Consider the following 55,373-nt stretch of genomic DNA (forward strand, 5'->3'; position numbering starts at 1 on the left):
AGCTCGGCCACGGCGAGGTCGGCCGGCAGCGCGACGTCGAGCCGGCAGGCCGGGGCCAGCACCGTCACCCGGCGGTAGGCGTCCACACGCGACCTCCCAGTACTCACGACTTCGGCGAAACCGCCCCGCGAGAGCGCCTCGCGTTGCGATCATCGGGCCGCAGTATCGGCCGAACGGGGGTCCGCCCGCGGCCGTTCGGCGAAAGTGGGGCACGAGTTGGGGACGGTCGAGGTGGCACGGCACCGCCGGCGCACGCCGCCGCTGCCCACCGGCGAGATCCGGGTGGAGCCGCCGCCGGAGCCGGAGCGCGCGGTCCCGCCCGGGCTGCTCGCCCGGGTCCTGCCGGTCGCGATGCTGCTCGGCTCGCTCGGCGTGGTCGCCGTGGGGTCGAGCGAGCCGTCGGCGTGGGTGTTCGGCGGGATGTTCGCCTTGTCGTCGGTCGGCATGCTGCTCACGGGCGGTACCGCCCGCGGCTCCGAGCGCACCGCGACCGTCGACGAGGACCGCCGCGACTACCTGCGCTATCTCGCCCAGCTGCGCGCACGCGCGGACCGTGCGGCCGCGGCACAGCGGGCGGCGCTGGAGGAGCTGTACCCGCATCCCGCCGCCTGGCCCGAGATGCTCGCGGCCGGCCGGCTGTGGGAACACGACCCCGGCGACGCGGACTTCGCCCGCGTCCGGGTCGGCCTCGGACCGCAGCGGCTCGCCACCCCGCTCGTTCCGCCCCGCACCGGGCCCGTCGACGGCGTCGAGCCGGTGAGCGCCCGCGCCCTCCGCCGCCTGCTGGCCCGGCGCTCGGTCGTGCCGGACCTTCCCGTCGCGGTCGACCTGCGGGCGGCGTCGGCGGTGTGGCTCGACGGCGGTCCGGAGCGGGCACGGGCGGTCGCGCGGGCCGTCGTCGCCGGGTTCGTGCTCGGGCACGGCCCGTCCGACGTCCACGTCGCGGCACTCACCGGCGACCAGGCCTGGGACTGGCTGAAGTGGTTGCCGCACAACGCCCATGCCGTCGAGCGGGACGCCCTCGGCCCGGTCCGCATGATCACCTCCGATCCGGACGAGCTGCGCCGCTGGTGGGCCGCGGACCCCGGGCCACGGCATCTGCTCGTCGTCGTCGACGGCCCGGTCGACGGGCCCGGTGCGTGGGCGGCGGCGGAGGGTGTGACGGTGCTGCGGGTCGGGGTGCCCGCGGCCCGGCGGGAGTCCGCGTCGGTCGTGCGGTTGCGGCTCGACGAGCCCGGCGCCGTCGCGCGCCCGGACGAGCTCGACGCCGCCGACGCGCTCGCCCTCGCCCGCCGCCTCGCCCGGTACCGGCCCGCGGGCACCGAGCGGACCCGGCCGGCGGCGGAGGGCCTGCCGGACCTGCTGGGACTCGGCGGGATCGGCCCCGCGGACGTCGCGACGCTGCGCCGGTCGCGCTCGACGGCCGACCGGATGCGGGTCCCGCTCGGGCTCGACGACGCCGGCCGCCCGCTCCTGCTCGACCTCAAGGAGTCCGCGCGGGGCGGCAGCGGTCCGCACGGGCTGTGCGTCGGCGCGACGGGGTCGGGCAACGCCTAGCGGGACTATGACACACTACGGCTCGTGCAGGCAACAGGACCCCGGCGATGCGCCATCTACGCGAGGATCAGTCGCGACAAGACCGGGGCCGGCCTCGGCGTCGAGCGGCAGGTCAGCGATTGTCGACAACTCGCCGCAGACCTCGGCTGGGAGGTCGTCTTACCGCCGTTCGAGGACAACGACATGTCCGCGTACTCGGGCAAGCCACGTCCGGCATACCGCGCGCTGCTCGACGCGATCAGGGCCGGGAAGGTCGACGCGGTCCTGACGTGGCACAGCGACCGGCTTCACCGCTCACCGACGGAGCTCGAGGAGTGGATCGAGGTCTGTGACCCGCGCGGCGTCGGCGTTCACACGGTGAAGGCCGGACCGCTCGATCTGGCGACTCCGGCGGGCCGGATGGTTGCGCGGCAGCTTGGCGCTGTGGCCCGCTACGAGTCGGAGCACCGGTCGGAGCGTGTCGCGGCGAAGATGCTGCAGATCGCGCAGGACGGCGGGTTCCTTGGCGGCGTCCGTCCGTTCGGGTACAAGAGCGGCGGCATGGAGTTGGAGTCGGCCGAGGCGCGTGCAATCGCAGAGGCGACGCGGTCGATGCTGCAGGGCGGTTCACTTCGGATGATCGTGCGGTCGTGGAACGAGGCCGGATTCACGACTACGAAGGCCGAGCGCGCGTGGACTCCGGACGCCGTGCGGGACGTGTTGAAGCGGGCCCGGAACGCCGGTCTGCTCGAGCACCGCGGCCGCGTCGTCGGTGTAGCCAAGTGGCCAGCGATCGTCAGCGAGGAGGAGTGGCAAGGTGTCGTGACCGTGCTCGGTGACAAGTCGCGCCGGACCAGCCGGGGCAACACGCCGCGGTGGCTGCTGAGCGGCATCGCTCGTTGCTCGACGTGCGGCGAGGGGATGGTGGTCGGCACGTCTGGGACGCACCGTCACCCGTCGTACCGGTGCCGGTCGAACGAGCGCGGCGGCCCGCGGCATGTGACCCGCGCGGCGCACAGCCTGGACGAGTTCGTGTCGCAGCTGACAGTGGCGCGCCTGTCAATGGACGACGCTCGCGACCTGTTCGCGCCGGCGGCTCCCGAGGTGGACATCGCGCAGGTCCGTGGGGACCTGGCTGGAATCGACGAGCAGCGCACGGAACTCGCAGCACGGTTGGGCCGTGGAGAGATCAGTTTGGCGATGATGGACGCGGCGAACCGGCCCCTGTTGGAGCGGCAGCTGCAGCTGGAGGCGACGCTCGCGCAGGCGACAATCCATTCGCCTCTGGTGGACGTCGTGACTGCCGACGACGTGGCCGGCGCGTGGGCAAAGCTGGATCTGCAGCGTCGTCGCGGGATCGTCGACGCGCTGATGTCCATCACGGTGCTGCCAGCTCCGCGGGGCCGCCGGCCGGGGGGCGCTTGGTTCGATCCGGACTCCGTGCAGATCGAGTGGCGGCCACCGTCGTGAGCTCGGCCAGCGGGGAGGACTACTACGGCGGGGAGTACCTGCAGGACATGGCCGAACAGCGGCTAATCGAGTTCGGAGGCGAGCGGCTCAGACTTGCGGCGCACGACCTCGCCGGCCGGTACGTCGACGAGCGCTATCCCTGGGACGGCCGCGGCGACGAACCGGCCGATCGGCTGTCGGCGTACATCGCGATGCTGTGGCAAGTAGGGGATGCGTACGAACCCGGAGGAGAAGGAACCTGATGTCGTTGCACGTGCTGTACGTCGACCCGGCGTCGGAGGCTGCCCGCTGGATGGACATCCCGGGCGCGGACCACGAGAACCCGCCGGTGTCGCTGGAGTACCTGTCGACGGAGTCGCCGGACCCGTTGCGGGCGGGAACCTACCGGCGCACCGGTGAGCAGCGTGACGGCCGCTGGGTGTACCGGCGCGTGGCCGAGTGACGCGGCAGCCGTTCAGCTGGGAGGTCGTCCCGAGATCAGGCGAGGGGCCGTCGTTTTTCGGGGCCACGCTGCGGTACACACAGGGGAACGACGCGGCGGCAAAGATGGACGAGGTGGCCGAACGGATCTCGGCGCGCATCGCTGCCCACCAGTGGGACTACGTCCGCTTCCCGCGGGACAATCCCCAGGCTGGCCCGCTCGACGCGGAGAACCTCTACGGGTTCATCCAGCCTGAGGACAAGCGCAGCGTGAGCCTGTGGGCCAGCGAAACCCTGCACTGCCTGCGCAGCTCCCTCGACCACGCCGTCTACACGGCGTCTTGGCTGGCACGAGGGAAACCGGCCGACGGCACTCAGTTCCCGGTGTGCTTCACGCCGGACGAATGGGCATCGGACAGGACGGCGAGGCAGCTGGGCCAGATGCGGGCCGAGCACGCCGCCTGGATCGAGGCTGTGCAGCCCTGCCGGGGGGTCGCGTGGACGAAGGAGCTGCACAGCCTCCACAACATGGACAAGCACCGGAAGCCGATCGAGGCGACACCGACGGTGCAGTTCGACGTGGACCTGTCGAGGACCTACAGGGACCCGCGGGACTCCTCCGTGCTGCTGGTGCCTGTCGAGCACGTCGGGATCCGGGTCCGGCTCGTCGGAATCAAGCGCAAGAAGCGTGAGCAGAAGCGGCGCGACATCGCCGAGGTCTTCAACCCGATCTTCCGAGGCGCAGGAGAGCTGCTGAACAGGTTCCTCGCGGAGGAGGGGCTCCCGCTGCTCCGTATCCCGGAGACAGATCCGCCGCGCGGGGGCCTGATCCCACGCCGTCTGTGCGACGGCATCTCATCTCCTCCGGCGGCACGCCTGGTGCCGCGGTCCGCTCCTCCGGCCGGGGCCAGCCCGCCCCGGAGGGGAAATCTGGACGCCACGACCCCAAACCTGTACAAAGCGTGGGACGGCACGGCGGCCCGGGAATCGAGAGGCTGCGGGTCTTCAGCCGAGCAGGACCCGCGATAGCGCGGCCGTCCTCAGGGGTCCGCACCGTCGGGCTCATCCCGCAGGGGCCGGGACGGCCGTGCTGTCGGATCCCGCTGAGCGAAGAAGCACATCACCGTCGTCGCACAACAGGGCCTTGACGTGACAGCTATTCCCGGAAGTCGGCTCGGGCACATCCACGCGCTCCGTGTCCGGGAACGCGTCGATAAGGCGCGCTTCATAGATGCAACGCTGGACGTGAAGCTTGCTGGTGATCGCTGGGAAGCGAATCCGTCCGAGGAGCAACGAGTTGAGTTCAAGGCCGCTCTGGAGCGGCATCTCTTCGACGGTCGCCGTTACGTGGCGGCCGTGAAAGACCTTCTCGGTGAACTCGGGGGCGCGGCGCCAGAGGTGGTTGCGGCGATCCGCTCGGATGTGTGCGAGATCGAGAGACAGCTGTTGGCCACCGTTCTGCTGCTTCGGCACGTTCGTTGATGTCACCACCCCGCGTCTCTGATGCGCGACGTCTCGGCGTAAGAGCCAGCTGCCGCCACTCGACCGGACTCGCGAGACACGTTGAGCAGCCGCGGGCGCTGTGCCCAGCTACCCGCGCACCCGGCGCGGCCGTCCTCGTCGAGTCCCCTCCCCTCGAGGGCGGTCGCGCTGGCGCTACGGTCGGCTCCCCCGGCCAGCACTGCCGGGAGGTAACTCCAACGGGCGGTAAAGCGAACATGCAGTCGGTCACCGCGTGAACGGCAGCAAGATCGGGCACACCCAGACCGTGGATCCCAGGCCCCTCCGGGATCCGCTGAGCGGCGCGGCCGTCCCCGCCCAGACCCCCGCGGCGGATGGCCGCGCCGTGCTACGTCCGGAGCACGACGTCCCGTTCACCACGAGCTATCCGGTTCCGGGCCCTTGGCCACACGACTGACCGACCTCCGCCCGGTATTTCCCAAGCTGGTATCGGGGTCCTATCTGTACGGGGGGTCGCAGGAGGCGGTCGGCTCGTCGGAGGGAACACCGGCGGGCCGGCCGTCCCACGTCGGCCGAAGCGTAGAGACCAAAGTCCGCAGAGCCACACGGGCGAAGACTCACGCCCGGGGAGGGGGTCCCCCCCACCCCCGCAGCGCGGGCCGCGGCCGGGCGTCTGTGGGGTGCGCGTGGCATGGGTCGTTCTCCCCGGGGTAGTGGACCAGCTATGTCGGTTCCAGCGAGGCAGCCGGCCGAGGTCGATGCCGATGACATAACCGAGACCATGCGCAGTGCGCTCGAAGCGAAGGTGCATGCCGCGGAGGCGCAGACTCGGGCGATAGCCGTGATTGAGCAGGCGCAAGCGGTACGAAGGGCGGCTCAGTCGTTGCGGGCGGACATCAGGGCGGCTCATTCGCGGGGTGCAGCGTTGGATGGTGCGAGGTGCCCTGGCCGGCGGTCTGGAACCAGGGACCAGCCGGTGGCCAGGGCACCTCGCGGGGCGCTGGGCTCGTCTATGCGTGGGAAGTTCGGCGATTCCACGCTCGGAGGCCCATGGCTCCCGTCCTCCGCCCGACCCGGTCGGAGGAGTTGGGTGACGTTGACGCCCCAGCTCGGTTAGACCGGGTCGGTCTTGGTGGTGGGCTGGTAGTTCGGGGTCCGCCCAGTGACGGGGCCTTGGCCGCGGCGTGCGACCCGTTCGCGGCGCATCTGCCGGCCACGCTGAACGCCGGTGAGCTTGCCGCTCTCGCCTGGCTCGGCGTCAGGTTGGCGCGGAGATGGTTCCTTCTGCTGCTCGGCAGGTTGGCCGTGGCGGGTGCGCTTGCGGCGCAGACGGCGGCCGTCCTCGATGCCGCTCACCACTCGGTCCCGGTGCGGCGGCGCAGGCCCTTGCTGTTCCGGTCGGCATTGACGATCGCGGCGACTCGGGCAGGGGTGGCCTTGCTGCGCCCCTGGCCGGGGTGGAGCTCGTCGGGCGCGATCTGAGGCTTGTACGGGTCCTGGTGCGGCCGCACGGTGATGACCTGGTTGGGCCGGACCGGGGCGGGCTTACTGGCGTCATGGTCGGTCTGTGCCCGGGTCTCGACGGTGACCGGGTCGGCGATGTCCACGCCGTCGAGCTGGAGCACTCGGAACATGAGCGCGGTGTCGTCGTCGGGCAGGTCCACGGGCGGGCCGGCGACGGGGAACGCGGCGGCGGCTTCCTTGGGCCACCATCCGAGGTCGCTGCCGGGCTTACGGCCCCACCGGGGCACCGGCCGGCCACCTTCACGTTCGGGGACGCTGCCGACCACGGCGAGGTGGATCAGGTCGGCGTGGGCCTTGCGCAGGGTGCGGTAGCGGGCCGCGGACTCGCGGATGGCGCGCAGCGCGGCTGCGGCATCGGGGCCGGCGTCGACGGCCTGCTCGGCGGTGCGGGCATCGCCGAGGTTGGCGGCGGCGGCGCGAGCCGCGGTCAGGAGCTCGTCGAGCTCGGCGCGGAGGACGTCGAGCGCGAAGTCGACGTGTTCCTCGATCAGCTCGTCGGCGCGGTGATTGACCTCGGCGGCGGCCAGGCGCAGAGCGGTGGCGCCGGCCTTGAGGCGCTCGCCGGCCTGGGCGGCGTCGAAGGCTTGGACGTGGAGGTCGTCGGGGAGCTTCTTCCCGTCGGTCGCGGTGGTCGCGAGGTCGTTGGCCAGGGCGCGGGTGGCGCCGGCGCCTTCGGGTCCGCGGGCGCGGCGGGCGAGGTCCTCGGCGTGCTCGAGGAGCCGTTGACGGGCGGTGGTGGCGTCGCGGTAGCCGGGGATGGCGTCGAGGGCGCGGTCAAGGAGCTGGTTGGTCGGCACGGGTTTCCTCCTGGTTGCGTGTGTCGTGGCTGGTGGTCATGCGGCGCCGCGGCGGACGTGTGGCAGGCCGTGAGCGCGGCCGGCCCAGATGCCGACGCGGAATCGCTCGGGCAGTTCGGCGGCGATCTGGGCGCACGTTGTCGAGGCGGGGCAGTCGGCGCAGCGGGCGGCGGCGCGGGTGAGGCGTGCGGCGTGCTGGTCGTGGGTTTCGCCGGGGAGCGGGTCGACGTCGTGTTCGGGGGCGAGGCCGGCGCAGCGGGCGCCCGGCAGTGCTGGGCCGGCGAGCAGGTCCGCGAGTAGGTCGGGGACGGCGCGGCGGGTGCGGACCTCGGTGCGGTTGAGCGACGGGGTCATGTCGGGCTCCTCGTGTCGTCGGGCCATCGGTGCGGAAGCACTGGTCGGCGGTACAGGGGGTGGCCGCGCTGGCGGCGCAGGAGCGCGGCCCAGGCGAGCGGTCCGACGGTGTCGGGGTGCACGGCCAGGGCGAGGAGGTCGGCGCGGAAGTCGGCGACGGTGCCGATGCCGGCGAGCTGACCGCGGCGGTAGAGCGGGCCGATGAGGATGTCGTCGTCGAGCTGGGCGAGCAGCTGCAGCGTGCGGCGGATCGCCGGCCAGTCCGTGCGGCGGGTCATCGACATCTCGGCGGGACGAGGGTCGAGGAGTGCACGGGGCGGCCGGTCTGGTCGAGGTCAACGTAGAACGGCGGGTACGTGTGGCGGTCGTGGCCGAGGAACTCGCGGTCACCCGCGGCGGTAGCGACGGGGGTGCCGTCCTCGTGGCGCCAAATGGGCCAGCGGCCGCGGTGCGGTCGGGCGGGCTGGCCGTCGAGCGGGCCACCGATGTAGACCTCTTCCGTCCGGGACGGGGTCAGCTCTGAGGTGGTCCTCCAGTCAGTGACCCCGTCCCCATAGGGGGGGACGGGGGACGGGGTCACGCTGACCCCGTCCGGGACGGGGTGGGACGGGGTGGGACGGGGTCGGTCGGTGGTCATGCTGCGGACTCCTCGAAGGGCTTCACGAGGCGGTGGTTCTTGGCTCCGCGCGGCCCGTCCTCTTCGACGACGAAGCCCTCGTCGACGAGGGCGGCGAGGGCGGCGCGGGTATCGGCGGCGCGCCGGCCGCGGACCCGGTCGGTGATCTCTGTCTTGGACAGCGGGCGTGGCGCGCCGGCGAGCGCAGCGGCGACCTTGGCCATCAGGGCGGTTGGGCGGAAGGTCGACAGCTCCTCGCCGCGGTGGTGGGGAGACACGAGGCTGGCGTCGAGGACGGGCCGGCCGTCGACGACGACGCTCTCCAGGGTCAGGTCGGCGAACCAGTGCAGGCCGTCGCGTGCGGGGAGCGCGTGCTGGCGAAGCTGTGCGGGTCGGTCCTTGGCGACGTAGACGGTTGATCGGCCGGTGACACCGATCCCGAACGGGGTGCGGTTCTCCAGGACGTAGGCCGCGCCGTTGAGGCCGGCGAGCTTGTGCTGACCGCCGATCGAGTAGCGGCCGCGGCCCTCGCGGTCCTTGGTGACGTGGTCGAGGTCGACGACGGCCGGTCCGCGGTCGGCGATCCAGCGGGGCAGCATCGCCCCGAACCTGGCGATGTCGCCGTTGTCGATGAGCTCCATGCCGTGGAGGGTCATCGCCTCGGTGACGCCGTCGAGGACCACGAGGGTCGGATCGAAGTGCTCGAGCAGGTCGGCGAGGATCGCGCGGTTGCGTCCGACGTTGATTGCCTCCATCGGGCGGACGTAGGCGAACCCGTGGCGGATGGCGTCGGGGTCGGCGCCCAGGGCGAGCAGGCGGCCGACGACGCCACCCTCGTCGTCCTCGAAGTCGAGGTAGACCACCGAGTGCCCACGATCGAGTTCGATCCGTGCGGCGAGCAGCGCGAACCAGCTCTTGCCGGCCTCTGACTCGGCCGAGACGCTGTGAACGCGGCCGGGGTAGAACAGGCCGACGCCGTCCGCGCGCCGGCTGACCGTCGGCTGAGCCGGCCGGTACGTGCCATCGAGGACGGCGGTGAGGTCGACGGCTGCCCAGGAGGTCGCCGGCCGGTCCCGGAGGGTGCTGCCGGCGGCGAGCTTCGCGGCGGCGTCGGCGACCAGGTCGTCGACGTCATCGAACCCGGTGCCGGCTTGCCGGACGCGTTGCAGCGCCAGGGTGAGTTCTTCGATCGCGCGCCGTTTCCTGGCCTGTGCGGCAACGATCTCGGCGTGGAACGCCGCGCTGGCCGGCGTTGAGACCGAAGCGATGAGCGTGTGCAGGTAGGGAAGGCCACCGACACGCGCGAGCTGGCCCCGGCTGTCCAGCTCGTGGCCGACAGTGACCGCATCGGCGGGGTCGCCGCGGTGGTGGAGGTCGACGATCGCGGCGAAGACGTCGGCATGCGCGGGCCGGTAGAAGTCGCGTGGTTCGAGCTGCTGCAGCACGTCGTCGATCGCAGCGCGGCTGAGCAGCATTGATCCGAGGACGCTCTGTTCGGCCGGGACGTCGGCCGGCGGGAGCTGCTCGACCGGAGCTGCTCTATCTGCAGCTGCGGTCATGCCTGTCGCCTCCGGCGGCAACGGCGTGGCCAGATCCAGCAGGCGCACGCGTCATGTGCATCGAGGTGGTCGAGGGCCTTCCACAGCGCCAGGGCGGCGACGTCGTCGATTCGGTTACGCTGGCCCTGCCCACCGCCTGGGTTGCTAGTGCTGAGCGCCGGCCGCATGTCCCGCGGCCGGCGTTCCTGCGTTCTCATGGCGTGCTCGCCTCCGTCTGGCGAGCGGGTGCGAGGAGCGAAGCGATTCGAGATCGCTGCTCGTTGGTGAGCGGCGGAGCGGTGGCGAGGACGTTGGCAACGTGCTGCTCGAGGCGCAGCGCGGCCAGCTCGGCGCGGTCGGCGCTCAGGCGCGGATCGTTGGGGTTCTGCTTGGCGCGACCCGCGATGCGGGCGCGGACGTGGTGGACGTCCTTGGCGAGGGGCGATTCGGTCGTCACGGGGCTGTCCCTTGTGGGTCAGCGCCTGCGTCCAGCGTCCACGGGTGGGAGACGGGATCGCAGGCGCGTATGGCCTGGTGATCTCGCTCGACCTGTCGGAGACGCCTGGTCCGTGACGGAAGCTGGCGTCGCCTGGACGCCGCTGCACTTCACTAGATCGTTCGGTTCGGGGGTCGCGATTGCGCGATCGCGCGGCGCCTGGCCGTGTGGCGATCGGGACGGTTGACGATCCCGTTCCCTAGCGGGGTATTCGGTTGTGCCGGTGGACGTTAGCACTCGGTCTGCGATCACGACAAAGGTCCGCGGCGAGGTCCGAGAAGCGAGCCCAGGTGTGCAACTACAGCTGCGGCGTGGTCCTGGCTGAACTGCGTATAGATCTGCGTGGTGGCCGGCGAGGAGTGCCCGAGCAGCTCTTGGGTGAGCCGAAGGTCTCGCGACAGCTGGTAGATCCGGGTCCCGTAGCGGTGCCGCAGCGAATGGCAGGTGTGCGGGATGCCGAGCTGCCGCAGGTGCGCGTTGACCAGGATCGACACGTGATAGCCGGGACGGTCCGGCTGCTGGTCTAGTGCCCAGAGCCGGCCGCGGCGGCCGGTCATGTGCGGTGCCAGCTCGGCGAGCACCTCGGCCGGGAGCGGCACCTTGCGAGGCCGGCCGCCCTTGCCCTCCGGGATGTCGAGGATCGGCGGGTCGAGGTGGTCAAGGATGTCCTCGCGGCGCACCTGGTGGATTTCCATCGCGCGGAGCCCGCAGTAGGAACCGAGGACCAGCCAGGCGCGCATCCGCTGGTCGGCAGTGGTTAGGGCGAGTTCGAGATCGGCCTCGGGGATCGGTCGTGGGCGGGCATGGGGTCGGCGCGGAAGCGGGATCTCGCGGGTCGGGTCCTCGGTGAGGTAGCCGCGGCGGGCGAGCCAGCCGTAGAAGCTGCGGATGTTCGCGGTGTAGGACACGCGGGTGGCCTGGGAGAGGCCGCGGTTGACCTGCGCGTCGAGCCACTGCTCGATGTCGGCGGTGGTGGCCTGCAGCAGAGTCCGTGGCGCGAGGTGGGTGGCAAGGTCGAGCACCCGCATTTCCCGGTTCCTCAAGGTGGGCGGCCTCAGACCGCGGCGTTTCATGTCGCGGATGTGCTCGGCGAGGGCGTCGCGGTCGGCGGCGTCGAGGATCGAGCGGTCGAAGCGTGGTCTCATCGCCCGGCCGCCCGGAACGTCACTGAGTCGTGCGCTGCGTTGGGGCAGCACGAGGTGGAACCATCGTTCATGGGTCAGCTCCCTTGTAGCTGATCAAGGTCCGGGTAGCCGGCGTTGCAGCGCCGGTCCGGGCCGTCCAATCGGGGGCGGGACGGGTTTCTCAGACGGGTCTTGCTGTCACTGGTCGTCGGGGCGCGGGTAGGAACCAGTCCAGACACCGGGCAGTGAGCCAGGCCTTCACGGCGTCGACGCCCTGGGTTTCGGCGAGGTCGAGCAGCTCGGCCACGTGCAGGCGCACGGCGGGCCATGCCTCGGGGGTGACACCGATGGTGTCCTCGCCGCCCAGGTCCTCGGCGACGATGTCGTCGTCGGTGCGTTCGGTGCGCAGGCCCGCCCAGGCGCGGAGGTCCCGCGACCAGGACACCTGTCGGCGGTTGAAGCTGGCCTGTTCCCACTCCCACCACAGTTCGCAGTCGTCGGCGAGCCCGGTGGCCAGGGCGTCGCGGAGGATCGCGAACGGGGAGCGGTTGCCGTCGCGGCCCTCCTTCGCAGAGGAGGCGACGACCTCGGCGGTGATCTTCGCGAGGTAGTCGGAGACCTGCTCCAGCGACGCGGCGGTCATCTGCACGGCGCGGACGTCGAGGCCTCCGCGGTCTTCGACGGCGTCCATGCCGCGGCGAGCCAGGGCGCGCTGCCAGCGGGCGAACCAGCGGCCGCCGAGTTCTTCGGCCATCAGATCTGAGATCGGGCCGTCGAAGACCGCGAGGGCGTGGACGTGGAGGTGCCAACCGTGCTCGCCGTGGGTGGCTTCGACGACCCGGACCCATCCGAGTAGGCCCCAGGTGTCGCGTTCGCGTTCGCACTGCCGCCCGGACACGACCGCACCCCAGGCCGCGGACAGCGCGGTCCACAGGTCGGCGAGGCGCTGACCGCGACGGTGCCGCATGGTGAGGGTGATCAGGTGCGCCGACCCGCGCGCGGCGGCGACCGTGGACAGCACGTCGAGCAGCTCGGCAGAGCGTTCCCCGGCGATCCGGCGGGCGCACACCGGGCACGCCCACGGCGACCCGCAAGACTGCAGGCCGGCCAGACCCGCTCGACGACCCTCCGGCGTCTCGGACACCCGCAGCACCGGGCCACCCGCCGCGGTGTGCGTCACCCGGCCGCAGTGCCGCAGCCGCTTGAGGGACGTCCAGGACCACAACCGTGAGCGCCAGGCGATCGCCTCCGCGCGCCGGTGCCGACGGCGCCTCTCCCGGTCAGCCACGACGGGCGGCTGACCAGCGGCGGAAGGGGCGTCCGCAGGAGTACCAAGGGTCGCGGCCTTCGGCCGCTCCCGGCCGCCCGCTCCCGCCTCCGGCGTCGCGGCGGCCGGACGGCCAGGCCTCACCGTGGAGCTCATCGGACACGCTCCCCGCGGGATGCCTCCGGCGGCCCTGCCGGGGGCACCTCGGCTCCGGGCAGGGGGAGCCGCTCCCTGCCCATCACGTCGGCCCCGGAGGGCAGCACGGCCGGCGCACGACCCGCGAGCACGCGCAGGCGGGTGGCGGTGGCGTGGGCGGGTCGCGGGCCGCACACCGGCCGTGCCGGAGCAGGCTCGCCGACGTGACGGGCAGGGAGCTTGAGCAGGACCACCGCGAGGATCAGCAGGGGGATCACGGGGCGACCGCCCGGGCGTACTCGGCGTAGGACAGGTACGGAGCCCGTAGGCGGCCCACGGGCAGGCCAGGCCACGTGTAGAGGGCGATGCCCGGGTCGGCGCCGGCGTGATCGGGGGCGAGGTCTTCGGCGCCGGCGTGGAGCAGCTTGACGGCCTCGGGGGAGTCGACGCGGAACGAGAGCCGACCCGCGCACTGGGCCCGCTCGGCAGCGCCGACGATGGTGGCCTCGGCGCGCTGGGCGAGCAGCAGGACCCGCATTCCGACCTTGTGTGACTCGGCGAGCAGCCGCGCGACCAGCGCGCGGACGCGCTTGCCCTGCCTGGTGTCGGCGGTGTCGAGGGCGCGCAGGATCCCGGGCCACTCCTCGAGGACGACCAGGATCAGCGGGTGGTGGTCGTCGACGGGCAGGACGTCGCGGTCGACGGGCATCGCGGTGAGGCGGGTATCCATGTCGTCGACCAGGGCGGCGAGAACATGCTCGACGCGGTCGAGGTCGGCCAGCCCGGACACCACCCGGTCGGCAACGGCGAAGGGGCGCAGGGTGAGCCCAGAGGCGTCGACACCGGCGATCCGCACCGTCCGGCGGTGGGCGAGCTGCGCGAGCAGCCCGTAGGTCCAGGTGGACTTCCCGGACCGGGTCTGCCCTTGGCAGATCATGTGCGGCAGGTCGGGCGGGTCGACCCACAGCGGACCGGACTCGGTGAGGCCGAGGAGGACGGGGCCGGCGTGGTGGTGGCGGATCCGGTAGGGGTCGGCGAGCGGGTCGCGGTCGAGGAGCTCCACGCGGGCCCACCCGAGGCCGCGCGGTTCAACGCGCAGTGCGACGGCCCCGAGGTGCGGGGCGAGGCGGGGCGCGGCCTTGCGCAGGTCCTCGGGGAGCTGGCCGGGCAGCAGGCGCACGATCAGCACGGTGGGCGGGCCGAGGGTGACCGAGGCGACGGCGGGGGTGGAGACGGTGGGCCCGGACGGGGTGTCGACGGTGCGGGACGCGCCGGCGCCTTCGCAGGCCTGCCGCCATGCCCAGATCAGCCGCTCGGCGGTGAGGGCGGCGGCGTGCTGGTCGGCGCGGTGCTCGGCGTGGTGTCGGCGGCGGGTGCGCCACCCCGGACGGGCCGGAGCCCCTACCCCAGGGAAGCGGGCAGGGGCTCCGGAGTTGGTGGCGGTCATGCTGCGTGCCGCCGCGGTCGGATCGGGATGATCTCGGCGAGCGGTTCGGCCGCGGGACGTGGTGGCGCGGCGGACACGTCGGCGCTGATGTCGTCGGGCACCTCGACGGCCTGTACGGCGTCGTCCGGGTCGTGTCCGACGGCCCACGGAGCTGGCCTGCGGACGCGGAGGGTGGGCCGCATCCACGGGCGGTCTCGGGGGACGAGTAGGACGGCGAGGTAGCCGAAGAACATCCCGGCGAGGACGAGGGAGATCGGCAGCGGGGCGAGCCACCAGATGGCGGCGGCGACCCGGCCGAGGAAGGCGAGGACGTCCCACATCACGCGGCCGCCGGCTTCTGCTGGCCCTGTCCGTCGATGCCGTCGGCGCGCATCGAGAGGGCGACGCGGCCGGTGGAGCGGTCGGCGTAGGGGACGGCGACGAGGTTGATGAACCGGACCGGCTTCCACTTGTCGACCTTCGGCTCGTCCCAGGAGGCGACGCGGACGCCGATGACCTCGGCGCGGTCGGCGTCGTCGTCGTCGACCAGGACGTCGATGACCCACAGCGGGACGCCGTGTTCGTCCTTGTCCTGCTCGCCGGTGCGGCGCCGGGAGCCGTCGGAGAGTTCGGCGTACTGGGCGCGGGCGGCGGCCTTGCCGGTGCCGATGAACTGGGCGCGGGTGGAGTCGACAGGGATGGTGCGCATGGGTGTCTCCTGGTGTGAGTGCAGGGGTGAGGCCCGCCGGGTGTCGGCGGACAGGTGTGGGCGCCCGTGGGCGCGCAGGGGTGAGCCCCGGCCGGCGTCAGCTGGTCGGGGCGGTGAGGGTGTCGGCGGCGCGGCGCAGGGCGGGGCCGTCGAGGTGCGCGAGGGTGGTGCGGTAGTCGTCGAGGACGCCCGCGAGGAGTCCACGGCGCTGTATGTCTGCCCATTCCGCGGGTGGCACCGTCGTCGGTCCCCAGACCTCGGGGTCGGGTCCGCGCTCGATGAGACGGTCGGCGACCGCAAGGGAACGCAGGATGTCGCCGACGGGGATCGCGAACGCGGCGGGCAGCGTGTTCACGGCCGCATACAGGGCGCGATTGGCCTCGGTCTGGTCGCCGCGGACGGCAGGGGGCATGATGCCCATGGGCGGAGCTCCTACTCCGTCAAGGCCTCGGATCACGGTGTTGGCGCACCGCCCGGGGCCGTCTGCATTTATGGGTGCGGCAGTTCCGGGTTAGGGAAGAGCGAGCTGCTGCGGACGCTCGTCGTCGGCCTGGTGCTCGCGCACGGTCCCGACGAGCTGAACCTCGTGCTCGTCGACTTCAAGGGCGGCGCGACCTTCCTCGGCCTCGGCGGGCTGCCGCACGTCTCCGCCGTGATCACGAACCTGGTCGACGAGCTGGCCCTGGTCGACCGGATGGCCGACGCGCTCGAGGGCGAGATCACCCGGCGGCAGGAGCTGCTGCGGGCGGCCGGGAACCTCGCCGGGATCGCCGAGTACGAGCGGGAACGCGCCGCGGGCCGGGCCTTGCCGCCGCTGCCCGTCCTGCTGGTCGTGGTCGACGAGTTCTCCGAGCTCCTGGCCCGCAGACCGGAGCTGGTGGAGCTGTTCGTGACGGTCGGCCGGCTGGGCCGCTCGCTCGGGCTGCACCTGCTGCTCGCCTCGCAGCGGCTCGACGAGGGGCGGCTGCGCGGGCTCGAGTCGCACCTGTCCTACCGCATCGCGCTGCGCACCTTCTCGGCCTCCGAGTCGCGGGCGGTGCTCGGCGTGCCCGACGCGCACACCCTCCCGCCGATGCCCGGCGCGGCGATCCTCTCCGCGGGCACCGACCAGCTCGTCCGGTTCCGGGGCGCCTACGTCTCCGGGGCCGCGCCCGTCGGTCGCGTGGCCGTCGCACGCCGCGCGCACCGGTTCACCGCGGCTCCGGTCACCGCGCCGGAACCGCGCCCCGAACCGGCGGGGGAGTCCGTGCTGGCGGCCGCGGTCGACGCCGTCGTCGCCCTCGGAGGCCCTGCGGCACATCGGGTCTGGCTGCCGCCGCTCGACGAGCCACCCCCGCTCGACGCGCTCGACGCCGGGTCCGCGCTGCGGGTGCCGGTCGGCCTCGTCGACCGGCCCGCGCGGCAACGGCGGGACCCGCTCGTCGTCGACCTGGCGGGCGCGGCGGGGCACGTCGCGGTGGCAGGCGGGCCGCGGTCGGGCAAGTCGACGGCGCTGCGCACCCTCGTCGCCGCGCTCGCCCGCGCCCACAGCCCGACGGAGCTCGGTGTGCACGTGCTCGACCTCGGCGGCGGCGCCCTCGGCGCGCTCGCGGAGCTGCCGCACGTCGGCACCGTCGCGGCCGACCCCGACCTCGTGCCGCGCACGCTCGCCGAGGTGGGCGGGCTGCTCGCGCGGCGGGAGGAGCGGTTCCGTGCGGAGGGCATCGGCTCGGTCGAGGAGTTTCGGGCGCGACGCGCGGCCGGCGAGCTGGCGGACGAGCCGGCGACGGACGTCCTGCTCGTCGTCGACGGGTACGCCGCCCTGACGGCCGGCCCGGCCGACGACCCCGCCGCCCGGCTCGCCGCGCTCGCCGCGCGCGGGCTGGCGTACGGGATCCACCTCGCGGTCTCGGTCGGACGCTGGGGCGAGCTGCGGCCGGCGCTGAAGGACAAGCTCGGGACCCGGCTGGAGCTGCGGCTCGGCGAGCCGGGGGACTCGGAGGTGGACCGTCGCCGGGCCGCCGGTGTCCCGGCCAGGCCCGGCCACGGACTCGCTCCCGACGGCGACGCGATGGTCCTCGCCGCGCCCGGCCCGCTGGTCCACCGGCCCGGGCCCGCCTTCCCGCCGGTCCGCGTGCTGCCCGCGCTCGTGGCCGCGGAACCACTGCTGGACTCCGTCGACGGCGTCCTGCTCGGCCTCGACGAGGAGCGGCTCGAACCGGTCCTGCTCGACCCCGCCGAGCCGCACCTGCTCTGCTTCGCCGACGTCCGCAGCGGCAAGACCGGACTGTTGCGGCTCCTGGCCCGCGGCATCGCGGCCCGTCACACACCGGAGCAGGCGCGGATCGTGGTGATCGATCCGCGCCGGTCGCTGCTCGGCGCGCTGCCGACGAGCCACGTGGTCGAGCACGCGGGCACCGCGACCGCGATCGCCGACGCGGGCCGGGAGCTCGCGGGGACGTTGCGTCGCCGACTGCCGGGCCCGGAGGTCACGCCGGAGCAACTGGCGGCGCGGGACTGGTGGTCGGGCCCGGAGGTCTGGGTGCTCGTCGACGACTACGACCTCGTCGCCCCGGCCGGCTCCACCGCGCCGCACCCGCTGGCGCCGCTCGCGGAGTTCCTGCCGCAGGCGGCCGACGTCGGGTTGCACCTCGTGGTCGCGCGGCGGACCGGCGGCGCGTCACGGGCGCTGTTCGACCCCGTCGTCGGGCGGCTGCGGGAGCTCGGCGGGCCGGCGCTGGTGATGCACGGCAGCCCGGACGAGGGGCCGCTGGTCGGCGCGGTCCGGGCCGGACCCCGGCCGCCGGGCCGCGGTCTGCTGGTCGACCGGCGCGGAGCCCCGCGGTCGGTGCAGGTGGCGTGGGCGGAGCCGTGACCTGCCCTGTCGACGCCGGGCGGGACGGCACCCGGGTCGCCGGTCGGGAGGACGGGCGGGCGGTGCTGCACGGTGTGCTCCCGGCCGGCGTCCCACCCGGCGCGGCCGCCGCGGCATTCCGCCCCGGCGCGCGGCCCGTCCGCCCGGCGCCGATCCCCGGCCTCGTCGTCGACGCCGGGGCGTCGGGCACCCGGGTACTGCGCGACGGCCGGCTCGTCCGGCAGCTCCCGGTCGGCGGCGTGCACCTCGACGCGGCCGTGCGCGCCCTGCTGCCCGCGGCCCCGCGCCGGGAGGCCGACGTCACGGTGCTGCGCGAGACGCTCTCGCTGCTGCCCGGCGCGACGATCGGCACCGAGGCCGGGCGGGTCCGGGTCACCGCCGACCAGGTCCGCGAGGCGCTGGCCCCGCTCCTCGCCGAGGTCGTCGCGGCCGTGCCGCCCGGGCCGGTCCTGCTGGTCGGCGGCGTGGCCCGGACGCCGTTGCTGGCCGCGCTGCTCGACGAGGCGGGACGCGGGCCGGCCACCGTCGCCCCGCGGCCGGAGGCGGCGGCCGTGCTCGCGCGGCACGAGCCGGCACCCGACCACGACCCGGAGCGGCGACCCGCGCTCCTCCCGCCGCCACCCCCGCCCCGCCGCCGGCGCCTGCTCACGGCCACCCTCGCGGTCGTCGCGGCAACGGGCCTGCTCGGTCTCGGCCTCCTCCTGCCCGATCCGCTGCCCGCGGACCGCCTGGTCCAGTACGGGTACGAGGTCGCCGTGCCGGACGGGTGGGCGCACGTCGGCGGCGCGCCCGAGCACCGCCGCACCCTGCTCGCCCCGGCCGCCGAGCCGGACGGCACCGGGCTCGTCGCCGTCGAGCGCACCCCGCTCGGCTACGACGCCGGCACCGAGGGCGCCCGGGCCCGGGCCGAGCTGCGCGACCGGTACGACCGCGCCGTCGCGGCGGGCACGCGCCTGGAGGGCCTCCGCGAGGAGGACGGCGGGCTGCGCTACCGCGAGCTCGCCGGCCCGGCGACGGTCGAGTGGCACGTCCGGCTGCAGCGCACCGACCAGCTCAGCGTCGGCTGCCGGTACCCGCCCGGCGGGTCGGCGGCGGTCGAGCGGGCGTGCGCGGTCGTCGTCGCCTCGCTGCGGGTCCGGGAGTGACCGCTTCACCATCGCGAACGGTTCGCCCGAAGCGCCCCGGGACCGGGCGCGCCGCTGCCAGGCTCGCCGCACCGAGTCAGGGGAGGACGTCATGACGAGCGGGACCACCGGGGCCGGCGGGTTCGGCACCACACCGGAGGAGATGGCCAGGGCGGGCGCCCGGGTCGTCGGGACGGACGAGCAGGTGCGGGCCGAGCTGGGTGCGCTGCGCTCCCGGCTCACGCCGCTCGCCGGCGCGTGGCGCGGCGAGGCCGCCACGACGTTCGAGTCGCTGATGGCCCGGTGGGACGCCGACGCCCGGGCGCTCTCCGCGGCCCTGCGCGGCATCGGCGAGGCGATCACCGGGTCGGGCCGGACGTACCGGCAGGCCGAGGAGGACCAGTCCGCGTCGCTCTCCGCGATCCGCGCGGCGCTGGGGTGAGGGGACGGACAGTGGGGGAGATCAGGGTCACCTTCGCCGAGCTCGCCGCCGCCCGCACGGCGGTCGCGGGCACCGCGGCGCGCATCACCGGCCGGCTCGACGACCTGCGCCGCGAGCTGGCCCCGCTGGTCGCGACCTGGGAGGGCGCGGCGGCGACGGACTACGCCGCCCGCCAGAAGCAGTGGGACGCGGCCGCCGCCGACCTCACCGCCGTCCTCGCCCGGATCGGCGAGGCGCTGGGCCGGGCCGAGGAGGGCTACCGTCAGGTCGAGCAGGTCAACGCCCGCCGCTGGGCGTGAGCGGCCCGCGCCCCGCCCCCGCGTGGGGAGCCGGGAGCGGGGCGCGTACCCTGTTCGTGCAGGGCGTTCGCGGTCGGTGTGGGGGCGTTTTGACCTCCGTTCCGAGCGGCGGGTACCCTGACTGTTCGTTGTGCGACGGGTGGAGACCCGCGCCGCCGCCGGCCCCGGCCGGTGGTCGGGCGGCGTCCGCACCGGCGCACTCAGAAGAGAGACTGACTTCGAGGCAGCTCCCGAGCCCGAGAACGACGAGGTAGACCCGTGCCCACGTACAGCCCCAAGCCCGGTGAGATCACCCGTGCCTGGCACGTGATCGACGCCACCGACGTGGTGCTCGGTCGCCTGGCCACCCACGCCGCCACGCTGCTGCGCGGCAAGCACAAGCCGACCTACGCCCCGCACATGGACACCGGCGACTTCGTCGTCATCGTCAACGCGGAGAAGATCGCGGTCTCGGGCAAGAAGCGGGACGACAAGTTCGTCTACCGCCACTCCGGCTTCCCGGGCGGTCTCAAGCAGCGCTCGGTCGGCGAGATGATCGAGTCGCACCCCGACCGGCTGGTCGAGAAGGCCATCAAGGGCATGCTGCCCAAGAACCGGCTCGGCCGGGCGATGGCCAAGAAGCTGAAGGTCTACGCCGGCCCGTCGCACCCGCACACGGCCCAGAAGCCGCAGCCGTTCGAGATCACCCAGGTCGCGCAGTGACCTACCCCGAGAGCAACGAAGAGGGACAGAGCGTGAGCACCCCCGAGTCGCCCGAGCAGGAGGTCTACACCTCCGAGGCCTCCGAGGCCGGCGACAACCTGGACTACACCATCGGCGACGCCGCGTCGTACGACACGGCCGAGACCGAGGCCCCGGCCGACGAGTTCGCCGTCGAGGCCCCGATCGTCTCCGACCGCCCGGTGCAGACCGTCGGCCGCCGCAAGGAGGCCGTCGTCCGGGTGCGCCTCGTCCCCGGCTCGGGTCAGTTCACGCTGAACGGGAAGTCCCTCGAGGTCTACTTCCCGAACAAGCTGCACCAGCAGCTCATCAAGGAGCCGCTCGTCACGGTCGAGAAGACCGAGCGGTTCGACATCTTCGCCAACCTCACCGGCGGCGGCACCTCCGGCCAGGCCGGTGCGCTGCGCCTGGCCATCGCCCGCGCGCTGGTCGAGGTGGACTCCGAGGACCGCCCGCCGCTGAAGAAGGCCGGCTTCCTCACCCGGGACGCCCGCGCCACCGAGCGCAAGAAGTACGGCCTCAAGAAGGCCCGCAAGGCGCCCCAGTACTCGAAGCGTTGATCCGGTAGCCGGATGCGTCGACTCTTCGGAACCGACGGCGTCCGGGGCCTGGCGAACGGCGAGCTCCTCACCCCGGAGCTCGCCGTTTCCGTCTCCGCCTCGGCCGCCCGTGTCCTCGCCGCCCACCGTGCCGCCGGCGACGAGCACCGCCCCGTCGCGCTGGTCGGGCGCGACCCCCGCGCCAGCGGCGAGATGCTCGAGGCCGCCGTGCTCGCCGGCCTCACGTCCGCGGGCGCGGACGCGGTCCGCCTGGGTGTGCTGCCCACCCCGGCCGTCGCCCACCTGGTGGACTCCCTGGGCGCCGACCTCGGCGTCATGATCTCGGCCTCGCACAACGCGATGCCGGACAACGGGATCAAGCTGTTCGCCGCGGGCGGGCACAAGCTGCCCGACGCGCTGGAGCTCGAGATCGAGCAGGGGCTCGACGCCGAGTGGACCCGGCCGACCGGCGCGGACATCGGCCGCGTCCGGGACCTGCCCGAGGCGCTCGAGCAGTACGTCGCGCACCTGCTCGTCGCCACGCCGCGCCCGCTCACCGGCGTGAAGGTCGTCGTCGACTGCGCGCACGGGGCGGCCTCGGAGGCTGCGCCGACGGCCTACACCAAGGCGGGGGCCGAGGTCGTCGCGCTGCACGCGGCACCGGACGGGCTGAACATCAACGCGGGTGTCGGCTCCACGCACATGGACGCGCTGCAGGCGGCCGTGGTCGAGCACGGCGCCGACCTCGGCATCGCGCACGACGGCGACGCCGACCGCTGCCTCGCCGTCGACGCCGAGGGCCGGATCGTCGACGGCGACCAGATCATGGCGATCCTCGCGCTCGCCATGAAGGAGTCGGGCGAGCTGGCCGAGGACACCCTCGTCGCCACGGTCATGAGCAACCTCGCCCTGCACCTGGCGATGAAGGCGGAGGGCGTCACGCTGCGCACCACCGCGGTCGGCGACCGGTACGTGCTCGAGGACCTGCGCGCCCACGGGTTCACCCTCGGCGGCGAACAGTCCGGGCACGTCGTGCTCCCCGGGCACGCGACCACGGGCGACGGGCTGCTCACCGCGATGCGCCTGATGAGCCGCATGGCCGAGACCGGTCGCACGCTGGCGGAGCTGGCCTCCGTGGTGCAGCCCCTGCCGCAGGTGCTGCAGAACGTGAAGGTCGCCGACAAGGAGGCCGTCGCGGCGTCGCCCGCGGTGGCCGAGGCGGTGGCGAAGGCCGAGGCCGAGCTCGGGGAGACGGGGCGGGTGCTGCTGCGGCCGTCGGGCACCGAGCAGCTGGTCCGGGTGATGGTCGAGGCCGGCACCCAGGAGCTCGCCGAGACCACCGCCGGCCGGATCGCCTCCGTGGTGGCCGCAGCCGTCTGATCCGGCGCCGGGGCCGTCCGAGGCGGGCGCCGGCTCAGGTCTGCGGCGGCTCCCGCTCGTCGTCGAGCAGCGGGAGCCGCACGCCCCGCGTCTCCGCGGTCCGCCGGCCGCCCGTGCCCGGCAGGACCGGGCCGGCGGCCGCCTCGATCGGCGGCGCGGCGAGGTCGCGGGCGAGCTCGGCGACCGCGTCGGCCTGCCGCTCCAGCTCCCGCCCCACGAGGGCGAGCCGTTCGGCGAACTCGGTGCCGCGGGCGTCCCACCAGCTCGCGCGCACGGTCCGGGCGACCCGGGCGGCGTCGGCCGCCGCGGCGCTCAGCCGCTCGACCAGGACGTCGAGCTCCACGCGACTCACGGGCGGTCGAGGACCCGCGCGGTGTCGCTCTCCGCGCGTCGCGTCGAGCCGGCGACCTGCAGAAACACGTCGGCCGCGGCCGCCACCTCGCGCGCGGCCCCGGCGACGACCCGGCCGATGTCGTGACAGTCCTCGACGGACGACTGCAGGTCCCGCGCGAGATTCTCGAGGTCGAGACCCAGGGCGGCGGCATGGGCGGCGGCCGCGTCGAGGCCGTCGGGGTCGAGGGCGAGGTCCGGGCGCACCCGGACAGGATGCGAGCGCCGCACCGCGCGGGGGGTCAACACGGCGGACTCGTTCGCGATCGCGAACGGCTCACGCCTCGGGGGTCTCCAGGACGGTGCCGGGCACCTTGCCGTCGACCAGGTCGTCCACCCGGTCCTCGCCGCACAGCTCCTTGAGCAGGAACGCCGTGACCAGGGCGCGCGTGATGCGGCGGGTCTTCGCGTTCGGGCCGCCCGAGAGCACCAGGTCGGACCAGTGCAGGCCCTCGAGGAAGTCGGTGTGCCCGGCCTTCGGCAGCCGGCGCACCCAGGTGGGGCCCGCGCAGGCCGCGGCGATCTGCTCCGCGTGCCCCGAGATCGGCGCGACGGTGTCCTTCCCCGCGATGACGTGCAACGACGGCACCGAAACCGCCTTGGCCGCCTCGACCGGCGACGGGCGGGTCTGGGCCGCCGCGATCGCGACCACCGCGGCGACCTTCGGGTGCCCGGCGGCGGCCAGCAGGGCCGCGCCCGCGCCGATGCCATGGCCCGCCAGCGCCGTCCGCCGCGAGTCCACACTGATCCTGCCGTCGCCGAGCCGGACTCCGGCACAGACGTCGAGCGTGGTCCGCAGATCGGCGGAGAACCGGGCCACGCTCGGCAGCGGGCTGCCCTGGGAGCCGGGCGCCGCCGCGACGATGCCCCACGAGGCGAGGTGGCGCAGCAGGTCGGCGTAGCGCGAGACCGGCTGCATCCAGTCGTGTCCGAAGGCGACGGCGGGCAGGCCGAGCCCCTCGGCCGGCGCGAACACCACGCCGGGGATGCCGACGAGCCCGAGGTCGCCGCGCAGCACCTCGTTGGGTCCCGGCCGGGACAGCTGCTCCAGCGCGTCCTTGGCGTTCCGCAGGGCGGGAGGACGGGTGAACGTGCTGGTCCGGCTCACAGCGGAACCGTACCGTCGCGCGATCACGCCCGCCCAGCGGCGTACTCGAACGATCAGCCGGACGACCGCCCCGGCCGGGCAGCCCGTCCGCCGGGGGGTGGCCAGTGCGAGCCGCGGGTGTGGTAGCACCACTCCTGTCCCGCGGTGCGCGCGTCAATAGCGTTCTGACCAGGCCGGAAGGGGTCCGGCAACCATCCGAGAGGGACAGACGATGAACGCCAGGATCGCACGTACCATCGGCACGCTGGCCGCCGCCGGGGGCCTGCTCCTGGGCCTGAGCGCCTGCAGCATGTCGGTCTCCAGCGACGACGTGAAGTCCGAGATCACCCGCGTGGTGCAGGAGCAGCTGCAGACCGCGCCGAACTCGGTCGACTGCCCCGCGGGCCTCGACGCGACCGTGGGGGCCACGCTGACCTGCCACGTCGTGATCCCGCAGCGCAGCTTCGACGTCGTCGCCAAGGTGACCGCGGTCGAGGGCAGCGACGTCAAGTTCGACATCAACGAGGTGTAGCCGCCGGTCGCCGCGGCTAGCGTGCGGTCCATGCAGGGTGTGTGGACCGCGCAGCAGATCCGCGAGGCCGAGGAGGTGCTCCTCGACCGGCTGCCGGACGGGGTGCTGATGCGCCGAGCGGCCCACGGGCTCGCCCTCGGCGTCCGCCGGTTCCTCGGGGAGCGACACGGGCGGACGACCGGCCGGCGCGTGACGTTGCTGGTGGGGGCCGGCAACAACGGCGGCGACGCGCTGTGGGCGGGGGCCGAGCTGCGGCGCGCCGGGCTGGCCGTCACCGCAGTCCTGCTGGCCCCGGACCGCGCCCATGCCGCCGGGCTCGCCGCGTTCCGAAGGGCGCGCGGCCGGGTGCTCGTGGGGGAGGACCCGGGGGCGTCGGCGGCGGTGACCGGCGCAGACGTCGTCGTCGACGGGATCGTGGGGATCTCCGGCAAGGGCGCGCTGCGCGAACCCGCCGGGGCGCTGGTCGAGGCCGCGGGGGCGGCTGGGGTGCCGATCGTCGCGGTCGACCTGCCCAGCGGCGTCGACGCGGACACCGGCACGACCGACGGGGCCGCGGTCGACGCGGCCCTGACCGTGACCTTCGGGGCGCTCAAGCCCGTGCACGTGCTCGCGCGGCCACGATGTGGGGACATCGTGCTCGTCGACATCGGGCTCGGGCCGAACCTGCCCGAGCCGCACGCGTGGGTCCTCGAGGCCGCCGACGTCGGCGAACACTGGCCGATCCCGGGCCCGACGGACGACAAGTACACGCAGGGCGTGGTCGGGGTCGCCGCCGGCTCGGCCACCTACCCGGGCGCCGCCGTCCTGGCGACCGGGTCCGCCGTGCTCGCGACCAGCGGCATGGTGCGGTTCGCGGGCAGCGCGGCCGACGTCGTCCGCTCGCACTGGCCCGAGGTCGTCGGCACGGACGACCTCGCGCAGGCCGGGCGCACGCAGGCCTGGTCGGTCGGCCCCGGCATCGGCACCGACGCGGCGGGGTACGACCTGCTGTCCGGCGTCCTCGACCGGGACGTCCCGACCTGTATCGACGCAGACGGCATCACCCTGCTCTCCGAGCACGAGGACCTGCGTCGGGCGGTGCACGGCCGGACGGTCGTGGTCACGCCGCACGCCGGCGAGTTCGTCCGGATCGCGGGCGAGGTCGGGCCGGACCGGATCGGCGCCGCCCGCCAGGCCGCGGTCGAGCTCGGCGTGACCGTGCTGCTCAAGGGCAATGCGACGGTGGTCGCCGACCCCGACGGACGTGCGCTGGTCAACCCCTCCGACGACGCCTGGGCCGCCACCGCCGGGTCGGGCGACGTCCTCACCGGACTGGTCGGCGCGCTGCTCGCCGCGGGACTCGACCCCTGGTGGGCCGCGGGCTGCGCCGCCCACGTCCACACCCGCGCCGCCACCCTCGCCGCCGAGCGGGCGGGCGGGGAGCCGGCGGTCCCCGCCCCCGCCTCCACCCTCCAGGCCGCCATCCCCGCCGCCATCCGGGAGGTGCGGGAGGCGGCGCTGGGGGTGTGAGGGCTGCCGCTCGTCGTGATCGGCGGTGGGGTGTGGAGGGGGTTGTGGGACTGCCGGGGCTGGTCGGTGGCGGCGGTCTCAGGGATGCCGTGAGCGCACCCGACCGATGATCAGCGCCCTCATGATCGCCGATCCCGTGTGTGGAGGGCTGTGCGCGCAGCCGTGAGTGCACCGGCTCGCTGATCTTGGCGCCGGTCGGGCTTCCGGCGACTGCCGGCGCATCGACTCGGGCCCGGCGGCACATCGCTCGAGTTCGTGGCGCGGGCTGTCGACGGGTGCCTGGGTGGGCGAGTCGGGCTGCTCGGCGATCACGGGCTCGGGAGTGCCGTACCTGCACGGAACCGGCGATCGGCCCTTGCATGATCACCGGTTCCGTGCGGAGAGGGCTCTGGTGGCTGCCGTGGGTGCACGGGCTTGGTGATCTTCCGCGATCTTGGGGTGTCTGGTTCTGCTGCCTCGCCTGCGACCTCGGAAGCGTCGGCGATTCGCTCGGACCGGCTCGCTGAGCTCGAGGCCTCTCCCGGACAGGCTCAGCCCGGGAAGTCGGAGGCCGACCGCGCCGCCGCTCACCGCCCGCACACCCGCTCGGACGTCGCACACCCCGTCGACGGGGTGTGGCGCGCGCCGCGGGTGTGTCACGAGGACCGGAACGGTGTGCGAGGACCCGAAGGATGTGTGGGCGGGATCCCTTGTCCCCCTTCACCGCCGTGATCGATACAGCTCCTGTCGGGGGCGGATGTCAGAATGCGGGCGTGTCCTCGCTCCCCGGAACGGCCCAGCCCGCCGGAACGGCCCAGCCCACCAGAGCGGCCCAGCCGTCCGGAACACCGCGCGCCGAGGCGGTGGTCGATCTCGGGGCGATCCGGCAGAACGTCGCGCTGCTGTCGGGGTCGGCGCGTGAGTCGGGTGCGCAGACCATGGCCGTGGTCAAGGCCGACGGGTACGGGCACGGCGCGGTCGAGGTCGGACGGGCCGCGCTGGCCGCCGGCGCCACCTGGCTCGGGGTGTGCACGATCGAGGAGGCCCTGGAGCTGCGCGAGGCCGGCATCACCGCGCCCGTGCTGTCCTGGCTGCACCTGCCGGACGATGACTTCGCGCCCGCGATCGCGGCGGACGTCGACCTCTCCGTCTCCTCGGTGCGGCACCTCGCCGGCGTGCTCGACGGCGCCCGCCGCACCGGCCGCCCGGCCCGGCTGCACCTCAAGATCGACACCGGGCTGTCCCGGAACGGCTGCCAGCCCGGCGACTGGCCCGAGCTGCTCGACGCGGTGGAGAAGGCGGGCGACGAGGCCGAGGTCGTCGCCGTGTGGTCGCACCTCGCGCACGCCGACCAGCCGCACCACCCGGTGATCGACACCCAGCTCGCGCGGCTGAACGCGGCGTGGGAGCAGGCCCGCCGGCGCGGGTTCGCCCCGCTGCGGCACCTCGCCAACTCCGCGGCCACGCTCACCCGCCCCGACCTGCACCTCGACATCGTCCGGCCCGGCATCGCGGTGTACGGGCTGGATCCGCTGGACCGGCCCGTCGAGGCATCGCCGCTGCGCCCGGCCATGGAGTTCCGGGCGCGGGTCGCGCTGGTCAAGCGGGTGCCGGCCGGCGAGGGCGTGTCGTACGGGCACGAGTGGACGACCCCGCACGACACCACGCTCGCCCTGGTGCCGGTGGGCTACGCCGACGGCGTCCCGCGGCGGCTCAACGCCCGCGGACGGATGCGCGTGCGCCTGGCGGGCGAGGTCCGCCCGGTCGTCGGCCGGGTCTGCATGGACCAGGTCGTGGTCGACTGCGGCGAGGACGAGGTCCACGAGGGCGACACCGCGGTCCTCTTCGGCGCCGGGGACGGCGGCGGGCCCACCGCCCAGGACTGGGCCACCGAGCTGGGCACGATCCACTACGAGATCGCGACGGGCGTGCACGGGGCCCGGGTCCGGCGGACGCACCTGGGCGCGGGGGAGTGAGCGTGGCCGGCCGGAAGCTGTGGCAGGCGCTCGGCGTCGCGGGCGGTGTCGTCGGGGCGGCGGGCGCCGCCGTCGGCGTCGGGGTGGCGAGCCACAAGCGGCACGAGATCGCCAAGGAGCGCCGCCGCCTCGCCGGCGAGCTCGACTCGGGGGGCCGGCAGCCGGGTGCGGAACCGGCGCCGACGTCGTCGTCGGTCATGACCGAGGACGGCATCCGGCTGGCCTGCGAGGAGCTGCCCTCGCGCACCGGTGAGCCGCTGCTCACGGTGGTCCTGGTACACGGGTTCGCCCTCGACCGCCGCACCTGGCACTTCCAGCGGGAGGCGTTCCCGCTGATGGCGGACCCGTCCGTGCGCACCGTGCTCTACGACCAGCGCAGCCACGGCCGCTCCGAGCGCGCGCCGCAGCAGAGCTGCACGATCGACCGGCTCGGCCACGACCTGGACTCGGTCATCCGCGCGCTGGCGCCGGAGGGCCCGCTGGTGCTGATCGGGCACTCGATGGGCGGGATGACGCTGATGGCCCTCGCCGAGCAGCAGCCCGAGCTGTTCGAGGAGCGGGTGCTGGGCGTGGGGTTCGTGGCGACGTCGGCGGGCGAGATGGGCAGCGCGGGCCTGCCGGGCACCCTGCTCTCCCGGCACAACCCGGTGACCCGCGGGCTCGGCGCGCTGGCCCGGGTGCAGCCGCGCGTCGTCGAGGGCGCGCGCAAGGCCCTGGGCGACATCGTGTGGGGCTTCACCCGGCGCTACGCGTTCGGCGACCGCCGCGTCGACCCGGCGCTGGTCGACCTGGTCGACACCATGATCAGCGCCAACGCGCTCGACGCGCTCACCGACTTCGCCGACACCCTCGGCACGCACGACCGGTTGGCGGCGCTGCCCGCGCTCGCCGGCTGCGACGTGCTGATCGTCGCCGGCACGAAGGACCAGGTGATCCCGTTCTCGCACGGCGAGCGGATCGCGGCCGAACTGCCGAAGGCCGAGCTGCTGGAGCTGGAGGGCGTCGGGCACCTGCCGCTGCTGGAGCGGCACGAGGAGGTCCAGGAGGCCCTGGAGGGACTGGTTCGGCGGGCGGCCTCGCGGGCCCCGCGCCGGCGCAGGTGGAGGCGAGCATGACGTGGGACGAGCCGGTCGAGCTCCCGGAGCCGGCCGACACCGAGGCGTACGGCGAGGAGCTGGGCCGTCAGCTGGGCGCCGGCGATCTCGTGGTGCTGTCCGGGCCGCTCGGTGCGGGCAAGACGGCGCTGGTCCGGGGCCTGGCGCGTGGGTTGCGGGTGGCCGGTCCGGTCACGTCGCCGACGTTCGTGATCGCCCGGGAGCACCGGCCGATGCCGGACGGGCCGGGCGTGCCGCTCGTGCACGTCGACGCCTACCGGCTCGGCGCGGTGGCCTCGGTCGCCGCGGAGCTCGACGACCTGGACCTCGACACCGACCTCACCGAGGCCGTCGTGGCGGTGGAGTGGGGCGAGGGCGTGGCCGAGCGCCTGGCGGAGAAGCACGTCCTGGTCCACCTCGAGCGGCGGGAGGACGACGTCCGGGTCGCGCGGGCGGAGCGGGTCGGGTCGTGAGTGGCATCGAGGCGGTCCTCTTCGACTGGGGCGGCACGCTCACGCCCTGGCGCACCATGGACTTCCACGCCGGCTGGCGGGCCTACACCGAGGTCCTGCACGCCGACGAGCCCGAGCGGGCCCGTGAGGTCGCGACCGCCCTGGCCGAGGCCGACACCGCCCGCTGGGCCGCGGTGCAGGACGGGGCCCGGGCCTTCCACCTCGCCGAGGTGCTGGCCGACGCCGCCGTCGACGAGCGTTCCGAGCTGCACGGCGCCGCGCTCGAGGCGTACCGGGAGTTCTGGGTGCAGGCCACGCACACCGACCCCGAGGCCGCGCCGATGCTGGAGGAGCTGCGGGGGCGCGAGCTGCGGCTCGGCGTGCTGTCCTCCACGATGTGGCCCGGCGAGTGGCACGAGGACTGGCTGCGCCGGGACCGGGTGCTGCACCTGTTCGACGGCGTGACCTGGAGCAGCGACCTGGAGTACACCAAGCCGCACCCCGAGGCCTTCCGCGCCGCGATGGCCGCCGTCGGGGTCGCGGACCCGGCCCGCTGCGTCTACGTCGGCGACCGCCCGTACGACGACATCAGCGGCGCCAAGAACGTCGGCATGCGGGCGGTACTGGTCCCGCACAGCGACATCCCGGTGGCCCAGCGGGTGCCGGTCGACGTCGAGCCCGACGGCGTGATCCAGCGCCTCGCGGAGCTGCCCGGCCTGCTCCGGGACTGGTAGGCCCACCGCGTCCGCGGGTGACGATCACGGCGGCGCGGACGAGCCCCCTGCTGACGGGAGGGGGAACCGGTGACGGCGGCCGCGCTGTGGGCCGGCACCGACCCCTTGCCGTCCCTGTCTCCTCCTGTCCTCGGTGAACGGGACGGAACGGTCGGGGCCCGCGCCGGCACGGCGATGGCAGCGCGGCGACGCCCGGCGCCAGCGCCGTGACAGCGCCGGCGCGCAGGCTCGGCCGCGAACCGAGGAGGAGACCGATGAGCCCGACCCCCGACCCGTTCCCGCCGCTCCCGCCCGCCCCGCCGCACCCGGCGGGGCGCCCCTGCCCGCACCTGTGCACCCCGGACTGCACCGCCGACCCGGACGAGACGGGCCCAGGCCGGCCCGAGGACGGCTGCTGAGAACGACGCTCGTAGGCTCGGTGACGTGCTCGTGCTGGCCCTGGACACCGCCACGCCCGCCGTCACCGCCGGTGTCGTGCGGCTGACCGACGGCCCCGGCGCGCGCGTCGCCGAGCTCGGCGTGCGCGTCGCGCACGACGCCCGCAAGCACGGCGAGCTGCTCATGCCCGGCGTGCAGGGCGCCTGCGCCGACGCCGGGATCCGGCTGCGCGACGTGGAGGCGATCGTCGTCGGCGCCGGTCCGGGGCCCTTCACCGGCCTGCGGGTCGGCATGGTCACCGCCGCCTCGCTGGGCGACGCACTCGGTGTCCCGGTGCACGGGGTCTGTTCGCTCGACGCGATCGCCCAGGCCGTGGTGCTGCCCGGGAAGCTCACCGGGAACCTGCTGGTCGCCACGGACGCGCGGCGCCGCGAGGTGTACTGGGCGGCGTACGAGGCCGAGGGCGCGCGGCTGACCGGCCCGACCGTCGAGGGCCCCGACTCGGTGGCCGAGCGGCTCGACGGGCTGCACCTGGTCGCCGCGGCCGGCACGATGGCCGACCGGTTCGGGCTGCCCGTGCGCGAGCCGGCGAGCCCGACGCCCGCGGGCCTGGTCGCCGCGGCCGCCCCGGCCCTGGACTCCGGCCGCGATCCCGGCCCGCTCGAGCCCCTCTACCTGCGCCGACCCGACGCCGTCCCGCCCGGGGAGCGGAAGAAGGTGCACACGTGAGCGGCACCGGCACCGTGACGATCGGCCCCCTCTACCGGGCCGACGCGCCGCGCTGCGCCGAGCTGGAGAAGATCCTCTTCCCGGGCGACGACCCGTGGAGCGCCCAGTCCTTCCGCGACGAGGTCTCCCGCGGCCTGCCGTACTTCGCCGCCCGGCTCGACGGCGAGCTCGTCGGCTACGCCGGGCTCGGCGTCACCGCCGGGCCGCCGCAGGCCGAGGCCGAGGTGCACACCATCGGGGTCGACCCGGCCCACCGGGGCCGCGGCATCGGCCGCCGGCTCCTCGACGCGCTGCTGCAGGTCGCCGACGAGCTGCACGCGACGGTGTTCCTCGAGGTCCGGACGGACAACGAGCCCGCCATCGGGCTCTACGAGAAGACCGGGTTCGCCGTCGTCGGGCTGCGGAAGCGGTACTACCGGCCCAGCGGGGCCGACGCCTACACGATGAAGAGGGACCCCCGGTGACGATCGTTCTCGGAATCGAGACCTCCTGCGACGAGACCGGCGTGGGGATCGTCCGGATGTCCGACGCGGGGGTCGCCGAGCTGCTGGCCAACGAGATCGCGTCGAGCGTCGAGGAGCACGCCCGGTTCGGCGGCGTCGTCCCCGAGGTGGCGTCCCGGGCGCACCTGCAGGCGATGGTCCCGGCCGTGCACAGGGCGCTGGAGACGGCCGGGCTGAAAGGCCCGGACGTCGACGCCGTGGCCGTCACCGCAGGTCCCGGGCTCGCCGGGGCGCTGCTCGTCGGGGTCGCGGCGGCGAAGGCCTACGCGGCGGCGTGGGAGGTCCCGCTCTACGGGGTGAACCACCTGGCCGCGCACGTCGCCGTCGACACCGTGCAGCACGGGCCGCTGCCGCCCGCGCTCGCGCTGCTCGTCTCCGGCGGGCACTCCAGCCTGCTCGCGGTGCCGGACCTCGCCGGGCCGGTCACCCCGCTCGGCGCCACGATCGACGACGCCGCCGGCGAGGCCTTCGACAAGGTCGCCCGGCTGCTCGGGCTGCCCTTCCCCGGCGGCCCGTGGATCGACAAGGCCGCGCGCGACGGCGACCCGGCCGCGATCCACTTCCCCCGCGGGCTCACCGGACCGCGGGACGCGAAGTACGACTTCTCGTTCTCCGGGCTCAAGACCGCCGTGGCCCGGCACGTCGAGGCGCTGGAGCGGGCGGGGACGCCGATCCCGGTCGCGGACGTCGCCGCGTCGTTCCAGGAGGCGGTGACGGACGTCCTCACGATGAAGACCGTCAAGGCCGCGCAGGAGTACGGCATGGACACCGTGCTGCTCGGCGGCGGGGTGGCGGCGAACTCGCGGCTGCGGGAGATGGCCGCGGAGCGCTGCACCGCGGCGGGCCTGCGGCTGCGCGTCCCGCGCCCGGTGCTCTGCACCGACAACGGGGCGATGGTCGCCGCGCTCGGCGCTCACCTCGCCCACACCGGCGCCACCCCCTCCGAGCTGGGCCTGCCCGCGAACTCGAGCCTGCAGGTCACCGAGGTCCTCGTCCCCTGACCCGCGAGTGGGCACTCCCGGTCCACCGAGCGTGCGATCCCGGGAGCGCCCGGAATGTGCGACTCGCCGACCCGGAAGTGCCGACTCGCGGGATCAGACGCCGAAGGTGCGGGCCAACCCCTCCTGGCCCGCGTCCGTCACCGTGACGGCGCGGTCCTTCGGCGCGCGTCGCACCCAGTCCAGCTCGACGAGCCGGGCCAGGATCCCGGCGCCCGCGGCGCCGGACAGGTGGTGGGCCTGCTCGGTCCAGTCGACGCAGTAGCGGATCGTGCGGCGGCCGGGGGCGAGGCGGACGCCGAAGTCGTCGAGCCAGGTGTCGCCGTCGGCGGTGAAGCGGTAGTCGACGTCCTGCCCGAACCCGACGGGCGGATCGGCGGGATCGCGGTGCCCGTCGCCGCCGGTGAGCAGGCCGGCGTCGACCAGGTGCCGCATGATCCCGACGCCCAGCTCGCCGGCGAGGTGGTCGTAGCAGGTCCGGGCCCGGCGCAGGGCCCGGGCGCGGGTGCCCTCGCGCAGCGAGGTGACCGGCCGGGGCGGCGCCAGCGCGACCATCGCCTCGAGCAGCCGCCCGACGTGCGGGCCCGCGAGCCGGTAGAAGCGGTGCCGGCCGTGCGTCTCCACGGTGACGAGCCCGCCCTCGCGCAGCTTGCCCAGATGGCTGCTCGCGGTCGCGGCGCTCACCCCGGCCTCCGCGGCGAGCCGGCTCGCGGGCAGGGCGCGGCCGTCGTCCAGGGCGAGCAGGATGCGGCAGCGGCGCTCGTCGCCGAGCAGCGCGCCGACCGCGGCGATGTCGGCGTCTCCGGGCATGCTCCGAGGCTAGGGCCGGGACGGTTCGACGGCCGTCGAAGCGACCCGTGCCTAGCGTCGACGGCATGTCGACGAGCCTGCGAACCGGACCGTGGACCCTCGTCGCCGCGTCGCTCGGCTTCGGCGTGGTGCAGCTGGACGTGACCGCCGTGAACGTCGCGGTGGAGCCCATCGGGCGGGCCCTCGGCGGGGGTGTCGCCGGCGGGCAGTGGGTGGTCGACGCCTACACCGTCACCTTCGCCGCGCTGATCCTGACGGCCGGCGCGCTCGGGGACCGGCTCGGCGCCCGACGGCTGTTCGCCGGCGGGTTCGTGCTGTTCACGCTGGCATCGGTGGCCTGCGGGATGGCGCCGGGGCTGGGCACGCTGATCGCGGCGCGGGCCGTGCAGGGCATCGGCGCGGCGGTGCTGGTGCCCTGCTCGTTGGCCCTGGTCGCGCACGCCCATCCGGCGCCGGCCGCCCGTGCCCGGGCCGTCGGGATCTGGGCGGCGGGGGCGAGCGTCGCGCTGTCCGCGGGCCCGCTGCTGGGCGGCCTGCTCGTCCAGGTCGCCGGCTGGCGGACGTTGTTCCTCATCAACGTGCCGCTGGGGATCGCCGGGCTGCTGCTCACCGCGCGCCGGGTACGGGAGACGCCCGCCTCCGGCGCCCGGGGCGTGGACCTGTCCGGCCAGGCCGCCGCCGCGACCGCCCTGGCGGCGCTGGCCGGCGCGACGATCCTCGGCGGCGCCGCCGGGTTCGCGGCCCCTGCGGTGCTCTGCCTGTACGGGCTCGCCGTCCTCGCCGGAATCGCGTTCGTCGTGGTCGAGACCCGCACCCCCGCGCCGATGCTGCCGCCTGCGCTGTTCCGTCGGCCGGTGTTCGCGGCGGCCTCGGCGATGGGGCTGCTGGTCAACGTCGCGTTCTACGGGCTGATCTTCGTGATCGGGCTGTACCTGCAGCAGGTCCTCGGCCGGTCGCCGCTGGTCACGGGCCTCGCCTTCGCCCCGACGACGGTCGCGGTGGGCTTCGCCAACCTGCTCGCCGCCCGCCTCGGCGGTCCGCACCGGACGATCGTCGTCGGTTCGGCGCTGCTCGCCGCCGGCTGCCTGACGGTGATCGCGACGGACGCGGTCGTGGTCGGGCTGGCGGTCGCCGGGTTCGGGCTCGGGCTCGTCGTCCCCGCGATGACCGCCGCGCTGCTCGGCAGCGTCGAGCCGGCGCGGTCGGGCGTCGCGGCGGGCACCCTCAACACGGCCCGGCAGGCCGGCAGCGTCCTGGGCGTGGGGCTGTTCGGCGCGCTCGCGGCCCGTGGTCTCCACACCGGCCTGCACGCCGCCCTGCTGATCTCGGTGGCGATCGCCGTGGCCGTCGCCGGGCTGGCCCTCCCCCTCCGCCCGAAGATCTCCGACGGTCGTCCGCCGCGGGTCAGGAGCTCACGTGGGAGAGCAGTCGCAGCTCGTCGTCGGTCAGCTGCAGGGTGAGCATCGGCAGCAGGTTCTGCAGCTGCTCCACCGTGCGGGCCGACGCGATCGGCGCGGCGACCGTGTCCTGTGCGGCCAGCCAGGCCAGCGCGACGGCCGGGACCGGGACCTCGTATCCGGCGGCGATCTCGTCGAGCACCGCGAGCACCGCCCGCCCCCGCGGGTCCTCGAGATACGCCGAGGCGCCCTCGGCCCGCACGCTGTCGACCCGCTCGCCGCGGTACTTGCCGGTGAGGAAGCCCTTGGCCAGCGCGTAGTACGGCAGGCAGGCGATCCCCTCGGAGCGCAGCAGGTCCTGCAGCGATGACTCGAACCCGGCGCGCTCCATGAGGTTGTAGTGCGGCTGCAGCGCGGCGTAGCGCACCAGCCCGTCCCGGTCGGAGATCTCCAGCGCCGACCGCAGCCGCGCGGCGGAGAAGTTCGAGGCCCCGACCTGGCGGACCTTGCCCTCCTCGACCAGCGCGTCGAAGGCGTCGAGCGTCTCCTCCTGCACGGTGTCCGGGTCGTCCTTGTGCGCGTAGTAGAGGTCGATGCGGTCGGTGCGGAGCCGGCGCAGCGAGTCCTCGCAGGCGGCCTTGATGTTCTCCCCGCCCAGGCCCGCGCGCTGCGGCAGCGAGCCCACCTTCGTCGCGACCACCATCGCGTCCCGGTTCCCGCGCGCGGCCATCCAGTTCCCGATGATCGTCTCGGATTCGCCGCCGCTGTTGCCGGGAACCCGGAACATGTACGAGTCCGCGGTGTCGACGAACGTGCCGCCCGCCTCGGCGAACGCGTCGAGCACCGCGAACGAGGCGTCCGCGTCGGCGGTCCAGCCGAAGACGTTGGCCCCCAGACAGAGGGGCGAGACCTCGAGTTCTCCCACAGTCGGCATGGATCCGGAGCCTACGACCGCGATCGGGTGGCGGGCCCGTTGAACGGCTGGCACTCTCGTGGGTAGAGTGCCAACCGCACAGTTCAGGTCGGGTCGCCCCGGCACCCGCGACGGCGGGGCCCCTGGTCGGCTGTCGGTGGACAGTACTACGGACAGTTCGTGAGTCACCCCAGGAAAGGGGAGGTCATCGTGGCGAACATCAAGCCGCTCGAGGACAAGATCGTCGTCCAGGCCAGCGAGGCCGAGACCACCACGGCCTCCGGCATCGTCATCCCGGACACCGCCAAGGAGAAGCCGCAGGAGGGCAAGGTCCTCGCCGTCGGGCCGGGCCGGATCGACGACAACGGCAACCGCGTGCCGCTCGACGTGGCCGTGGGCGACGTCGTCATCTACTCGAAGTACGGCGGCACCGAGGTCAAGTACAACGGCGAGGAGTACCTGATCCTCTCCGCCCGCGACGTGCTCGCGGTCGTCAACTGACGATCCCCGCGTGAGTGATCCGCCCCGGCGGCGCAGCGCCGGAAGGCCTGGGCGCCGGGGCGGTTCCTTCTCCTGACCCAGAACGAGAGGCTCTGATGCCGAAGCAGATCAGCTTCGACGAGGACACGCGGCGCGCGCTCGAGCGGGGTGTCAACCAGCTCGCCGACGCCGTGAAGGTGACGCTCGGCCCCCGCGGCCGCCACGTCGTCATCGACAAGAAGTTCGGTGGTCCGACCGTCACCAACGACGGCGTGACCATCGCCCGCGAGATCGACCTCGAGGACCCGTACGAGAACCTCGGGGCGCAGCTCGCCAAGACCGTCGCCACCAAGACGAACGACGTCGCGGGCGACGGCACCACCACCGCCACCGTGCTCGCCCAGGCACTGGTCCGCGAGGGCCTGCGCAACGTGGCCGCCGGCGCCAACCCGACCGCCCTCGGCCGCGGCATCGCCGCCGCCGCGGACCGGGTCTCGGAGTGGCTGCTGCAGAAGGCCATCCCGGTCAACGGCGCCGAGCACATCGCGCAGGTCGGCACCATCGCCTCCCGCGAGGAGGAGATCGGCCGGCTGATCGCCGACGCCATCGGCTCCGTCGGCAACGACGGCGTGATCACGGTCGAGGAGGGCTCCACGCTCGCCACCGAGCTGGAGATCACCGAGGGCCTGCAGTTCGACAAGGGCTACCTGTCGCCGTACTTCGTCACCGACGCGGAGAGCATGGAGGCCGTCCTCGAGGACACCTACATCCTCCTGCACCGGGACAAGATCAGCTCCATCCAGGACCTGCTCCCGCTGCTGGAGAAGGTGCTGGGCGAGGGCAAGCCCCTGCTGATCATCGCCGAGGACGTCGAGGGCGAGGCCCTGTCGACCCTGGTCGTCAACTCGATCCGCAAGACCGTCAAGGTCGCCGCGGTCAAGTCGCCGTTCTTCGGCGACCGCCGCAAGGCCTTCATGGACGACCTCGCCACCGCCACCGGCGGCACGGTCATCAACCCGGAGGTCGGGCTCAAGCTGTCCGAGGCCGGGCTGGACCTGCTGGGCCGGGCCCGCCGGGTCGTCGTCAGCAAGGACGCCACGACGATCGTCGAGGGCGCCGGCAAGGCGGACGACATCCAGGGCCGGATCGCCCAGATCAAGGGCGAGATCGAGACCACCGACTCCGACTGGGACCGCGAGAAGCTGCAGGAGCGGCTGGCCAAGCTGTCCGGTGGCGTCGCGGTCATCAAGGCCGGTGCGGCCACCGAGACCGCCCTCAAGGAGCGCAAGCACCGTATCGAGGACGCCGTCTCCGCGACCCGCGCCGCGGTCGAGGAGGGCATCGTCCCCGGTGGTGGCTCGGCGCTGGTGCAGGCCGCCGCCGCGCTCGAGGAGCTCACGCTCGCGGGCGACGAGGCCACCGGTGTCGCCATCGTCCGGCGCGCGCTGACCGCCCCGCTCTACTGGATCGCCGCCAACGGCGGCGTCGAGGGCGCGGTCGTCACCGCCAAGGTCGCCGAGCAGGAGTGGGGCCAGGGCTTCAACGCCGCCACGCTGTCCTACTCGGACCTGCTGGCCGACGGCGTCGTCGACCCGGTCAAGGTCACGCGCAACGCCGTGGTCAACGCCGCGTCGATCGCGCGCATGGTGCTCACCACCGAGAGCGCCGTGGTCGACAAGCCCGAGGACGCCCCGCCGGCCCCGGCCGCGGCCGGGCACGGGCACGGGCACTGATCGGGTGCTGACCCGGTAGTACCGCAGACGAAGGGCGGGTGGCCTCGACGGCCACCCGCCCTTCGGCGTTCTCCGGCGCTCCGACGGGCCGTCGGCCTCAGGCCGGCTGCACGCCCTTCCGGCCGTCGATCCGGAGCCTGCGGTCGCGGCCGCGGATGATCGCCTCCCGCTCGTGCTCGGACAGGCCGCCCCACACGCCGTAGGGCTCCTGGACCTCCAGCGCGTGCCGCCGGCACATCTCCAGTACCGGGCACGCCGCGCAGATCTCCTTGGCCCGCCGCTCGCGGTTCGTCCGCGCCGGGCCGCGCTCGCCCTCGGGATGGAAGAAGAACGAGCTGTCCATCCCGCGGCACGCGCCCTGCATCTGCCAGTCCCAGACCTCGGAGACCGGCCCCGGGAGCCGCCTGATGTCCGCCACCGTCATCACCCACCCGTTCGAAGCGAAGAGTCGTTGCTCGGCAACGAGGTGCCCAGCATAGAAACGCGCCAAACCTTGTTCAAGAGGCCGGTTCGGGGAACCGTGTCGCGGTTGCCCCGCCGGGGGAGAGCCCCGACCATGAGCGGGTGACCACGCAGCCGGTTCCGGAGCAGGCACCCGACCGCTCCGTGCCAGGGCGCGGGGAGCGGGCCGCGCGGATCGGCGCGGACGAGCACGGCACACCGGAGGGTCGAATGCGGGATACCCCGTCCGGGGTCGTCGACACCCCCCGGCTCACGGTGGCGGCCGTCGCCCGGCGGCTCGGCGTCGCACCGGCGACCCTGCGGACCTGGGACCGGCGCTACGGCCTCGGTCCCTCGGCGCACACCCCGGGCGCGCACCGGCGCTACGGCGCCGCCGACATCGCCCGGCTCGAGCTGATGCAGCAGGCGCTGCTCCAGGGGGCCACGCCCGCCGAGGCCGCTCGGCACGCCCTCGCTGCGACGCCCCCGGACGCGGGGACCGGGCGGCCCGTCGGCGTGCCCGGCACGGGGACCGTGGAGCCCGGGGCGGGAGACGGCGGCCCGCTGCTCCTCGCCGGCCACCCCACGGACGACGAGCTCGACCTCGGCGCGCGCGTGCGCGTCGGCGGGCGCGTGCTCCGACTGCCCGGTGCGAGCCGGCGGGCCCGGGGCGTCGGGCGGGCGGCCCTGTCGATGGACGCGCCCGCGGTGCGCCGGCTGGTCGACGAGGGCATCGAGGCCGACGGGCTCACCCGGACCTGGAACGACGTCGTCCGGCCCGTGCTGTGCGCGGTCGCCGAGCGGTGGGAGTCGACCGGCGCCGGGGTGGAGATCGAGCATCTGGTCAGCGAGGCCGTGACCGCGGTGTACGGCGCCCGGTCGCTGGCCGCGGCCCGGCCCGCCCCGGAGGCCCGCCCGATCCTGCTGGCCGGCTCGCCCGGCGAGTGGCATCACCTGCCGCTCGCCGTGCTCGGAGCCGTCCTGGCCGAACGGCGCGTGGCGTACCGGCCGCTGGGGCCCAACCTGCCGCTCGACGCCCTGGTGGCCGCCGTGCGCCGGACCGCGCCGGCCGCGGTCGTGCTCTGGGCCCAGGGCCCGGCGACGGCCGACCCCGGTCTCTTCGCCGCGCTGCCCCGTACCCGCCCCCGGTTCCGCTCGTTTGCCGCAGGGCCAGGCTGGGCGGACGCCGCGCTCCCGGCCCGGATCGGCCGGCTCGGGTCGCTGACCTCGGCGGCCGACGAGCTGACGGACCTGGCGTCGATCACCCACAAGAACTAGTTCATGTGGGTGTACGAAACCTGATCTCTCCCTGAACGGACCCGCCCACTTGGACGACAGCCGCGTGAGTGAGGTGGCCGTCGTCGGCCCCCGCGGCGTGTCGGTCGGCCGGACCGGACGAACGGGGCCCGTCGTGCGCTGGACGGCCGCCGTGGCCCTCGGCGGGCAGGGCAGGTACGCCGCCGCGGCGGCCCTCCTGGAGGACCTCGTGCGTGATCCCCGGGTGCCCGTGGAGGTCCGCGCGCACGCCCTCGTCACCCGCGCCTCGCACCTCCGGCAGCGGGGTGGCCACGCCTTCGCCGAGCGGTTCGACGGGCAGGCGCTGGCCCTCGTCCTGCCGGTCCTTGACGGAGCGGCCGACCTCGGGGCCGCACCGGCTCGGGGACCGGCCGCGGAGGACCCGTCGGAGGCCCGCGGACCGAGGCCCGCCGCCTGCGAGACCGCGTCCCGCGGAGCCGCGGTGACGGGTGGGCCGGGACCTTCCGGCGGCGCCGATGCGGATCGCCGTGCCGACCCCGGCCAGGATCCGGTCGCGGGGGCCACGGGTCCCGCGAGCCCCTGCGCAGACCTGCTCTCGGCCCGGGTGGACGCGCTCACCGGACTCGCGGCCGACGCCCTCGGCCAGGGCCACCTCGACCGCTCCGTCCGCCTGCTGAGCAGGGCGGATGCGGTGCTCGCCGCGGGCGTGGCCCAGCTGTCGAGCGGCGCCGGGCCGTGGCGCCCGGCCGTCCGGGCGGACTGGGTGCGGGCGGAGCTCGCGCTCGCCCGCGGGGACCTCGACGGCGCCGCCACTGCGGCCGTCCGGGCCGTGCGCGGGGCCGCCGCGGCCGGCTCGCCGCGGCACCTGGTGAAGTCCCGGCTCCTGGCGGCCGTGGTCGCCGCCGTGCGGGCGGGCAGGGGACACGACGGTCTTGCGGAGTCCGGGGAGGGCGTCGTCGCGCCCACCCCGGAGGCGGCCCTCGCGGCCCTCGACGCGGTCGCGGAGGACGCGACCGCAGCGGGGTTGCTCCCGCTCGCCTGGGCGGCCCTCCTGGCCGCCGCGGACGCCGCCGCCACGGTCGCCCGGCACACCGCCGTGCCCCGGACGCCGTCCTCTCCGGACATCTGCTCCCACGCCTCCGGGAAGGGCCGCGGGGGCGGAACTCCGTCGGGTTCCCGGAAGCCCCCGGACGGGTTCGTGGAGGGCCCCCCGCGGCCGTCCCGGGTGGGCGATCCGCCCGGCGCCACGGTGCGACCGCCGGACCCGTCTTCCGAGCGTCCGGAACGACACGATCGGCGGCCCGATCGGTTGCTCCGATCGACGATCGGTGCGCCGAACGGTTCGGCTCGCCGACGACACGCCGCGGCGGCCACGCTGAGCGTCATCCGTGCCCGGTCCGAGGGGGCGGGGCGGCGCCTGATGGGGGGAGGCGCCTCCGGGTGAGATGAGGCTCGCGGTAGTGTAATTACTCCATTCGGTCCTCAGTCACCCACATGACGAGTGCCGTTCGGCGCAGAGGTCCCGAATGGAGGGCACAAAGTCGCCCTGATCGTGTCAAGGTGATCCGGTCACTCGCCGATGCGGAGGGTGACACATCACCCGGCTGCAGGAAGCTGCAGGAAGGAATCGTCGTGACGACGGTACTCATCTGCGACGATCGTCGCAGCGTCCGCGAAGGTCTCACCCGCGTGATGTCCGCGGTGCCGGGGGTGCACCGGATCGATTGCGTCGCCCATGGGGACGAGTTGCTGGCCCGGTTCTCCCGGCAGCCGGTCGACGTCGTCCTGGTCGGCACCCAGCGCGCGGTGCCCACCGGGGTGGAGGCCACCAGACGTCTGGTGGCGGCCCACCCGCAGGCGAACGTCATCGTCTTCGGCGCCCCCGACGACGCGGGCAGCATCGCCGCCGCCATCGCCGGCGGTGCGCGGGGCTACCTCCGCTGGGACGCCTCCCGGCCCGAGCTGGTGGCCGCCCTCGCCCACACCCTCGCCTCCACCGCGGTCCCCACGCCGCGGGCGCCCGCCGACCCGGGCGTGCAGCTCACCGAGCGCGAGCTGCAGGTGCTGCGCGGGATGAGCCAGGGCAAGAGCAACGGGCAGATCGGGCGCGAGCTCTACCTGTCCGAGGACACCGTGAAGACCCACGCCCGCCGGCTGTTCCGCAAGCTCGGCGTCCGGGACCGCGCCCAGGCCGTCGCGCACGGCTTCCGTCGCGGCCTCGTGTCCTGACGCGGACGCTGCGCCGTCGGACCCGCCCGGGTCCGGAGCACCACTGAACCACCGCACCAGCACCCGGACCGGGGGTCCGGGTGGGAGTGAACGGGCGGACGACGCGGCCGAGGCCGTGGCTGTCGCAGCGCAGCCACGCACCGGCCGGGTCCGTCCCGCCACGCGCTCCGCACCGCACGACCGCCCGTGCCGCGCCCGTCCGTGGCGCCGTCGGCCGTCGTGCGCCCGCCGCGCGGCCCGCCCCCGCCGCGCGGCCGACCGTCTCCCGGCGCCGCCGTCGCGCGCCGGCAGGGGCGGCGCCCTCGGGCGTCCACCGTGTCCCCGACGTCCGTCCGTCGCCTTCGGACCCGCTCCCACCGCCCGGCCGGTCGCCGCGCGTGACCGACTCGACAGGGTTCCCGTCGGTCACGCCCCGCGTCCGCGTCACGCCCCGGGATGACCGCTCGCCGACGACGTCCGACACGTCGGCGTCGGCGCCGGTACGGACCGCAACCAGCGCGCCTCTCATCCGTCCTCACTCGTGAGAGCGGTTCCCGGACGCTCCGGGGGCTTCGCTACGGTGGTCGGCACTGAGATCCCGATTCGGCACTCTCCGTAGTCGGGCTCACCGAACGGATGATGACGAACATGCTGCGTAACGCCTGGACGACTCTGCGCGATGAGTGAACCGACAGACGTTCTCGACGAGCTGGTGGCATCTGCTATGGCAGGTGACCGCGGAGCGGTCGAACGTGTACTGGCCACCATCCGGCCGTTGGTCGTGCGGTACTGCCGCGCGCGCCTCGGCGGATCGGACCGGTCGTCCGTCTCGGCGGACGACGTCGCGCAGGAGGTGTGTCTGGCCGTGCTGACGGCCTTACCCGGCTACCGCGTCCAGGGACGCCCGTTCCTGGCCTTCGTCTACGGGATCGCGTCGCACAAGGTGATCGACGCGCACCGTGCGGCGGGCCGCAACCGGTCGGAACCGGTGGCGGACGTGCCGGACTCCGTCGAGTCCGGGGACGGCCCCGAGCAGCGCGCGCTGCGCGTCGAGCTGTCCGAACAGATGTCGCGCCTGCTCGACCAGCTCCCCGAGAAGCAACGCGAGATCATCGTCCTACGAGTGGTCGTGGGACTCAGTGCGGAAGAGACTGCGGACGCGGTCGGGTCGACACCCGGTGCGGTCCGCGTGGCCCAGCACCGGGCCCTGGCCCGGTTGCGGAAGAACATGCCCGAGGAGGAGGTGGTCTGAATGTCCGACCGTGACAACCAGGGCGGCCACCCCTTCGGCCGCCCCCGCAACGGGGCGAACGGCAACGGTGCCAACGGCCACCGCGCGGGCGGTCCGTACGGCGTGCCGAACCGGCCCATCCCGTTCCCGGCCGGCCGCGGCGGCTCCCACGCCGAGGAGGCCGAGTTCGCCGACGAGCCGTTGGACCTGGTCGCCGTCCAGGCGGACGACGAGCTGATCAACGCCCTCGCCGCCGGGATGACCGTCTCGGCGCCCGGGTACGGCGGGTACGACGCGGACGACAAGGTCGTCGCGATGCTCGCCGCGTGGAAGGCCGAGGTCGACGCCGACCCGATCCCCGAGCTGGTCGACCTCGACACCGCGGTGGCGGCCGTCGAGTCCGGCTCGGTGAAGCGGCCCTCGTCGCGGCGCCGGCACCTGATCCCGCTCGCCGGCGCGGCCGCGCTGCTGGTCTTCAGCATCGCGGGCGTGTCGATCGGCGCGCAGGACGCGGACCCGGGCAGCCCGCTGTTCGGCGTCACGCAGGTCCTCTACAAGGACGCGGCGAACTCCAAGCTCGCGGCCGTCGAGGTCAAGCAGCGCATCGAGCAGGTCAACGCCAAGCTCGAGCGCGGCGACACCGCGGGCGCGCAGCAGGACCTCCAGGCGCTCGCGCCGCTGCTGGAGCAGGTCCGCCCGGAGGAGGGGAAGACCTACCTCGCCGCCGAGCAGACCTTCCTGGCGCAGAAGGTGCAGGAGACGCCGTCCGGTCAGCCGACCGACCCGCGCGCCCCGCTGCGCAACGGCACCCCGCGGCCGCAGGCCCCGGCGACCGAGGGCACCCAGGACCAGCAGCAGCCGGTCGTGCCGCCCTCGGACTCGACGAGCACCACCCCGTCGAGCTCGAACGCTCCGACGTCGCCGGACACCAGCACCGGGGACCCGCGGGACGACCCCCGCACGCAGGACCCGCGGATCGCCGGTGTCCCGGAGTCGCCGAGCAACTCGACCGCGCCGAGCTCGTCGACCGCGCCGCCGCCCCCGAAGACCGAGGGTGGGCAGGACCCGACGACCTCGACGTCGACCACGCCGCCGGCGGGCACGACGACCACGTCGATGGGCACGACCACCACGGCCGAGCCCACCACGGAACCGACGACCACCACCAGCTGAGGCCGTATGCACGGAGGCCCCCGACCGATCCGGTCGGGGGCCTTCGCGCGTGTCGGGGAGGAGTCAGTCCTCGTTGAGCGCGGCGTCCGCGTAGCCGCGGCAGTACTCCCAGGTGACGTAGTGCGCCGGGTCCGGGTCGAAGGCCGGCTCGTGCGGGCGCATCTGCCCCTCGTCGAGCAGCTGCTGCAGGCTGGACCGGAGCAGGTTCCACTCGTGGAAGTGCTGCTCGCCGCAGTCCGCGCAGTCGACGAGGATCCCGCGGATGCCGCGGTGCTCGAGCAGCGCCTGGTAGACGGCGAGGTCCGCGAGGTCGGCCACGACCTCCTCGCGCTCCTCCTCGGTCAGCTCCTCGTGCTCCTCGGCGCCGCCCTCGTCGAGCGAGAGGGCAGGGTCGTAGGGATCGCCCGCGAAGGGGTCGGGGGGCAGGCCGTCGAACGCCACGTCCACACGGTACCGCGTCCCGCCGGGCGGGCGGGACGCTGTCCACCGGTCCACCCACAGGCCTGTGGACAACTCACCCGGCCTGGGGACGGACGGTCGACGGGCCCGTCGATCCGGGTGTGTCGGGCGACTCCCCACGGCGGACCGGGGGCGCTCGGCGGCCCGGATACGATGGTGTCCTGCGACGGTGGTCCACCCGAGCCGCGAGCGGGCCGCCTGGACGTCCGGTGAAGGGTGCACGACCAGCCATGACGAGCGAGATCAACGGACTGCCGCCGAAGTTCGCGATGCTCGGCCTCACCTTCGACGACGTGCTGCTCCTCCCCGCGGAGTCCGACGTCGTGCCGAGTGCGGTCGACACGAGCACGCAGCTCTCCCGCCGCGTGCGGATCCGGGTTCCCCTGGTGTCGTCCCCGATGGACACCGTGACCGAGGCGCGGATGGCGATCGCCATGGCCCGCGCCGGCGGCCTCGGGGTGCTGCACCGCAACCTCTCGGCCGAGGAGCAGGCCTCCCAGGTCGAGGTCGTCAAGCGGTCCGAGGCCGGCATGGTGACCGACCCGGTGACCTGCTCGCCCGACGCGACCCTCGCCGAGGTCGACGCGCTGTGCGGCAAGTACCGCATCTCGGGCCTGCCGGTCACCGACTCCGAGGGCAAGCTCGTCGGGATCATCACGAACCGGGACATGCGCTTCGAGGTCGACTTCCAGCGCCCGGTCCACGAGGTGATGACGAAGGCCCCGCTGATCACCGCGCGGGTCGGCGTCACCGCGGAGGCCGCGCTGGGCCTGCTGCGCCGGCACAAGCTCGAGAAGCTCCCGATCATCGACGGCGACGGCGTGCTCCGCGGCTTGATCACGATCAAGGACTTCAACAAGACCGAGAAGTACCCCCTCGCGACCAAGGACCCGGACGGGCGGCTGGTCGTCGGTGCCGCGGTGGGCGTCGGCGAGGACGCGTACGCCCGGGCCATGGGCCTGGTCGACGCCGGGGTGGACGTGCTGATGGTCGACACCGCGCACGGGCACTCCCGGCGCGTCCTGGAGACCGTCGCGAAGCTGCGGGCCGAGGTCGGCGAGTCGGTCGACGTCGTCGGCGGCAACGTGGCCACCTACGCCGGGGCCCAGGCGCTGGTCGAGGCCGGGGCGGACGCGGTGAAGGTCGGCGTGGGGCCGGGCTCCATCTGCACCACCCGCGTGGTCGCCGGCGTCGGCGCCCCGCAGATCACCGCGGTGTACGAGGCCTCGCGCGCCTGCGCGCCCGCCGGTGTCCCGGTGATCGCCGACGGCGGCATCCAGTACTCCGGCGACATCTCCAAGGCCATCGCGGCCGGCGCGTCGACCGTGATGCTGGGCAGCCTGCTGGCCGGTACCGGGGAGTCCCCGGGCGAGCTGATCTTCGTCGGCGGCAAGCAGTTCAAGACCTACCGCGGCATGGGCTCGCTCGGCGCCATGCAGTCGCGCGGCACCGCCAAGTCCTACTCCAAGGACCGCTACGCGCAGGACGACGTCCTCAGCGAGGACAAGCTGGTCCCCGAGGGCATCGAGGGGCGGATCCCGTTCCGCGGCCCGCTGCAGTCCGTGGTGCACCAGCTCGTCGGCGGCCTGCGGTCCGGGATGGGCTACGCCGGCGCGCAGACGATCCCCGAGCTCCAGCAGGCCCAGCTCGTCCGGATCACGGCGGCCGGGCTCAAGGAGAGCCACCCGCACGACGTCACCATGACGGTGGAGGCACCGAACTACGCCGCCCGCTGACGCCGCGGCCCGCTCGTCTACGCTGGTCACCCGTGCGTGACCTCGTGGAGATCGGGATGGGCCGGGAGGCCCGTCGTGCCTACGACCTGAACCAGGTCGAGATCGTTCCGTCGCGGCGGACGCGGAGCTCGCAGGAGGTCTCGACCGCCTGGCAGCTCGACGCCTACCGGTTCGAGATCCCGCTCGTCACGCACCCGACGGACGCGGTGGTCTCGCCGGCCACCGCGGTCGCGATCGGCAAGCTCGGCGGCCTGTCGGTGCTCAACGCCGAGGGCCTGTGGTCCCGGCACGCCGATGCGCAGGGCGCCATCGCCCGCGTGGTCGAGGCCGCCGACTCGGACGACCCGAGCGCCGCGGTCCGGGCGCTGCAGGAGCTGCACGCGGCCCCGATCCAGGAGGACCTGCTCGCCGAGGCGCTGCGGACCGTCCGGGACGCGGGCGTCACGGTCGCCGCCCGGGTCAGCCCGCAGCGGGCCCGCGAGCTCACCCCGGCCCTGCTCGCCGGCGGCGTCGAGATCCTGGTCGTTCAGGGCACGATCATCTCCGCCGAGCACGTGAGCAAGGGCGAGCCGCTCAACCTCAAGGACTTCATCAACTCGCTCGACGTGCCGGTGGTCGCCGGCGGCGTGGGCGACTACCGCACCGCGATGCACCTGATGCGCACCGGCGCGGCCGGCGTGATCGTCGGCTACGGCGAGTCCTCGGCCACCACCACGGACGAGGTGCTGGGCATCGGCGTCCCGATGGCGACGGCACTGGTCGACGCGGCCGCGGCTCGCCGGGACTACCTCGACGAGACCGGCGGCCGGTACGTCCACGTGATCGCCGACGGCGGCATCAACGGCTCGGGCGACGTCGCCAAGGCCATCGCCTGCGGGGCGGACGCCGTGATGCTCGGCGAGCAGCTCGCCGACTCGGCCGACGCCCCCGCCGACGGTCTCTACTGGACCTCGGCCGCCGCGCACCCGTCGCTGCCGCGCTCGGACGTCACGGGGTTCGCCCCGTCCGACCGCACGCTGGAGCAGGTCCTCTTCGGCCCGTCGTCCACGCCGTACGGCACCGTGGACATCTTCGGCGCGCTGCGCCGGGCCATGGCGAAGACGGGCTACTCGGACCTCAAGGAGTTCCAGCGGGTGGGGCTGACCGTCCGGGCCTGAGCCGGCAGGTCAGTCCTCGGCCAGCCGCGCGGCGAGGTAGTCGCGCAACGCCACGGCGTTGTTGTGGTCCCGGTCCCGGGCGCCGTAGAGCAGGGTCAGGGTGCCGGACCGCGCGGCGTCGAGCAGGGGCCGCCAGGCCTGCGGCCGGGCGTCGAGCTCGGCGAAGTAGCGGCGGCGGAACTCCTCCCAGCGCTCCGGGTCGTGGCCGAACCACCTCCTGAGCTCGGGGCTGGGGGCGACGTCCTTCGCCCACTCGTCCAGGCCGAGGTCGTCGCGGCGGACCCCGCGCGGCCACACCCGGTCGACCAGGACGGACCGGCCCGGATGCGGCTCGTGGTCGTACACCCGGGAGACACGGATGGTGCTCCCGGTCACGAGGCGAGGCCCGCCTCGAGGGCCACCCGGGTCGCCTCGGCCCGGTTCCGCACGCCCAGCTTCGTGTAGATGTTGCTGACGTGCCGGTTGGCCGTGCGCTCGCTGATGAACAGCGCGCGGGCGAGCTCCATGTTGGTCATCCCCTCGGCGAGGAGGGAGAGGACCTCCTGCTCGCGTGGGGTGAGCTCGAGGACGGCGGGCCGCAGGGCCTCGGGCGCACCGGGCCGCTGCTCGTCGAGGACGTGCCGGGCGATCCAGCCGTCGAGGCCGGCGGCGCCGAAGTCCAGCACGGCGAGGCGATGCGGGAGCCCGCCCATCGTCAGCGCGCCGGCGGGGACGAAGCCCATGGTGCGCAGCAGCGGTGCGGCCGCCTCCCACTCGTGGACGGCGGTGTAGACGCGCCGCAGGGTGGCCCGGTGCTCGAGGTACGTGCGCTTGAGGTCGACGACGAGCGTGGCCACCTCCGGGGAGGAGAGCTCGCCGCGCCGGTGCCCCAGCATCGACCGGACCAGCAGCGACCGGCTGCCCGACGGCGGGGGGTGCCTGCGGAGGTGGTCGGTCGTCGCGGCGAGGACCGGGTCGACCCGCAGCGCCGGCTCCGCGATCTCGTCGTGCAGCGCGACGGTGCTGAACGCGGTGACGCCCGCGGGCCCGCGGGCGACGTGGAAGTCCTGGGGCCGCTCCCGCCACCAGGTCTCGATCAGCGCCGCGCCGCCGGCGCCGGTGAACCGGCCCGCGATGTCCAGGACCGCCGCGCGGTCCTCGGGCCACGCCCGCTCCGCCGGGTGCTGCAGGCCGCCGGGCGGCGCGTAGGCGTTGCGGATCACCGGGTTCCGGACCAGGTGCATCAGGTCCGCGGTGACGTCCCAGTCCGCACCCCGCGGGTCGGCGGCCGGGCCGTCGACGATCGCGTGGGCGGCGCGGGTCCGCAGGGCGCGGACGCGGTCGGGGTCCCGGCGTTCCAGCGCGTCGAGCGCCACGGCCCGGGCGACGCCGGAGAGCTCCAGGCCCGAGCCGGAGACCTGCGTCAGGGGGAGCCTCCGCAGCACCGACCAGGCCAGGTCGGCGTCGTGCTCGGGGAGCACCGAGCGCAGCAGCGGCAGGGTCACGCGGCGCAGCACGGTCGCCGCCTCGACCACCTCCAGCTCGGCCGGGTCGAGGTCGTCGAGCAGGACCTCGACGAGCTCCTCGGCCACCTCGCCGGGGGTGCCGGCCGAGGGCGGCACGCCGCCGGACCGTTGCAGCGCCTCGGTCGCGATGGAGGCGGCCAGCGGGTGCCCGTGGGCCAGCGCGCCCACCCAGGCGCGCTGCCCGTCCGCGAGACCGCGCCGGCACAGCAGCGCGTCGAGGTCCTCGGGCCGCAGCGGGCCGACCGCCAGTTCGGCGACGAGCGGGCGCCAGCCCGGGGAGGTCCGCCAGGCCAGGTTGGGTGCGCGGCGGCCCACCAGCAGCGTGGTCACGTGCGCGGGTAAGGCCGCGACCAGCTCCGCGCGCAGCCAGCCGTCGAGCAGGTTCCAGCGCTCGTAGGAGTCGACCACCAGCACCTCGGTGCCGGCCGCGACCATCGCGCGGGACACCTCCACCGGGTCGCGGACCGGCCGCCCGAGCACCCGGCCCAGCTCCGCCAGTGCCCCGCGCGGGGTCGGCTCCACGGCCCGCCCCTGCAGCTCCGCCCAGGGCCGCCCGAGCCGGGTCAGGGTGCCCCGGACCAGCGCGGTCTTCCCGATGCCGCCGGGGCCGTGCACGAAACCGACCGCCGGACCCGCGGGATCGAGCCAGGACGCCAGGACCCGCTGCTCCTCCGCCCGGCCGACGAGCTCGGCGGCGCGGGACGCCGCGAGACGGTCCGCGACCAGCGGAGGAGCCTCGTCACCCGGCACGCCCGGGAGCGTAGGACCGGCCGCGTCGGTGCGAACGGGTCGAACGGACCGGGTTCAGCGCGCGACCGCCACCAGGTCGGGCGCGGTGACGGCCGTCGGCGCGGCCAGGACGTCGAACTCCCGGACGGTGATCCCGGTCAGGGCCGGGCTGTCCGTCATCGCCCGGAAGGTGTCGGTGTCCCGGGAGCGGTCGGCGGCCGCGCGGTCGGTGAAGAGGTAGACGCCGCCGTACGTGCCGCGGTCGGCGTCGGCGAGCCACCACTTCCCGAGCAGTCCGGGCCAGTCGGCGAAGGCGGGCGCGACGGCCTCCGCGTGCGCGGCGTAGGCCTCCTCGGGGACGGTGATGCCGAAGGTGACGAGTCGGACGTACACGGGAACCTCCTCGGTCGGGGTCCTGCTGACCGGGCCGACGCTAGGAGCGCGCCGGCCGCGTCCACATCGGGGGAACGCTCCATCCGGGATGGAGCGGCACATGGAGCGTTCGCCCGAGGTGGACACCCCCGACGCGTTCCTAGCGTTCCGGGCCATGACGACGATGCTCGAGCGCACGGCGCTCACCGACGACCTGCTCACGGACTTCCGGGACCGTGCCGCGCGGCACGACACCACCGGCACCTACGCGACGGACGACCTCGCCGCCCTGCGTGCCGCCGGATGGCTCCGCGCCGCCCTGCCCGCCGACCGCGGCGGCTTCGGCCTGGACCTGGAGGCGCTCGCCGCCGAGCAGCGCCGGATGGCGCGCTTCTCCCCGGCCACGGCCCTCTCCACCTGCATGCACCACTACTGGGTGGGCACCGCGGCCGACCTCGCGGCCCGCGGGGTCGACGTCGCCGAGCCCGTCCTGACCTGGGCCGCGGCCGGCGAGGTGCTGGCGTCCGGGCACGCGGAGGCGGGCAACGACGTGCCGGTCGCCCTCTCCACGACCCGGGCCACGCGGGTCCCGGGCGGCTGGCGGCTCGACGGCCGCAAGATGTTCGGCTCGCTCGGCGAGCACTGGGACCGGCTCGGCCTGCACGCGATGGACGCCTCCGACCCGTCCGCACCGGTCGTCGTGCACGGGTTCGTGCGGCGCGACGCCGCCGGCCTGCGGACCGTCCGCAACTGGGACGCCCAGGGCATGCGGGCCACGGAGAGCCACGACACCGTGCTCGACGGCGTGTACCTCGCCGACGCCGAGGTCCTGCGCGTCGTGCCGGCCGGCCTGTCGGACGACCCGGTCGTCGGCACGATGCAGGTGTGGGCGCTGACCCTGATCGCGAATGTGTACGTCGGCATCGCCGAGCGCGCCCTCGAGCTGGCCGTCGCCCACGTCCGGAGCCGCACCTCGATCGCGCTGCCCCGCGGCACGTTCGCCCACCATCCGCTGGTGCAGCAGCAGGTCGCGGCGATGCACCTGGAGTTGTCGGCGGCGCGCGCCCAGCTCGACGCCCTCGCCCGGGACTGGGTCACCGGGGTGGACCACGGGCCGCTGTGGGGCGTGCAGGTGCTGAGTGCGAAGTGGCGGGCGGCGCACGCGGCGATGCGCGTGGTCGACACCGCGTGCGAGGCCGTCGGCGGGGCGTCCTACCGGGTGGGCAGCGAGCTGGAGCGGCTCTCCCGCGACGTCCGGGCCGCCCGCTTCCACCCCGGCACGGACGCCTTCACCCACGAGATGGTCGGCAAGGCCCTGCTCGGGGTCGATCCCGCCGGCCCGCGCTGGTGAACCGGACAGGACCCGACGGACCTCTCGGATGAGCCGAAGGGGACAGGAGGCCCCATCGGGCCACTTGGGTGAGCCGAACCGGACAGGACCTGTCAGGGATCGGTCGTACGGTCCCGGCATGACCACCTCCTGGCAGGAGTTCGAGAAGGTCGCGCCGCGGATCGCCGAGATCTTCCGCCGGCGGCACGCCGCGACCGGCAACCTGTGCTTCCTGGGGACGCTGCGGCCGGACGGCTACCCGCGCATCTGCCCGATGGAGCCGCGGTTCTTCGAGGACCGGCTCTGGATCAGCGGGATGCCGGACACCGCGAAGTTCCGCGACCTCGACCGGGACCCGCGCTTCACGCTGCACACCGCGACCGTCGACACCCACGTGTCCGACGGCGACGCGAAGGTCTGGGGCACGGTCGAGAACGTGCAGGACCCGGACCTGCACGCCCGCTTCGCCGACGACCTGTTCGCGCAGACCGGCTTCGACCTGCGCGGCCGGACCTTCGACCGCTTCCTCGGCGCCCGGCTCGTCGGGGCGTCGGCGGTCGAGGTGGGCGGCGGGCACCTCGACATCACGATGTGGCGGGAGGGCGGCGTCGAGACCGTGGTCCGGAAGCACTGACTGCCGCTCCGGCCGACTCCCGGCGAAGCCCGTGCAGTCAGATGGTCGCCCTGCGGATGGCGCGGATCCCGACTCCCAGCCCCACGACCGCGGTGAGGATGGCGGCGACGAAGCCCCAGAGCACCGTCGTGTCGGCGATGCCGCCCGCGAAGAGGACCCGCTCCGCGTCGACGACGTAGGTGAGCGGGTTGAACTTCGACACCACCTGCATCCAGCCCGGTCCGGTCTCGAGCGGCAGCATCATCCCGGACAGGATGAGCAGCGGGAACAGCAGCGACTGCTGCACCGCCCAGAAGATCCACTCCGTCTTGCGGGCGGCGATCGCCAGCGCATACGACAGTGCCCCGATCCCCACGCCGAACACGCCGAGCAGGACCAGACCCACCACCACGTGCAGCGGGTACAGCACGAAGCCGAACGGGATCGCCACGAGCGTGATCACCGCGGCCTGCACCACCAGCGGGGTGAGCTCCTTGAGCGCGCGCCCGATCATCAGCGAGGAGCGGGACAGCGGCGTGGCGAGGATCCGCTCGAACGCCCCGGTCATGATCTCGAACTGCAGGTTGGCGCCGGTCATCGACGTGCCGAACATCGTGATCATCACGACGACGCCGGGCAGGAACCACTGCAGCGAGGAGCCGCCGAACGCCGCGGTCCCGCCCGCCACCCCGGCGAGCAGTGGGCCGAACAGGCCGAGGAACACCAGCGGCTGCAGCAGGGAGAAGATCAGCGAGAACGGGTCCCGCACGATCGTGAGGGTCTCCCGCCACCACACGTGCCCGACGTCGGCCAGCAGGCCGGTGCGCGGGGGAGCAGGCAGGGAGATCGCGACCATCAGGACTCTCCTTCGCGCAGGCTGCGGCCGGTCAGGTTGAGGAAGACGTCGTCGAGCGTCGGCTGGCGGGCGGACGCGGCGATCACGTCCACCCCGGCCGCCCGCAGCCGTTCGAGCACCCCGGGCATGGCGTGCGACGCGGCCTCGACCCGGACGGAGAGGGCGAGGCCGTCGGCGTCGGGCTTCTCGGCCGGCTCGCTGCCCTCGGTGGCGAGCAGGGCCCGTGCGCCGGCGGCCTGCTCGGGCCGGATTACGACGGTCAGCCGGTCGCCCGCCTGCTTGCGCTTGAGTGCCTCGGCGGTGTCGTCGGCGATGATCCGCCCGTGGTCGATGATCACGACCCGCTCGGCCAACGCGTCGGCCTCGTCGAGGTAGTGGGTGGTCAGCACGATCGTGGACCCGCGCTCCTCGCGGATCCGCAGGATGTGCTCCCACAGGTTCGCCCGGTTCTGCGGGTCCATCCCGGTGGACGGCTCGTCGAGGAACAGCAGCCGCGGGCCGTGGATCAGCCCGAGCGCGATGTCGAGCCGCCGCTTCTGCCCGCCCGAGAGCGAGCTGACCTTGCGCATCCGCAGGCCCGTGAGGTCCAGCGTCGCGAGCAGGGACTCCGCGGCGGCCTTCGCCTCGGCCTTGCCCATCCCGTAGAACCGGCCCTGCATGAGGAGCTCGTCCCAGACCCGGTAGTTGTGCCCGGCGCCGTCCTTCTGGCCGATGTAGCCGATCCGGCGGCGGACCTCGGCGGGGTGTTCGGTGACGTCGACCCCCGCGACCCGGGCGGAGCCGGAGGTGGGCGGGAGCAGGCTGGTGAGCATCCGCAGGGTGGTCGACTTGCCGGCGCCGTTGGGGCCGAGGAACGCGACGAGCTCGCCCTCGGCCACGTCCAGGTCGATCCCGCGCACCGCCTCGACCGTCTCCCTGCCCACCCGGAAGGTGCGGGTGAGCGACTCGGTGTGGATCATCAGGTCCTCTCGTCCACGAATCTCCGTACGGCGTACTGCGTTCCAATCGGATACCATACACCGTACGGAGTGACGCTCGGAAGGGAATTTCGCGACGTGGACGAACCGGACACCGAGTACGGCACGCCGGAGGGGCGGGCCATGATCCGGTTGCTCTGGGATCCGCCCCCGCCGCCGACCCGCGGGCCGAAGCAGCGGCTCACGCTCGAGCAGGTCGTGGCCGGCGCGATGGAGGTCGCGGGGGTCCACGGCGTCGACGAGCTGTCCATGCGCAAGGTCGCCCAGCACCTCGGCGTCGGCGCGATGAGCCTCTACACCTACGTCCCGGGCAAGGACGAGCTGTTCGAGCTCATGATCGACCGCGCCTGGGCGGACCGCCGGCTCCCGGACCGCGCGCTGCCGTGGCGGGCGCAGGTGGAGTTCCACGCGCACGAGGCCTGGCGGATGTACCAGGAGCACCCGTGGCTGATCCGCTCCAACCTCTGGCGGATGCCGCTGGGCCCGCACGTGCTCGACGCGCAGGAGGACCTCTACCGGGCGGTCGCGCTGACCGGATTGCCGGAGGCCACGATCAGCCGGGTCGCGAACCTCGTCGAGTCCCACGTCTTCGGCGCGGCCCGCGCCGCCGTCACAGACACCAGCGTCTCCGCCCGCACCGGCGTGACCCAGGACGACTACTACGAGTCCCGGTCGGGCTTCTGGGGCACCTACTACACGCCCGAGCGCTTCCCGACCATGACCCGGATCTGGGAGAAGGGCGGGTTCGACGAGGAGTACTCCGACGACACCTGGGAGTTCGGCCTGGGCCTGCTGCTCGACGGCGTGGAGCGGCTGGCGGGTCAGGCCGGCACGTAGGCGGGCCGCGCGATGACGAGGTCGTGCACGAACCGCAGCTTGTCCAGCACGGTCCGGGCGAGCACGAAGGGGTAGAGGTCGGCGTGGCCCATCGAGCGGTTCACGGCGTTGAGCGCGTAGGTCAGCGGGAGCCAGGCGGCGACGATCGCGTCGAAGTCCTTCTCGGACTCGGCCGGCTCGGAGGTGAGGTCCTCACGGGCGTCGAGGGGTCCCTGCACGCTGATCCCGAAGGCCGCCGCGGTCTGCGACGTGTCGCGGATGTGCAGGTAGTGGGCGAAGGTCTCCGCCCAGTCCTCCCACGGGTGCGCCGTGGCGTAGGCGCTGACGTACCGGTCCTCCCACCCCTCGGGCGGCGCGGACGAGTAGTGCCGCTGGAGGGCGTCGGCGTAGGACTCGCGCTCGTCGCCGAACAGCGCGCGGAACTCCTCGTTCCGCCCGGGCCGGTCGACGAGCACCTCCCAGTACCAGTGCCCGGTCTCGTGCCGCAGGTGCCCGAGCAGGGTGCGGTAGGGCTCGGCGAGCTGCACGCGCATCCGCTCGCGGTACCCGGCGTCCCCCTCTGCCAGG

Annotated in this window: 63 protein-coding genes (2 of these 63 only partly in view); 35 read left to right on the top strand and 28 right to left on the bottom strand. The window is 74.3% G+C overall.

All coding sequences use genetic code 11. The features are described from left to right. Positions 1-86 carry the start of a type VII secretion integral membrane protein EccD gene (gene eccD / locus PKE99_RS12335; RefSeq protein WP_037046164.1) on the bottom strand. The gene continues 1,252 nt to the left of window position 1, outside the view, so the window shows 86 of its 1,338 coding nt (coding positions 1-86); it begins with the start codon at positions 84-86; the stop codon falls past the left edge of the window. Between the two features lie 145 nt (positions 87-231). On the opposite strand from eccD, the gene PKE99_RS12340 reads away from it, so the two are divergent. The 5 genes from PKE99_RS12340 (at position 232) to PKE99_RS12360 (ending at position 4,455) form a co-directional block, all read left to right on the top strand. Continuing rightward, positions 232-1,557 (top strand): hypothetical protein, encoded by a 1,326-nt coding sequence (locus PKE99_RS12340; protein WP_156067628.1) that lies wholly within the window; start codon positions 232-234, stop codon positions 1,555-1,557. A gap of 24 nt (positions 1,558-1,581) precedes the next feature. Continuing rightward, positions 1,582-3,006, top strand: coding sequence for a recombinase family protein (locus PKE99_RS12345; RefSeq protein WP_037046167.1), 1,425 nt, complete (start codon positions 1,582-1,584; stop codon positions 3,004-3,006). Next, complete coding sequence (locus PKE99_RS12350) at positions 2,988-3,248, top strand: hypothetical protein (RefSeq protein ID WP_037046169.1); 261 nt, start codon at positions 2,988-2,990, stop codon at positions 3,246-3,248. Before PKE99_RS12345 ends, PKE99_RS12350 begins: the two co-directional genes overlap by 19 nt. Then, positions 3,248-3,448 (top strand): hypothetical protein, encoded by a 201-nt coding sequence (locus PKE99_RS12355; protein WP_037046171.1) that lies wholly within the window; start codon positions 3,248-3,250, stop codon positions 3,446-3,448. The genes PKE99_RS12350 and PKE99_RS12355 overlap by 1 nt, the downstream gene beginning before the upstream one ends. Positions 3,449-3,552: 104 nt before the next feature. Further along, complete coding sequence (locus tag PKE99_RS12360; RefSeq protein ID WP_156067630.1) at positions 3,553-4,455, top strand: hypothetical protein; 903 nt, start codon at positions 3,553-3,555, stop codon at positions 4,453-4,455. A gap of 33 nt (positions 4,456-4,488) precedes the next feature. Here the strand turns inward: PKE99_RS12360 and PKE99_RS12365 are convergent, their stop codons facing one another. The 14 genes from PKE99_RS12365 to PKE99_RS12430 all read right to left on the bottom strand — a co-directional run bounded on the left by PKE99_RS12365 (position 4,489) and on the right by PKE99_RS12430 (position 15,294). After that, positions 4,489-4,899 carry a hypothetical protein gene (locus tag PKE99_RS12365; RefSeq protein WP_037046175.1) on the bottom strand — a complete coding sequence of 137 codons (411 nt, stop codon included), beginning with the start codon at positions 4,897-4,899 and terminating at the stop codon, positions 4,489-4,491. Between the two features lie 1,101 nt (positions 4,900-6,000). Next, a complete protein-coding gene (locus tag PKE99_RS12370) occupies positions 6,001-6,243 on the bottom strand; it encodes a hypothetical protein (RefSeq protein WP_156067631.1) in 243 nt (80 codons plus the stop codon). Further along, positions 6,240-7,208, bottom strand: coding sequence for a hypothetical protein (locus PKE99_RS12375; RefSeq protein WP_037046178.1), 969 nt, complete (start codon positions 7,206-7,208; stop codon positions 6,240-6,242). The genes PKE99_RS12370 and PKE99_RS12375 overlap by 4 nt, the downstream gene beginning before the upstream one ends. A 36-nt stretch (positions 7,209-7,244) precedes the next feature. Then, entirely contained in the window at positions 7,245-7,562 is a 318-nt protein-coding gene (locus tag PKE99_RS12380) for a WhiB family transcriptional regulator (RefSeq protein WP_037046180.1), read from the bottom strand. After that, a complete protein-coding gene (locus PKE99_RS12385; protein ID WP_037046183.1) occupies positions 7,559-7,840 on the bottom strand; it encodes a hypothetical protein in 282 nt (93 codons plus the stop codon). Before PKE99_RS12385 ends, PKE99_RS12380 begins: the two co-directional genes overlap by 4 nt. 355 nt (positions 7,841-8,195) lie before the next feature. Next, complete coding sequence (locus tag PKE99_RS12390; RefSeq protein WP_081924162.1) at positions 8,196-9,737, bottom strand: DnaB-like helicase N-terminal domain-containing protein; 1,542 nt, start codon at positions 9,735-9,737, stop codon at positions 8,196-8,198. Positions 9,738-9,930: 193 nt separating this feature from the next. Further along, positions 9,931-10,173 carry a hypothetical protein gene (locus PKE99_RS12395; protein WP_051737488.1) on the bottom strand — a complete coding sequence of 81 codons (243 nt, stop codon included), beginning with the start codon at positions 10,171-10,173 and terminating at the stop codon, positions 9,931-9,933. Between the two features lie 287 nt (positions 10,174-10,460). After that, positions 10,461-11,357, bottom strand: coding sequence for a tyrosine-type recombinase/integrase (locus PKE99_RS12400; RefSeq protein WP_051737489.1), 897 nt, complete (start codon positions 11,355-11,357; stop codon positions 10,461-10,463). 160 nt (positions 11,358-11,517) lie between these two features. Next, positions 11,518-12,516: a protein rep gene (locus PKE99_RS12405; RefSeq protein WP_156067632.1), complete on the bottom strand. Its 999-nt coding sequence runs from the start codon at positions 12,514-12,516 to the stop codon at positions 11,518-11,520. 239 nt (positions 12,517-12,755) lie between these two features. Then, positions 12,756-13,016 carry a hypothetical protein gene (locus PKE99_RS12410; RefSeq protein ID WP_156067633.1) on the bottom strand — a complete coding sequence of 87 codons (261 nt, stop codon included), beginning with the start codon at positions 13,014-13,016 and terminating at the stop codon, positions 12,756-12,758. After that, positions 13,013-14,185: an FtsK/SpoIIIE domain-containing protein gene (locus PKE99_RS12415; protein ID WP_037046190.1), complete on the bottom strand. Its 1,173-nt coding sequence runs from the start codon at positions 14,183-14,185 to the stop codon at positions 13,013-13,015. Before PKE99_RS12415 ends, PKE99_RS12410 begins: the two co-directional genes overlap by 4 nt. Continuing rightward, positions 14,182-14,508 (bottom strand): hypothetical protein, encoded by a 327-nt coding sequence (locus PKE99_RS12420; protein WP_197040650.1) that lies wholly within the window; start codon positions 14,506-14,508, stop codon positions 14,182-14,184. The genes PKE99_RS12415 and PKE99_RS12420 overlap by 4 nt, the downstream gene beginning before the upstream one ends. Beyond that, positions 14,505-14,873, bottom strand: a complete 369-nt coding sequence (locus PKE99_RS12425; protein WP_037046195.1) for a hypothetical protein — start codon at positions 14,871-14,873, stop codon at positions 14,505-14,507. Before PKE99_RS12425 ends, PKE99_RS12420 begins: the two co-directional genes overlap by 4 nt. 97 nt (positions 14,874-14,970) lie before the next feature. Next, entirely contained in the window at positions 14,971-15,294 is a 324-nt protein-coding gene (locus PKE99_RS12430) for a hypothetical protein (protein ID WP_051737490.1), read from the bottom strand. A gap of 66 nt (positions 15,295-15,360) precedes the next feature. On the opposite strand from PKE99_RS12430, the gene eccCb reads away from it, so the two are divergent. The 7 genes from eccCb (at position 15,361) to glmM (ending at position 22,231) form a co-directional block, all read left to right on the top strand. After that, positions 15,361-17,727: a type VII secretion protein EccCb gene (eccCb, locus tag PKE99_RS12435; RefSeq protein WP_269323012.1), complete on the top strand. Its 2,367-nt coding sequence runs from the start codon at positions 15,361-15,363 to the stop codon at positions 17,725-17,727. Further along, positions 17,724-18,872 (top strand): type VII secretion-associated protein, encoded by a 1,149-nt coding sequence (locus tag PKE99_RS12440; RefSeq protein WP_156067634.1) that lies wholly within the window; start codon positions 17,724-17,726, stop codon positions 18,870-18,872. Before eccCb ends, PKE99_RS12440 begins: the two co-directional genes overlap by 4 nt. 91 nt (positions 18,873-18,963) lie before the next feature. After that, positions 18,964-19,293 (top strand): WXG100 family type VII secretion target, encoded by a 330-nt coding sequence (locus PKE99_RS12445; RefSeq protein WP_051737492.1) that lies wholly within the window; start codon positions 18,964-18,966, stop codon positions 19,291-19,293. 11 nt (positions 19,294-19,304) lie between these two features. Then, a complete protein-coding gene (locus PKE99_RS12450) occupies positions 19,305-19,592 on the top strand; it encodes a WXG100 family type VII secretion target (RefSeq protein WP_037046199.1) in 288 nt (95 codons plus the stop codon). A 258-nt stretch (positions 19,593-19,850) separates the two neighbouring features. Continuing rightward, entirely contained in the window at positions 19,851-20,294 is a 444-nt protein-coding gene (gene rplM / locus PKE99_RS12455; protein WP_037046201.1) for a 50S ribosomal protein L13, read from the top strand. 32 nt (positions 20,295-20,326) lie between these two features. Then, positions 20,327-20,872 (top strand): 30S ribosomal protein S9, encoded by a 546-nt coding sequence (gene rpsI, locus PKE99_RS12460; protein ID WP_063739773.1) that lies wholly within the window; start codon positions 20,327-20,329, stop codon positions 20,870-20,872. A gap of 12 nt (positions 20,873-20,884) precedes the next feature. After that, positions 20,885-22,231: a phosphoglucosamine mutase gene (gene glmM, locus PKE99_RS12465; protein ID WP_037046206.1), complete on the top strand. Its 1,347-nt coding sequence runs from the start codon at positions 20,885-20,887 to the stop codon at positions 22,229-22,231. Positions 22,232-22,265: 34 nt separating this feature from the next. Here the strand turns inward: glmM and PKE99_RS12470 are convergent, their stop codons facing one another. From PKE99_RS12470 to PKE99_RS12480, 3 genes are read right to left on the bottom strand one after another with little or no spacing between them, the layout of a single operon-like run. Next, a complete protein-coding gene (locus PKE99_RS12470; protein WP_037046208.1) occupies positions 22,266-22,574 on the bottom strand; it encodes a hypothetical protein in 309 nt (102 codons plus the stop codon). Between the two features lie 5 nt (positions 22,575-22,579). Continuing rightward, complete coding sequence (locus PKE99_RS12475; protein WP_037046210.1) at positions 22,580-22,870, bottom strand: hypothetical protein; 291 nt, start codon at positions 22,868-22,870, stop codon at positions 22,580-22,582. A 28-nt stretch (positions 22,871-22,898) separates the two neighbouring features. Further along, on the bottom strand, positions 22,899-23,729 hold the full coding sequence (locus tag PKE99_RS12480; RefSeq protein WP_051737493.1) for a poly(ethylene terephthalate) hydrolase family protein: 831 nt from the start codon (positions 23,727-23,729) through the stop codon (positions 22,899-22,901). Between the two features lie 211 nt (positions 23,730-23,940). Between PKE99_RS12480 and PKE99_RS12485 the strand changes: the two genes are divergently transcribed. The 10 genes from PKE99_RS12485 (at position 23,941) to tsaD (ending at position 32,595) form a co-directional block, all read left to right on the top strand. Further along, complete coding sequence (locus tag PKE99_RS12485; RefSeq protein WP_051737494.1) at positions 23,941-24,240, top strand: DUF4333 domain-containing protein; 300 nt, start codon at positions 23,941-23,943, stop codon at positions 24,238-24,240. 30 nt (positions 24,241-24,270) lie between these two features. Next, complete coding sequence (locus PKE99_RS12490) at positions 24,271-25,749, top strand: bifunctional ADP-dependent NAD(P)H-hydrate dehydratase/NAD(P)H-hydrate epimerase (protein WP_037046588.1); 1,479 nt, start codon at positions 24,271-24,273, stop codon at positions 25,747-25,749. 752 nt (positions 25,750-26,501) lie between these two features. After that, positions 26,502-27,704: an alanine racemase gene (gene alr, locus PKE99_RS12495; RefSeq protein WP_425566515.1), complete on the top strand. Its 1,203-nt coding sequence runs from the start codon at positions 26,502-26,504 to the stop codon at positions 27,702-27,704. A 2-nt stretch (positions 27,705-27,706) separates the two neighbouring features. Continuing rightward, a complete protein-coding gene (locus PKE99_RS12500; RefSeq protein WP_051737495.1) occupies positions 27,707-28,819 on the top strand; it encodes an alpha/beta fold hydrolase in 1,113 nt (370 codons plus the stop codon). Beyond that, positions 28,816-29,271: a tRNA (adenosine(37)-N6)-threonylcarbamoyltransferase complex ATPase subunit type 1 TsaE gene (gene tsaE, locus PKE99_RS12505; protein WP_037046214.1), complete on the top strand. Its 456-nt coding sequence runs from the start codon at positions 28,816-28,818 to the stop codon at positions 29,269-29,271. Before PKE99_RS12500 ends, tsaE begins: the two co-directional genes overlap by 4 nt. Then, positions 29,268-29,984 (top strand): HAD family hydrolase, encoded by a 717-nt coding sequence (locus tag PKE99_RS12510; RefSeq protein ID WP_231498219.1) that lies wholly within the window; start codon positions 29,268-29,270, stop codon positions 29,982-29,984. The genes tsaE and PKE99_RS12510 overlap by 4 nt, the downstream gene beginning before the upstream one ends. 254 nt (positions 29,985-30,238) lie before the next feature. Further along, complete coding sequence (locus PKE99_RS12515; RefSeq protein ID WP_156067635.1) at positions 30,239-30,382, top strand: hypothetical protein; 144 nt, start codon at positions 30,239-30,241, stop codon at positions 30,380-30,382. A gap of 25 nt (positions 30,383-30,407) precedes the next feature. After that, a complete protein-coding gene (tsaB, locus tag PKE99_RS12520; RefSeq protein WP_037046216.1) occupies positions 30,408-31,091 on the top strand; it encodes a tRNA (adenosine(37)-N6)-threonylcarbamoyltransferase complex dimerization subunit type 1 TsaB in 684 nt (227 codons plus the stop codon). Positions 31,092-31,105: 14 nt separating this feature from the next. After that, complete coding sequence (rimI, locus tag PKE99_RS12525) at positions 31,106-31,555, top strand: ribosomal protein S18-alanine N-acetyltransferase (RefSeq protein ID WP_037046594.1); 450 nt, start codon at positions 31,106-31,108, stop codon at positions 31,553-31,555. Between the two features lie 56 nt (positions 31,556-31,611). Next, a complete protein-coding gene (tsaD, locus tag PKE99_RS12530) occupies positions 31,612-32,595 on the top strand; it encodes a tRNA (adenosine(37)-N6)-threonylcarbamoyltransferase complex transferase subunit TsaD (protein ID WP_231498230.1) in 984 nt (327 codons plus the stop codon). A gap of 93 nt (positions 32,596-32,688) precedes the next feature. Here tsaD and PKE99_RS12535 read toward each other — a convergent pair whose 3' ends face one another. Next, positions 32,689-33,402 (bottom strand): ArsR/SmtB family transcription factor, encoded by a 714-nt coding sequence (locus tag PKE99_RS12535; RefSeq protein WP_037046219.1) that lies wholly within the window; start codon positions 33,400-33,402, stop codon positions 32,689-32,691. A 65-nt stretch (positions 33,403-33,467) separates the two neighbouring features. On the opposite strand from PKE99_RS12535, the gene PKE99_RS12540 reads away from it, so the two are divergent. Next, positions 33,468-34,862 (top strand): MFS transporter, encoded by a 1,395-nt coding sequence (locus PKE99_RS12540; protein ID WP_063739766.1) that lies wholly within the window; start codon positions 33,468-33,470, stop codon positions 34,860-34,862. On the opposite strand, the gene PKE99_RS12545 is transcribed toward PKE99_RS12540, so the two are convergent. Further along, entirely contained in the window at positions 34,807-35,733 is a 927-nt protein-coding gene (locus PKE99_RS12545) for an aldo/keto reductase (protein ID WP_037046221.1), read from the bottom strand. The two genes, PKE99_RS12540 and PKE99_RS12545, sit on opposite strands and share 56 nt — an antisense overlap. A 186-nt stretch (positions 35,734-35,919) precedes the next feature. On the opposite strand from PKE99_RS12545, the gene groES reads away from it, so the two are divergent. Further along, positions 35,920-36,213, top strand: a complete 294-nt coding sequence (groES, locus tag PKE99_RS12550) for a co-chaperone GroES (RefSeq protein WP_093077482.1) — start codon at positions 35,920-35,922, stop codon at positions 36,211-36,213. Between the two features lie 95 nt (positions 36,214-36,308). Next, a complete protein-coding gene (gene groL, locus PKE99_RS12555) occupies positions 36,309-37,925 on the top strand; it encodes a chaperonin GroEL (RefSeq protein ID WP_037046225.1) in 1,617 nt (538 codons plus the stop codon). A 97-nt stretch (positions 37,926-38,022) separates the two neighbouring features. Here groL and PKE99_RS12560 read toward each other — a convergent pair whose 3' ends face one another. Beyond that, on the bottom strand, positions 38,023-38,343 hold the full coding sequence (locus tag PKE99_RS12560) for a WhiB family transcriptional regulator (RefSeq protein ID WP_037046597.1): 321 nt from the start codon (positions 38,341-38,343) through the stop codon (positions 38,023-38,025). A 254-nt stretch (positions 38,344-38,597) separates the two neighbouring features. On the opposite strand from PKE99_RS12560, the gene PKE99_RS12565 reads away from it, so the two are divergent. The 5 genes from PKE99_RS12565 (at position 38,598) to PKE99_RS12585 (ending at position 44,235) form a co-directional block, all read left to right on the top strand. Next, a complete protein-coding gene (locus PKE99_RS12565) occupies positions 38,598-39,644 on the top strand; it encodes a MerR family transcriptional regulator (protein ID WP_037046599.1) in 1,047 nt (348 codons plus the stop codon). A 64-nt stretch (positions 39,645-39,708) separates the two neighbouring features. Then, the gene (locus PKE99_RS12570; RefSeq protein WP_037046228.1) at positions 39,709-41,067 is read left to right on the top strand and encodes a hypothetical protein; all 1,359 of its coding nucleotides are present in this window, start codon (positions 39,709-39,711) and stop codon (positions 41,065-41,067) included. A 188-nt stretch (positions 41,068-41,255) separates the two neighbouring features. Further along, positions 41,256-41,852, top strand: coding sequence for a response regulator transcription factor (locus tag PKE99_RS12575; RefSeq protein WP_037046231.1), 597 nt, complete (start codon positions 41,256-41,258; stop codon positions 41,850-41,852). Between the two features lie 658 nt (positions 41,853-42,510). Further along, positions 42,511-43,083 (top strand): sigma-70 family RNA polymerase sigma factor, encoded by a 573-nt coding sequence (locus tag PKE99_RS12580; RefSeq protein ID WP_037046233.1) that lies wholly within the window; start codon positions 42,511-42,513, stop codon positions 43,081-43,083. Further along, entirely contained in the window at positions 43,084-44,235 is a 1,152-nt protein-coding gene (locus tag PKE99_RS12585) for an anti-sigma-D factor RsdA (RefSeq protein WP_051737496.1), read from the top strand. A 63-nt stretch (positions 44,236-44,298) separates the two neighbouring features. Here the strand turns inward: PKE99_RS12585 and PKE99_RS12590 are convergent, their stop codons facing one another. Beyond that, a complete protein-coding gene (locus tag PKE99_RS12590) occupies positions 44,299-44,682 on the bottom strand; it encodes a DUF5319 family protein (protein ID WP_037046236.1) in 384 nt (127 codons plus the stop codon). Between the two features lie 242 nt (positions 44,683-44,924). Here PKE99_RS12590 and guaB point away from each other — a divergent pair, with 242 nt between their 5' ends. Together guaB and PKE99_RS12600 are read left to right on the top strand one after the other, a co-directional pair. Next, on the top strand, positions 44,925-46,430 hold the full coding sequence (gene guaB / locus PKE99_RS12595; protein ID WP_037046239.1) for an IMP dehydrogenase: 1,506 nt from the start codon (positions 44,925-44,927) through the stop codon (positions 46,428-46,430). A 32-nt stretch (positions 46,431-46,462) separates the two neighbouring features. Next, entirely contained in the window at positions 46,463-47,587 is a 1,125-nt protein-coding gene (locus PKE99_RS12600; RefSeq protein ID WP_037046242.1) for a GuaB3 family IMP dehydrogenase-related protein, read from the top strand. 9 nt (positions 47,588-47,596) lie between these two features. On the opposite strand, the gene PKE99_RS12605 is transcribed toward PKE99_RS12600, so the two are convergent. From PKE99_RS12605 to PKE99_RS12615, 3 genes are read right to left on the bottom strand one after another with little or no spacing between them, the layout of a single operon-like run. After that, the gene (locus PKE99_RS12605; RefSeq protein ID WP_037046245.1) at positions 47,597-47,962 is read right to left on the bottom strand and encodes a DUF488 domain-containing protein; all 366 of its coding nucleotides are present in this window, start codon (positions 47,960-47,962) and stop codon (positions 47,597-47,599) included. Beyond that, positions 47,959-49,842, bottom strand: coding sequence for a LuxR C-terminal-related transcriptional regulator (locus PKE99_RS12610; RefSeq protein WP_037046258.1), 1,884 nt, complete (start codon positions 49,840-49,842; stop codon positions 47,959-47,961). Before PKE99_RS12610 ends, PKE99_RS12605 begins: the two co-directional genes overlap by 4 nt. A 54-nt stretch (positions 49,843-49,896) precedes the next feature. Beyond that, positions 49,897-50,214, bottom strand: a complete 318-nt coding sequence (locus tag PKE99_RS12615) for a YdhR family protein (protein WP_037046261.1) — start codon at positions 50,212-50,214, stop codon at positions 49,897-49,899. 100 nt (positions 50,215-50,314) lie between these two features. Here PKE99_RS12615 and PKE99_RS12620 point away from each other — a divergent pair, with 100 nt between their 5' ends. Both PKE99_RS12620 and PKE99_RS12625 read left to right on the top strand, forming a co-directional pair. After that, positions 50,315-51,544 (top strand): acyl-CoA dehydrogenase family protein, encoded by a 1,230-nt coding sequence (locus PKE99_RS12620; RefSeq protein ID WP_197040652.1) that lies wholly within the window; start codon positions 50,315-50,317, stop codon positions 51,542-51,544. Positions 51,545-51,662: 118 nt separating this feature from the next. Then, complete coding sequence (locus PKE99_RS12625; RefSeq protein WP_037046264.1) at positions 51,663-52,157, top strand: pyridoxamine 5'-phosphate oxidase family protein; 495 nt, start codon at positions 51,663-51,665, stop codon at positions 52,155-52,157. A 37-nt stretch (positions 52,158-52,194) separates the two neighbouring features. Here PKE99_RS12625 and PKE99_RS12630 read toward each other — a convergent pair whose 3' ends face one another. Both PKE99_RS12630 and PKE99_RS12635 read right to left on the bottom strand, forming a co-directional pair. Next, the gene (locus PKE99_RS12630) at positions 52,195-52,992 is read right to left on the bottom strand and encodes an ABC transporter permease (RefSeq protein WP_037046266.1); all 798 of its coding nucleotides are present in this window, start codon (positions 52,990-52,992) and stop codon (positions 52,195-52,197) included. After that, complete coding sequence (locus PKE99_RS12635; RefSeq protein WP_037046269.1) at positions 52,992-53,951, bottom strand: ATP-binding cassette domain-containing protein; 960 nt, start codon at positions 53,949-53,951, stop codon at positions 52,992-52,994. The genes PKE99_RS12630 and PKE99_RS12635 overlap by 1 nt, the downstream gene beginning before the upstream one ends. A 96-nt stretch (positions 53,952-54,047) precedes the next feature. Here PKE99_RS12635 and PKE99_RS12640 point away from each other — a divergent pair, with 96 nt between their 5' ends. Beyond that, the gene (locus tag PKE99_RS12640; RefSeq protein ID WP_037046272.1) at positions 54,048-54,806 is read left to right on the top strand and encodes a TetR/AcrR family transcriptional regulator; all 759 of its coding nucleotides are present in this window, start codon (positions 54,048-54,050) and stop codon (positions 54,804-54,806) included. Here the strand turns inward: PKE99_RS12640 and PKE99_RS12645 are convergent. Continuing rightward, positions 54,791-55,373 carry the 3' portion of a zinc-binding metallopeptidase family protein gene (locus PKE99_RS12645; protein WP_037046274.1) on the bottom strand. 422 nt of this gene lie beyond the right edge of the window, so the window shows 583 of its 1,005 coding nt (coding positions 423-1,005); its start codon lies off the right edge, out of view — the gene reads right to left on this strand; it ends in the stop codon at positions 54,791-54,793. The two genes, PKE99_RS12640 and PKE99_RS12645, sit on opposite strands and share 16 nt — an antisense overlap.

Source organism: Pseudonocardia halophobica (assembly GCF_027922425.1).
GTDB classification, from domain to species: Bacteria; Actinomycetota; Actinomycetes; order Mycobacteriales; family Pseudonocardiaceae; genus Pseudonocardia; species Pseudonocardia halophobica.

Coding starts and splice junctions, on each gene's coding strand:
- PKE99_RS12355 (WP_037046171.1), top strand. CDS start 3,248: ATGTCGTTGCACGTGCTGTACGTCGACCCGGCGTCGGAGGCTGCCCGC.
- PKE99_RS12360 (WP_156067630.1), top strand. CDS start 3,553: ATGGACGAGGTGGCCGAACGGATCTCGGCGCGCATCGCTGCCCACCAG.
- PKE99_RS12380 (WP_037046180.1), bottom strand. CDS start 7,562: ATGACCCCGTCGCTCAACCGCACCGAGGTCCGCACCCGCCGCGCCGTC.
- PKE99_RS12385 (WP_037046183.1), bottom strand. CDS start 7,840: ATGACCCGCCGCACGGACTGGCCGGCGATCCGCCGCACGCTGCAGCTG.
- PKE99_RS12390 (WP_081924162.1), bottom strand. CDS start 9,737: ATGACCGCAGCTGCAGATAGAGCAGCTCCGGTCGAGCAGCTCCCGCCG.
- PKE99_RS12400 (WP_051737489.1), bottom strand. CDS start 11,357: ATGAGACCACGCTTCGACCGCTCGATCCTCGACGCCGCCGACCGCGAC.
- PKE99_RS12415 (WP_037046190.1), bottom strand. CDS start 14,185: ATGACCGCCACCAACTCCGGAGCCCCTGCCCGCTTCCCTGGGGTAGGG.
- PKE99_RS12425 (WP_037046195.1), bottom strand. CDS start 14,873: ATGCGCACCATCCCTGTCGACTCCACCCGCGCCCAGTTCATCGGCACC.
- PKE99_RS12430 (WP_051737490.1), bottom strand. CDS start 15,294: ATGGGCATCATGCCCCCTGCCGTCCGCGGCGACCAGACCGAGGCCAAT.
- PKE99_RS12445 (WP_051737492.1), top strand. CDS start 18,964: ATGACGAGCGGGACCACCGGGGCCGGCGGGTTCGGCACCACACCGGAG.
- glmM (WP_037046206.1), top strand. CDS start 20,885: ATGCGTCGACTCTTCGGAACCGACGGCGTCCGGGGCCTGGCGAACGGC.
- PKE99_RS12485 (WP_051737494.1), top strand. CDS start 23,941: ATGAACGCCAGGATCGCACGTACCATCGGCACGCTGGCCGCCGCCGGG.
- PKE99_RS12490 (WP_037046588.1), top strand. CDS start 24,271: ATGCAGGGTGTGTGGACCGCGCAGCAGATCCGCGAGGCCGAGGAGGTG.
- tsaE (WP_037046214.1), top strand. CDS start 28,816: ATGACGTGGGACGAGCCGGTCGAGCTCCCGGAGCCGGCCGACACCGAG.
- PKE99_RS12515 (WP_156067635.1), top strand. CDS start 30,239: ATGAGCCCGACCCCCGACCCGTTCCCGCCGCTCCCGCCCGCCCCGCCG.
- tsaD (WP_231498230.1), top strand. CDS start 31,612: ATGTCCGACGCGGGGGTCGCCGAGCTGCTGGCCAACGAGATCGCGTCG.
- PKE99_RS12535 (WP_037046219.1), bottom strand. CDS start 33,402: ATGCCCGGAGACGCCGACATCGCCGCGGTCGGCGCGCTGCTCGGCGAC.
- PKE99_RS12540 (WP_063739766.1), top strand. CDS start 33,468: ATGTCGACGAGCCTGCGAACCGGACCGTGGACCCTCGTCGCCGCGTCG.
- PKE99_RS12545 (WP_037046221.1), bottom strand. CDS start 35,733: ATGCCGACTGTGGGAGAACTCGAGGTCTCGCCCCTCTGTCTGGGGGCC.
- groL (WP_037046225.1), top strand. CDS start 36,309: ATGCCGAAGCAGATCAGCTTCGACGAGGACACGCGGCGCGCGCTCGAG.
- PKE99_RS12565 (WP_037046599.1), top strand. CDS start 38,598: ATGCGGGATACCCCGTCCGGGGTCGTCGACACCCCCCGGCTCACGGTG.
- PKE99_RS12580 (WP_037046233.1), top strand. CDS start 42,511: ATGAGTGAACCGACAGACGTTCTCGACGAGCTGGTGGCATCTGCTATG.
- PKE99_RS12585 (WP_051737496.1), top strand. CDS start 43,084: ATGTCCGACCGTGACAACCAGGGCGGCCACCCCTTCGGCCGCCCCCGC.
- guaB (WP_037046239.1), top strand. CDS start 44,925: ATGACGAGCGAGATCAACGGACTGCCGCCGAAGTTCGCGATGCTCGGC.
- PKE99_RS12620 (WP_197040652.1), top strand. CDS start 50,315: ATGGAGCGTTCGCCCGAGGTGGACACCCCCGACGCGTTCCTAGCGTTC.
- PKE99_RS12625 (WP_037046264.1), top strand. CDS start 51,663: ATGACCACCTCCTGGCAGGAGTTCGAGAAGGTCGCGCCGCGGATCGCC.
- PKE99_RS12630 (WP_037046266.1), bottom strand. CDS start 52,992: ATGGTCGCGATCTCCCTGCCTGCTCCCCCGCGCACCGGCCTGCTGGCC.
- PKE99_RS12635 (WP_037046269.1), bottom strand. CDS start 53,951: ATGATCCACACCGAGTCGCTCACCCGCACCTTCCGGGTGGGCAGGGAG.